The 57671-nt window shown below is 47.2% G+C and carries 40 protein-coding genes (2 of these 40 cut by a window edge); 27 read left to right on the top strand and 13 right to left on the bottom strand.

The window, feature by feature from the left end; translation table 11 throughout:
• The 8 genes in view from argC to CLV82_RS05525 are tightly spaced (at most 36 nt apart) and all read left to right on the top strand, a layout consistent with a single transcriptional unit that may run on beyond the window.
• A protein-coding gene (gene argC, locus CLV82_RS05560; protein WP_133643289.1) for an N-acetyl-gamma-glutamyl-phosphate reductase crosses the window boundary here: on the top strand, positions 1-731 show its 3' portion. The gene continues 244 nt to the left of window position 1, outside the view; only the last 731 of its 975 coding nucleotides appear in the window; its start codon lies beyond the left edge, outside the window; the stop codon is at positions 729-731.
• A gap of 36 nt (positions 732-767) precedes the next feature.
• A complete protein-coding gene (gene proC / locus CLV82_RS05555; protein WP_133643288.1) occupies positions 768-1562 on the top strand; it encodes a pyrroline-5-carboxylate reductase in 795 nt (264 codons plus the stop codon).
• A 1-nt stretch (position 1563) separates the two neighbouring features.
• A complete protein-coding gene (locus CLV82_RS05550; protein ID WP_133643287.1) occupies positions 1564-2709 on the top strand; it encodes an aspartate aminotransferase family protein in 1146 nt (381 codons plus the stop codon).
• Between the two features lie 26 nt (positions 2710-2735).
• Entirely contained in the window at positions 2736-3674 is a 939-nt protein-coding gene (locus CLV82_RS05545) for a Rossmann-fold NAD(P)-binding domain-containing protein (RefSeq protein WP_133643286.1), read from the top strand.
• Complete coding sequence (gene argB / locus CLV82_RS05540; protein ID WP_133643285.1) at positions 3671-4450, top strand: acetylglutamate kinase; 780 nt, start codon at positions 3671-3673, stop codon at positions 4448-4450. Before CLV82_RS05545 ends, argB begins: the two co-directional genes overlap by 4 nt.
• Positions 4447-5523 carry a M20 family metallo-hydrolase gene (locus tag CLV82_RS05535; protein ID WP_133643284.1) on the top strand — a complete coding sequence of 359 codons (1077 nt, stop codon included), beginning with the start codon at positions 4447-4449 and terminating at the stop codon, positions 5521-5523. The genes argB and CLV82_RS05535 overlap by 4 nt, the downstream gene beginning before the upstream one ends.
• A gap of 23 nt (positions 5524-5546) precedes the next feature.
• Entirely contained in the window at positions 5547-6839 is a 1293-nt protein-coding gene (gene argH, locus CLV82_RS05530; RefSeq protein ID WP_133643283.1) for an argininosuccinate lyase, read from the top strand.
• A gap of 31 nt (positions 6840-6870) precedes the next feature.
• Positions 6871-7302 carry a BLUF domain-containing protein gene (locus CLV82_RS05525; protein WP_133643282.1) on the top strand — a complete coding sequence of 144 codons (432 nt, stop codon included), beginning with the start codon at positions 6871-6873 and terminating at the stop codon, positions 7300-7302.
• 3 nt (positions 7303-7305) lie between these two features.
• Here the strand turns inward: CLV82_RS05525 and CLV82_RS05520 are convergent, their stop codons facing one another.
• From CLV82_RS05520 to CLV82_RS05510, 3 genes are all read right to left on the bottom strand, one after another.
• Positions 7306-8241: a pseudouridine synthase gene (locus CLV82_RS05520; protein ID WP_317128270.1), complete on the bottom strand. Its 936-nt coding sequence runs from the start codon at positions 8239-8241 to the stop codon at positions 7306-7308.
• Between the two features lie 92 nt (positions 8242-8333).
• Positions 8334-9239, bottom strand: a complete 906-nt coding sequence (locus tag CLV82_RS05515) for a geranylgeranylglycerol-phosphate geranylgeranyltransferase (protein ID WP_133643280.1) — start codon at positions 9237-9239, stop codon at positions 8334-8336.
• Between the two features lie 8 nt (positions 9240-9247).
• Positions 9248-10186 (bottom strand): mevalonate kinase family protein, encoded by a 939-nt coding sequence (locus CLV82_RS05510; protein ID WP_133643279.1) that lies wholly within the window; start codon positions 10184-10186, stop codon positions 9248-9250.
• A 230-nt stretch (positions 10187-10416) separates the two neighbouring features.
• Between CLV82_RS05510 and CLV82_RS05505 the strand changes: the two genes are divergently transcribed.
• Positions 10417-11109 (top strand): hypothetical protein, encoded by a 693-nt coding sequence (locus CLV82_RS05505; RefSeq protein WP_133643278.1) that lies wholly within the window; start codon positions 10417-10419, stop codon positions 11107-11109.
• A 13-nt stretch (positions 11110-11122) separates the two neighbouring features.
• Here CLV82_RS05505 and CLV82_RS05500 read toward each other — a convergent pair whose 3' ends face one another.
• A complete protein-coding gene (locus tag CLV82_RS05500) occupies positions 11123-12205 on the bottom strand; it encodes a diphosphomevalonate/mevalonate 3,5-bisphosphate decarboxylase family protein (RefSeq protein ID WP_133643277.1) in 1083 nt (360 codons plus the stop codon).
• Between the two features lie 88 nt (positions 12206-12293).
• On the opposite strand from CLV82_RS05500, the gene CLV82_RS05495 reads away from it, so the two are divergent.
• Positions 12294-12767 (top strand): TspO/MBR family protein, encoded by a 474-nt coding sequence (locus CLV82_RS05495; protein WP_133643276.1) that lies wholly within the window; start codon positions 12294-12296, stop codon positions 12765-12767.
• A gap of 1 nt (position 12768) precedes the next feature.
• Here CLV82_RS05495 and CLV82_RS05490 read toward each other — a convergent pair whose 3' ends face one another.
• Entirely contained in the window at positions 12769-13320 is a 552-nt protein-coding gene (locus tag CLV82_RS05490; protein ID WP_133643275.1) for a DUF1697 domain-containing protein, read from the bottom strand.
• 192 nt (positions 13321-13512) lie between these two features.
• Here CLV82_RS05490 and CLV82_RS05485 point away from each other — a divergent pair, with 192 nt between their 5' ends.
• The gene (locus tag CLV82_RS05485; protein ID WP_133643274.1) at positions 13513-14241 is read left to right on the top strand and encodes an MIP/aquaporin family protein; all 729 of its coding nucleotides are present in this window, start codon (positions 13513-13515) and stop codon (positions 14239-14241) included.
• On the opposite strand, the gene CLV82_RS05480 is transcribed toward CLV82_RS05485, so the two are convergent.
• Together CLV82_RS05480 and CLV82_RS05475 are read right to left on the bottom strand one after the other, a co-directional pair.
• Complete coding sequence (locus CLV82_RS05480; protein WP_133643273.1) at positions 14221-15504, bottom strand: BaiN/RdsA family NAD(P)/FAD-dependent oxidoreductase; 1284 nt, start codon at positions 15502-15504, stop codon at positions 14221-14223. The genes CLV82_RS05485 and CLV82_RS05480 overlap by 21 nt on opposite strands.
• Complete coding sequence (locus CLV82_RS05475) at positions 15504-16208, bottom strand: glycerophosphodiester phosphodiesterase (protein ID WP_243744148.1); 705 nt, start codon at positions 16206-16208, stop codon at positions 15504-15506. Before CLV82_RS05475 ends, CLV82_RS05480 begins: the two co-directional genes overlap by 1 nt.
• Before the next feature lie 258 nt (positions 16209-16466).
• Between CLV82_RS05475 and CLV82_RS05470 the strand changes: the two genes are divergently transcribed.
• Positions 16467-16889, top strand: coding sequence for a hypothetical protein (locus tag CLV82_RS05470; RefSeq protein ID WP_133643271.1), 423 nt, complete (start codon positions 16467-16469; stop codon positions 16887-16889).
• A gap of 43 nt (positions 16890-16932) precedes the next feature.
• Here CLV82_RS05470 and CLV82_RS05465 read toward each other — a convergent pair whose 3' ends face one another.
• The 4 genes from CLV82_RS05465 to pgmB are packed head-to-tail and all read right to left on the bottom strand — an operon-like array spanning position 16933 to position 23695.
• Positions 16933-18819 carry an alpha-amylase family protein gene (locus CLV82_RS05465; RefSeq protein ID WP_394346155.1) on the bottom strand — a complete coding sequence of 629 codons (1887 nt, stop codon included), beginning with the start codon at positions 18817-18819 and terminating at the stop codon, positions 16933-16935.
• Between the two features lie 10 nt (positions 18820-18829).
• A complete protein-coding gene (locus CLV82_RS05460; RefSeq protein ID WP_133643269.1) occupies positions 18830-20710 on the bottom strand; it encodes a glycoside hydrolase family 13 protein in 1881 nt (626 codons plus the stop codon).
• A 22-nt stretch (positions 20711-20732) separates the two neighbouring features.
• Positions 20733-23039 (bottom strand): glycoside hydrolase family 65 protein, encoded by a 2307-nt coding sequence (locus tag CLV82_RS05455; RefSeq protein ID WP_133643268.1) that lies wholly within the window; start codon positions 23037-23039, stop codon positions 20733-20735.
• Positions 23036-23695, bottom strand: coding sequence for a beta-phosphoglucomutase (gene pgmB / locus CLV82_RS05450; RefSeq protein ID WP_133643267.1), 660 nt, complete (start codon positions 23693-23695; stop codon positions 23036-23038). Before pgmB ends, CLV82_RS05455 begins: the two co-directional genes overlap by 4 nt.
• 601 nt (positions 23696-24296) lie before the next feature.
• Here pgmB and CLV82_RS05445 point away from each other — a divergent pair.
• From CLV82_RS05445 to CLV82_RS05425, 5 genes are all read left to right on the top strand, one after another.
• A complete protein-coding gene (locus CLV82_RS05445; RefSeq protein ID WP_133643266.1) occupies positions 24297-27257 on the top strand; it encodes a SusC/RagA family TonB-linked outer membrane protein in 2961 nt (986 codons plus the stop codon).
• Positions 27258-27266: 9 nt separating this feature from the next.
• Positions 27267-28877 carry a RagB/SusD family nutrient uptake outer membrane protein gene (locus CLV82_RS05440; protein ID WP_133643265.1) on the top strand — a complete coding sequence of 537 codons (1611 nt, stop codon included), beginning with the start codon at positions 27267-27269 and terminating at the stop codon, positions 28875-28877.
• 12 nt (positions 28878-28889) lie between these two features.
• Positions 28890-30284, top strand: a complete 1395-nt coding sequence (locus tag CLV82_RS05435; RefSeq protein ID WP_133643264.1) for a SusE domain-containing protein — start codon at positions 28890-28892, stop codon at positions 30282-30284.
• Between the two features lie 67 nt (positions 30285-30351).
• Positions 30352-33702, top strand: a complete 3351-nt coding sequence (locus tag CLV82_RS05430) for an alpha-amylase family glycosyl hydrolase (RefSeq protein WP_133643263.1) — start codon at positions 30352-30354, stop codon at positions 33700-33702.
• Positions 33699-34388, top strand: a complete 690-nt coding sequence (locus CLV82_RS05425; RefSeq protein ID WP_243744147.1) for a hypothetical protein — start codon at positions 33699-33701, stop codon at positions 34386-34388. The genes CLV82_RS05430 and CLV82_RS05425 overlap by 4 nt, the downstream gene beginning before the upstream one ends.
• A 15-nt stretch (positions 34389-34403) precedes the next feature.
• On the opposite strand, the gene CLV82_RS05420 is transcribed toward CLV82_RS05425, so the two are convergent.
• Positions 34404-35432 carry a LacI family DNA-binding transcriptional regulator gene (locus CLV82_RS05420; RefSeq protein WP_133643262.1) on the bottom strand — a complete coding sequence of 343 codons (1029 nt, stop codon included), beginning with the start codon at positions 35430-35432 and terminating at the stop codon, positions 34404-34406.
• A gap of 350 nt (positions 35433-35782) precedes the next feature.
• Between CLV82_RS05420 and CLV82_RS05415 the strand changes: the two genes are divergently transcribed.
• From CLV82_RS05415 to xylA, 4 genes are all read left to right on the top strand, one after another.
• Positions 35783-38878 carry a SusC/RagA family TonB-linked outer membrane protein gene (locus CLV82_RS05415; RefSeq protein WP_133643261.1) on the top strand — a complete coding sequence of 1032 codons (3096 nt, stop codon included), beginning with the start codon at positions 35783-35785 and terminating at the stop codon, positions 38876-38878.
• Positions 38879-38897: 19 nt separating this feature from the next.
• The gene (locus CLV82_RS05410; RefSeq protein WP_243744146.1) at positions 38898-40523 is read left to right on the top strand and encodes a RagB/SusD family nutrient uptake outer membrane protein; all 1626 of its coding nucleotides are present in this window, start codon (positions 38898-38900) and stop codon (positions 40521-40523) included.
• A gap of 127 nt (positions 40524-40650) precedes the next feature.
• A complete protein-coding gene (locus CLV82_RS05405) occupies positions 40651-42141 on the top strand; it encodes a xylulokinase (RefSeq protein ID WP_133643259.1) in 1491 nt (496 codons plus the stop codon).
• 3 nt (positions 42142-42144) lie between these two features.
• On the top strand, positions 42145-43470 hold the full coding sequence (xylA, locus tag CLV82_RS05400) for a xylose isomerase (RefSeq protein ID WP_133643258.1): 1326 nt from the start codon (positions 42145-42147) through the stop codon (positions 43468-43470).
• A gap of 36 nt (positions 43471-43506) precedes the next feature.
• Here the strand turns inward: xylA and CLV82_RS05395 are convergent, their stop codons facing one another.
• On the bottom strand, positions 43507-45159 hold the full coding sequence (locus CLV82_RS05395) for a solute:sodium symporter family transporter (protein WP_133643257.1): 1653 nt from the start codon (positions 45157-45159) through the stop codon (positions 43507-43509).
• A gap of 191 nt (positions 45160-45350) precedes the next feature.
• On the opposite strand from CLV82_RS05395, the gene CLV82_RS05390 reads away from it, so the two are divergent.
• The 6 genes in view from CLV82_RS05390 to CLV82_RS05365 are tightly spaced (at most 6 nt apart) and all read left to right on the top strand, a layout consistent with a single transcriptional unit that may run on beyond the window.
• The gene (locus tag CLV82_RS05390; RefSeq protein WP_133643256.1) at positions 45351-48656 is read left to right on the top strand and encodes a VCBS repeat-containing protein; all 3306 of its coding nucleotides are present in this window, start codon (positions 45351-45353) and stop codon (positions 48654-48656) included.
• 6 nt (positions 48657-48662) lie between these two features.
• On the top strand, positions 48663-52025 hold the full coding sequence (locus CLV82_RS05385) for a VCBS repeat-containing protein (RefSeq protein ID WP_133643255.1): 3363 nt from the start codon (positions 48663-48665) through the stop codon (positions 52023-52025).
• Positions 52018-55281: a VCBS repeat-containing protein gene (locus tag CLV82_RS05380; protein WP_133643254.1), complete on the top strand. Its 3264-nt coding sequence runs from the start codon at positions 52018-52020 to the stop codon at positions 55279-55281. The genes CLV82_RS05385 and CLV82_RS05380 overlap by 8 nt, the downstream gene beginning before the upstream one ends.
• Complete coding sequence (locus CLV82_RS05375; protein ID WP_133643253.1) at positions 55278-56621, top strand: vanadium-dependent haloperoxidase; 1344 nt, start codon at positions 55278-55280, stop codon at positions 56619-56621. Before CLV82_RS05380 ends, CLV82_RS05375 begins: the two co-directional genes overlap by 4 nt.
• 3 nt (positions 56622-56624) lie before the next feature.
• Positions 56625-57524 (top strand): GyrI-like domain-containing protein, encoded by a 900-nt coding sequence (locus CLV82_RS05370; RefSeq protein ID WP_133643252.1) that lies wholly within the window; start codon positions 56625-56627, stop codon positions 57522-57524.
• Positions 57517-57671 carry the start of an NHL repeat-containing protein gene (locus CLV82_RS05365; RefSeq protein ID WP_133643251.1) on the top strand. The gene runs 688 nt beyond the window's last position, so 155 of the gene's 843 nt are visible here — the first part of the coding sequence; its start codon is at positions 57517-57519; its stop codon lies beyond the right edge, outside the window. The genes CLV82_RS05370 and CLV82_RS05365 overlap by 8 nt, the downstream gene beginning before the upstream one ends.

Raw genomic sequence — 57671 nt, 5'->3', positions numbered from 1 at the left:
AGGCTAACAGCTTTTCGGAACAAACCAAGGTGATCGACCTAAGTAACGATTTCAGGTTGGCAGGCGATGCTTCACTCGACGACAGGCGGTTTGTTTACGGTCTACCTGAACTGAACAGGGAGAAGATACGGAACGCCGGTCATATTGCTAATCCCGGTTGCTTTGCCACAGCCATACAGTTAGCCTTACTCCCCCTGGCTAGTAAGCAAAAGCTGGGGAATGATGTTCATATCAATGCCATGACAGGAAGTACGGGAGCCGGAGTTGCCACTTCTGCCACAACCCATTTCAGCTGGAGAAATAATAATATCTCGTGGTATAAGCCCTTTACGCATCAGCATATGGGAGAAATAAGTGAAAGCCTGCAAAGCCTGCAGGATGAAATCCCCCCTATCCACTTCCTGCCAATGCGTGGGAATTTCACCAGGGGCATTTTTGCCACAGCCTATACCCGGTATACGGATAGCCTGGAATCAGCGGAAGCTCTCTACCGGGAATTCTATCAAGATGCCAGCTTTACCCATGTTTCAGACCAACCCCTGGATCTCAAGCAGGTCGTCAATACCAACCAATGCCACTTACACCTGCACAAACATGATGACCTGCTACTGGTTAGCTCGGCGATCGATAATTTGTTAAAAGGAGCCTCGGGCCAGGCCGTTCAGAATATGAACCTGATGTTCGGGGTGGAGGAAGGATCCGGTTTACAATTAAAATCAGGAGTATTCTAGTGTTCAGCCATCCTGACAACCACTAAATAAAGAAGTATGAAAATAGCGATTATAGGGACAGGGAACCTGGGGATATCAATAGCCAAAGGTATACTCCACAGCAACGGGGCTACCAGCATGTACCTGACGAAAAGGAACCTGGAAGAGATCCGTGTTTTTGAGAAATACGGGAATGTCACTATCACCTCTGATAACCGTGAGGCCGTAGACAATTCTGACATCCTCATATTTGCCGTTCAGCCGAGGCATTTTGCCGGTATCCTGGAGGAGATAAAGGATATTCTCACAGAGAAACATGTCCTTATCAGTACCATAACCGGGTTCAGTATAGCTTCTATGGAAGCAATCGTGGGAAAAGCTCAATACATCATCCGAAGTATGCCTAATACAGCGATATCCGTTGGTGATTCCATGACTTGCCTGTGTAGTAACGAAGCAGGTAAAAAAAGAATTGATCTCGCCAAGGCCATATTTAACCGTATGGGGCATTCTATGGAAATCCCAGAGACCCGGATGCAGGCCGCCACGGTCATCTGTGCCAGCGGGATAGCCTTCTGGATGCGGCTCATCCGGGCCACCACCCAGGGTGCCATTCAACTTGGATTTGATGCCAAAGAAGCACAGGAACTGGCGATGCATACCTGTCACGGGGCCGCAAGCCTGCTTATTAATTCCGGGAACCACCCCGAACAGGAAATAGATAAAGTTACTACTCCCATGGGATGTACCATCGAGGGACTCAACGAAATGGAACACCAGGGACTTAGCTCCTCCCTGATCCGGGGTATCATAGCTTCTCACGATAAGATCAACCAGATCAAAAAAGGATAAGATGGAATTATTTGATGTATACCCTTTATACGACGTTACCCCTGTAAAGGCCCTGGGTAGTACCGTAATCGATGCCGATGGGAAAGAATACCTCGATCTATACGGTGGTCATGCCGTAATTTCTATCGGGCATTCCCATCCTCACTATGTCAAACGGATCAGGGAACAGCTGGATAAGATCGGTTTTTACAGTAATTCGATCGTAAATCCTTTACAGCAGAAACTCGCTGAAAAACTCGGGCGCCTGTCAGGCTGTGAAGATTACCGGCTCTTTATGTGTAATTCAGGTGCCGAAGCCAACGAAAACGCCCTGAAACTGGCATCCTTCGTCACCGGCAAAGCGCGGGTGATCGCTTTTAAAAACAGTTTTCACGGCAGAACGTCGGCCGCTGTGGCGGCCACGGATAACAGTAAGATCCATGCCCCGATCAATACCCAGCAGCAGGTAAGTTTCGTACCTTTTGACGATCTGAAGGCCTTCAAAACGGCCCTGGCCGGAGATGATGTCTGTGCGGTCATCCTTGAAGCGATACAAGGGGTAGGAGGCCTTGACGAACCATCTGTTGAGTTCTATAAGCAGATTGCCGTACTATCCAAAGAAGCCGGGGTAATGCTGATTGCAGACGAGGTGCAATCCGGTTTCGGCAGAAGTGGAAAGTTCTTCAGTTTTCAACATTTCGGGATCAGGCCGGATATCATCAGTATAGCTAAAGGAATGGGAAATGGTTTCCCGGTAGGAGGTATCCTTATTGCACCGGAAATTAAAGCTGTGCACGGAATGCTGGGAACCACTTTTGGAGGCAATCACCTGGCATGCGCGGCTACCCTCGCCGTCCTTGAGGTAATAGAAGAAGAAAAACTGCTTCCCCGGACAGTGGAAATGGAGCAATACTTCCGGCAGAAGGCAGCGGGACTTCCCTACCTGAAAGCAGTAAAGGGCAAAGGCCTGATGCTGGGGCTCGAATTTGATTTTGAAGTTGGCGAACTAAGGAAAAACCTCATCCTGCGCCGGCACATCTTCACCGGGGGTGCAAGCAACAAGAAGGTACTGCGTATCCTTCCCGCCCTGAATATCGAGAAAGCTGCCTTGGATCGCTTTTTCAAAGCTTTGAAAACCGAATTGAACTATATTGAAAAGGCCAGTTAAGCGGTCATTAAACCGAAATTTACCCGATGAAACATTTTCTATCCTTACAAGAGATACAATCCCTGCCCTCCTGGGTTTCCGAAGCTGTTGAATTAAAGAAGGATCCTTACCGGGACCATGCACTTGGCAGAGGAAAAGTACTTTGCCTTCTCTTCTTCAATAACAGCTTACGTACCCGTCTCAGTACCCAGAAAGCCGCTCTTCATCTCGGCATGGAGGTCATGGTTATGAATTTTGGGAGCGAAGGCTGGTTACTGGAATACGAGGACGGAACTATTATGGACCAGGGTAAAGCAGAGCATGTACGGGAAGCTGCACAGGTTATTGCCCAGTATTGTGACATTGTAGGTATCCGTGCTTTTGCCGGACTTAAAGACAGGAAAACAGACGAGGCTGAACAGACCTTGACCGCTTTTGCCAGGTATGCAGGTATTCCGGTAGTGAACCTGGAGAGTTCGGTGGGTCACCCGCTGCAGGCACTGGCAGATGCCATTACCATAGCAGAACACAACACCAGGAAAAGGCCTAAAATAGTACTGTCATGGGCTCCTCACCCCCGGCCGCTCCCACATGCCGTGGCTAATTCGTTTGTAGAAATGATGAAGAAACAGGATGTCGAATTCGTCATTACCAATCCGGAGGGATATGATCTGAATCCCGAAATAAGGCAAGGAATTACCGTAGAACACGACCAGGCAAAAGCGATGGAAGGCGCCGATTTTGTATATACGAAGAATTGGAGCAGCTTTACAGATTATGGTCAAGTGATCAACCAGGATAAGAACTGGATGGTCACCATGGAAAAGTTGGGAAAAGCACGTTTTATGCATTGCCTCCCTGTCCGCAGGAATGTCGTGGTAGAAGATGCCGTTCTCAATAGTCCGCAGTCCCTGGTACTGGCACAGGCCAATAACCGAACCTACTCCGCCCAGCTGGTCCTGAAAAAATTATTGCAACAGTTATGAAACCTCAACTCTCCATTGTAAAAATAGGCGGCAATATCATTGAATCCCCGGAAGAGCTGTCAGAATTCCTTTCTTTGTTTGCTGCCCTGCCAAATCCTAAAGTGCTGGTTCACGGTGGAGGGAAGCGTGCCTCACAGATCGAATCAAAATTGGGACTAACACCCCGCTTGCACCAGGGACGGAGGATAACTGACAATGACAGCCTGGATGTCGTGGTAATGGTATATGCCGGTCTGCTCAACAAAAACGTAGTAGCTCACCTGCAGGCGCTGCAATGCAACGCCATAGGTATGAGCGGGGCTGATGCTAATAGTATCCTTTCCGTAAAAAGGCCTGTAAAGGATATAGATTATGGCTGGGCCGGAGATGTAGTAGAAGTTAATCACCGGGCTATTGACAAGTTATTAAAGGCCGACCTGGTCCCTGTATTCTGTGCCCTGACCCATGACGGGAAAGGACAGTTACTGAATACGAATGCCGATACCATAGCTTCAGAACTTGCAATAGGACTTAGTTCCCGCTACCAGGTAACCCTGTACTACTGCTTTGAGAAGAAGGGAGTGCTCAGGAATGTCGATGATGAGAACTCGGTCATCCGGGATATTGATGAAGCTGCTTACCTTAAGCTTAAGGCCGAAGGCGTGATTGCCGACGGCATGCTCCCGAAACTGGACAATTGTTTTCATGCTTTGTATAAAGATGTGTCCCGGGTATGTATAGGAGACAAGGAAATGCTGCAGAAGAACGCTTCAAATTATACGACCATACAACTATGAAAGAATTGCAGACTACTTTACAGGATTCCGCCCTTGAGCTATTAAAGGAATTGATCGCTATTCAATCATTTTCTTCGGAAGAAGACGGTACCGCCGACGCTATCGAACGCTGGTTCCGTCTTAGGGATATCCCTGCAAAACGGGTAAAGAACAATGTTTTTGCTTTTAACAAACACTTTGACGAATCCAAGCCTACCCTGTTGCTTAATTCCCACCATGATACGGTCCATCCCAACGAGGCGTATACGAGAGATCCCTTTAAACCTGAGATCATTGATGGAAAATTGTATGGCCTTGGCAGTAATGATGCGGGTGGGGCACTGGTCTCGTTACTGGCCACCTTTGCCTATTTCTACAGCCAAGAAGAAATGAGTCATAATATTATCGTGGTCGCTTCGGCTGAAGAAGAGAGTTCAGGCCCTGACGGACTCAACAGTATGCTGAAAATACTACCCCCCATAGATGTTGCAATCGTTGGGGAACCTACCCTGATGCAGTTGGCTATAGCGGAGAAGGGGCTTGTTGTTTTTGATGCGGAAGTAAAGGGGACTCCATCCCATGCGGCGCACCCCAATGACGACAATGCTATCTACAATTGTATTGATACCCTGAAGTGGTTCAGGGATTATGAATTTGAAAGAGTATCGCCGGTCTTAGGTCCCGTAAAGATGACGGTAACCCAAATGAATGCCGGGAGCCAGCACAATGTGGTGCCGGCCAAGGTTCACCTGGTAGTTGATGTGCGGGTAAACGATTGTTACAGCAACAAGGAGATTGCCGGCATACTTAGTGAAGAAGCACCCTGCCAGATGAAAGCCCGGTCACTCCGATTGAATTCTTCCTCCATAGCAAAAGACCACCCCCTGGTTCTCTCCGGGCTGGAACAAGGAAGAAGCACCTATGGCTCACCTACCTTGTCAGACCAGGCGGCACTATCCTGCCAGTCCTTAAAATTAGGACCTGGGGATAGCACCCGGTCGCACTCTGCGAACGAGTTTATCTATGTTTCCGAGATCGAAGAAGGAATAGATTTATATATTAAAATACTCAAGGGCTTCCTGCTCGGGGATTAATTGACCATTTAAAAAAACAGCATATGAAACTTTGGGATAAAGGCATCAGTACCGATAAGAAAATAGACCTGTTCACCGTAGGCAATGATCGCTCGCTGGACGAACAACTGGCCCACTACGATGTTGTCGCTTCAAAGGCCCACGCCAAAATGCTCGGGAAGATCGGGATGTTAAAAACAGGGGAAGTGGACGCCTTGTTAAAGGAACTGGAAGTTATTGATAAGATAATAATTTCGGGTGAATTCCATATTGAAGATGAGTTTGAAGACATGCATTCCAAAATCGAATTTATGCTGACAGAAGCTTTGGGAGATACAGGGAAGAAGATCCACACCGCTCGTTCCAGGAATGACCAGGTTCTTGTGGCCATGCAATTGTTTCTGAAGGATGAACTGGCAAAGATCATGGAAGACAGTTATAATCTCTTTGATTTATTACTGTCCCTGGCAGAACAACACAAGGATACCATGCTTCCTGGCTATACCCACCTCCAGGTAGCCATGCCCTCATCATTCGGACTATGGTTTTCTGCCTATGCAGAATGCCTGGTAGACGATATGCAATTCCTGCAGGCCGCCTACCGGGTAGCCGACCAGAACCCCCTGGGCAGTGCGGCCGGCTATGGAAGTTCTTTCCCTATAGACCGGAGTTTTACGACCCAGGAGCTTGGGTTCTCCACACTTAAATACAATGTTGTGGCTGCGCAAATGGGAAGAGGAAAGGTGGAACGGGCGAGTTCAGAAGCAATGGCGATGCTGTCTAGCACTGTTTCCAGGCTGGCCATGGATATCTGTCTGTACCTCAGTCAGAATTTTAATTTCATCTCCTTCCCTGATGAACTCACCACTGGAAGCAGTATTATGCCCCACAAGAAAAATCCCGATGTTTTTGAATTAATAAGGGCCAAGTGTAATAAGCTGCAGTCAGTACCCAACCAGATCGCATTGTTGACAACCAACCTTCCCTCGGGTTATCACCGGGATATGCAGTTGTTAAAAGAAATACTGCTCCCTGCTATTCAGGAGATGAAATCTTGCCTGGAGATGATGCACTTTAGCCTTAAATCGATCCAGGTCAATGCGAAGATTTTAGATGACTCCCGCTATGATTACCTCTTTAGCGTGGACACCCTGAATGAAAAGGTCCTGAACGGGCTGCCATTCCGGGATGCCTATAAACAAATGGGCGAAGCTATAGAAAAAGGCGAATTTATCCCGGTTAAAACAGCCCGGCATACGCATGAAGGTAGCTTGGGCAACCTGTGTCTTAACGAGATCCGGAAAAAAATGGAACAAGTTTATATTGGAAAGAGTTAAAAAATACAAGTAACAGAATGTACATTGGGATATGTATTCCCTTGTATATAAATCAGTTGCGACCTCGTTCTTCAGTTTTGAGGATATTGATCTACTCCTGGATAAGGCCAGGAGTTACAATCATCGTCATCAGATAACAGGCTGCCTGCTATACCACAATGGGAAATTCATTCAATACCTCGAGGGGCCACAGTTAGAGGTGCTGAACCTCTATGACAAAATCACACAGGACCCCAGGCATACCAAGGTCGAGTTGTTATCGTATGGATCGATTGAACACAGGGAGTTTGAAAATTGGGACATGGCCTTTGAAAATGTCTATGGCGATAATGTCCAGATGTATTATGTGCGCCTTGCCCTGCAGAATTACTTCTTAAATCCCAAGCCACATTATGATACCTCTCTCGTATCCCGTCATTTCTGGAAGAATGTAGGTGGTCTCCTCAACAACAGCCTGGTCTGAGAACTATTTGATATTCTTCAGGTTGATCAGTTCCTGCTCTGTCAGGTTCCTCCAGTGACCTCTTGGAAGGTCTTTCTTGGTCAGCCCTGCAAATACTACCCTGTCTAATTTAACCACGTCATATCCCAGGTGTTCAAAGATCCGCCTTACGATCCTGTTCTTTCCGCTGTGGATCTGTATGCCTACTTCTCTCTTGGGAGCATTCTGCACATAAGAGACATCATCAACTTCTATAGGTCCATCTTCCAGGGTTAGACCTTCCTGTATCTTTCTCAGGTCTGCTGCTGTCAGGTTCTTGTTGAGTTCCACATGGTAGATCTTACGAACTTCGTGCTTGGGATGAGTAAGTTTCTTTGTCAGGTCCCCGTCATTAGTGAACAACAGAAGACCGGTAGTATTCCTGTCTAACCTGCCTACCGGTAAAAGTCGGGCCTTGGAGGCATTGGTAACAAGTTCCATAACAGTACGCCTGCCTTTTTCGTCACTGGTGGTGGTGATAAAATTCTTGGGCTTGTTCAGTAAGACGTATTCTTTCTTCTCCCTGTTCAGGAGTCTTCCGTCAAAACGGACCTCGTCTGTGGGTTTAACCTTATATCCCATTTCGCTTATAACCGTTCCGTTAACGGTGACATTCCCGGCGGCAATATAGGTATCTGCTTCCCTCCTGGAACAAACACCTGAATTGGCGATATACCGGTTTAACCGGATAAGGCTGGGATCCTTACTCTGCTTTGGAGCGGACTTTTTAGGACCAGTTGGTCGCTGCCCGGGTTTCCGGTAAGGCCTGTCTCCTCCTTTTCCTGCAGCCGATCTTCCTCCAAAACTCTTCTTGGAACTACCCCCTGAAGGAGATTCTCTTCTCTTGGATTTGTTATCACCGAATTTCCCTTTTCCCTTAGAAGCGGGTTTTCGACCTGAATTTGATTCTGAGCTGCTCATAAACAATATTTTGGCAAAGGTAGGAAAATAGGGCTGTCTGCAATATCCGGCAGGCATAAATTAATTGCTCATTCAGAAGCCTGGAAGAAATATCAGAAGAATCTGCTCAGCACCAGGTCTACATCGATCAGGAGGATACTGAACACCCCTAGTACAATAATAAACTTCAGGATGTTATGCAGGTAGATGAAATGTTTCTTGGTCACCGATTTCCATAAGAGAACCAGGAATATCACCAGGAAAACCACGCTGGCTATAAAATAGAGGTACATATACCCTACCTCGAACCTGACTATGAGCAATAGTGCGGGTAGCAATGTTATCAATACTAAAATACTAATACATATTTTGGAGAACCGGGTCCCGTAAATAACCGGGACTGTACGATAGTTCTGGGCCATATCCCCTGTAATATTCTCCAAGTCCTTGATCATCTCGCGGGCCAGGATCAGGAGAAACAGGAAAAGGGCATGGACAAAGATGACCGTGTCAAAATTCTTGTAATAGACGAAAACAGCAAAGAAAGGAGCTATGGCCAGGGTGGCTGAAATAAAGTTCCCGACAAAAGGGAGGCGCTTCAGTTTATGGGAGTATAACCAGATTCCAAAAATATAAGCAGAAAAAAATACCACCGCGCGGAATGAGACATAACTCGCCAGGAATACAGACATAAAATTAAGGACGAAATAGGCGCTCAGTTTGGTCCGTTGAGCTACCAGTCGGTCCAACATACTCTTCCTGGGTTTGTTAATCAGGTCCTTTTCCGAGTCGTAAAAACTGTTGATGATATAACCTGCAGCGATCACGAGGGCAGAAGCCGCCACCAGGGCAAACAGCTGACCATCCAGTATGACCCTCTTTACAGGCAGATTATGAGCCAGGATATATATGGACGCCAGGTACTGGGCCAGGGCGATGATAAGGATATTGTATCCCCTTACAATAGAAAAAAGGCTTAATGCTTTAAGCAGCAGTAGTTTGTTCTTTCTGCTGAGCATGGCGTTTCCTAGAAGTTGTATACTACTTCCAGGCGATGCCCTTTCAGAGCTGCTTTAGCTTTTTCCAGGTCCTCTGTAAATCCAAGGATATACCCCCCGCCACCTGAACCACATAGTTTCAGGTAATATGTATTGGTCTCTATTCCCTCTTTCCATAGCGTATGGAACTCTTCAGGGATCATTGGGGTAAAGTGGTTGAGAACCACCCGGGAAAGTTGTTTCAAATTCCCGAACAGGCTTTTTACATTTCCGCTGATAAAATCTTCCACACAGGCATCGGTATGTTTGATGAACTGCTCTTTCAGTACAGTCCTGAAACCATCCTGTTTCATTTTCTCCATAAAGATCTGGACCATAGGGGCAGTTTCACCAGTTATCCCGCTATCCAGCAGGAATACCGCTCCTTTCCCCTCAGGATTCTGGGAAGGAATACTTGTAGATTCTATATTGTCTTGTGAATTGATCAGGATAGGCAGACTCAGGTAACTATTCAACGGATCAAGCCCGGAAGACTTTCCATGGAAGAAAGATTCCATTTTCCCGAAAATAGTCTTCAGCTGTACCAGTTTCTCTCGTGTCAGGTTCTCCAGTACGGTTATCTTGTCGAGGGCATATTTATCGTAAATGGCAGCTACCAGGGCACCACTACTTCCTATGCCATAACCCTGCGGTATAGAACTGTCAAAATACATTCCTCCCGCGATATCGTTGTTAAGTGCTTCCAGGTCAAATGAAACCAACGCAGCTTCCTCCTGCTGCAGGTTCTCCAGGTATTTTGCAAAATTCCTGAGACTCTCATTTGACTTTTTTGCGGCCTCCGACGGGTTTTCATCGGTCTTGAGTGCGCCTTTGAAGAAGTTATAAGGAATTGATAAACCTTTGGAATCCTTAATGATCCCGTACTCGCCAAAGAGCAGGATCTTAGAGTAAAACAGGGGTCCTTTCATCTTAGAAATGGTCATATTACTTTACAAAAATACGACTAAATATGCTTCCTACAACGAATTACGCCAAATACACGGGAAAGTAGTCCTAAAATTTTCAGAAATATACGCCCGGAAATTCCATTGATAATCAAGGCTTTTCACCTATTTATCGAAATCAGGTTCCCTTCATCGAATTATATATAAGATTTTCTCTGTGAAATCGTTATTTGCATTACCAATCATAACCTACTATGTCTGTAAACCTTTCCCCCTACCATATCCTGAAGTACCTGCTGGGCTTTACCCTCATACTGTCGGTCGGGAATTTATTTTCTATACTGTCAAAACTAAATTCAGAAAACAGGGTATTACTTTCTCTGGGGGAATTGTTCGATTTTAATACTGAAGCGAATATCCCCACCCTCTTTTCTACCATCCTGATCCTATTGTGTTCCGCTGCCCTTTACTACATCTATAACGGTATGGAAAAAGATAGCAGGAACAGAAGATGCTGGCTGATCCTTTCAGGAGTATTTCTATTCCTGGCCATTGATGAAACGGCTTCTATCCATGAGCGGCTGATCCCGTTGATGCGTGAAAACTTTGAGTTGTCCGGCTACTTATATTACGCCTGGATAATACCTTATAGTGTTCTTTTGTTTATCCTGGGTATAATTATGATCCCATTTATGTACCGGCTGCCACGGAAAATCCAGTTCCTGATCCTGCTTTCAGGAATTCTCTTTCTTTCGGGTTCACTGGGAATGGAAATGCTGGGTGGTAAACAAAGCGAGTTGATGGGCGATAAAAACTATACCTATGCCCTTTACTATACTATAGAAGAATTCCTTGAAATGACGGGAATGACCACATTCCTGTATGCTCTACTGACGTATATTGTACAGCATACTACCGCCAACAAGCTTAAGGTAAATTTTAAATAACGAGGCTAAATTCCTAAATGGAGGTGGCCCCGGCCCCTACCCGGTCATGGATATACTGCCCGTTCTCACAGAAGTCGGCCAGCTCAGATTTAATCCATTGCTGTACTTCTCCTGCAATATGGTCCGGGTAAAGCAAATGTACATTTGCACCTGCATCCAGGGTGAAACATACCGGACGCCTGGTTTCCTGACGATAAGCCCAGATCTTGTTAAGGATCTCCAGGGTATTCGGCTTCATGAGCATAAAATAGGGACTGCTGGTCATCATCATAGCGTGTAATGCCAGCGCCTCCGATTCTACAATTGCAATAAATCGTTCCAGATCTCCATCCGCCAGTACAGGTTGTAGCTTCTCCAGGTTTCTCTCGGCCTGCAAAAAACGATTTTCCGCGAAGGGGTGATCGTGCATTAACTGGTGTCCTACCGTACTGCTCACTTGCTTAGAACCCTTATCCACTAACAAGATAGTGTCGTGAAAATTTCTGAATATTTCGTGAATAGGAAAAGGATATTTGATGGCGTAAAGATCAGAACTTCCGGCCACCTCCTTGTGGTACCCCCATTGCATAAGAGGGCCTTCCGTACTTCGACTGGCACTCCCGGAGCCCAACCTGGAGAGGAAAGAAGCTTTTCTTAAAAAATAAGACTCATCCATTTCCGGAAACAATTCTCTTTCCAGGGAGAGAAAACAAAGAGATAATGCCGCCATTCCACTGGCTGAACTGGCTATACCACTGCTGTGAGGAAAAGAATTACTGGTTTCAATTCGGTACTTGTAATGCCGGGTAAAAGGTAGGTAAGGCGCAATTCGCTCCAGGAAGGTAGCGATCTTTGGACGGAAGCTGTCATTGGCCACCCCATCCAGGAATATTTCAAATTGACAATCCTCTGATGCCGATTCCAATGGTTCATAATGAAGCTCTGTCCTGGTAGCGCAATGATCAAGGGTTAAACTTATAGATGGATTGGCCGGTATCTGCGGGGGGCGTTTACCCCAGTACTTTACCAATGCTATATTGCTCGGAGCCTTCCACTTATAAACTCCTCCTGGCAATTTATGTGCCGGAAGTTTTCCTTTAAAATCATTTTCCTTCATACCTCGGCAAAGATAATGTATGCTTTATTTTCACCTCTAATGAATTAAATATATTTCCTAATTTAGTTCGGAAGATCCGGTAAATTCTATGAAGAAAAAATTGATATACATCCTGATATCTGTGAGCATTTGCCTTTTGATCGGATTCCTTTCAGGTTACGCCACACAATCCTCTGTAGGCGACTGGTTTACAACCCTGAATAAACCTTCTTTTAATCCGCCTAACTGGGTCTTCGGCCCTGTCTGGACTGTATTGTACATCCTTATGGGAATCGCAGCGGGGATCGTATGGTCTAAGGGTTTTCACCACCTCTGGGTTAAGACGGCCCTCTATCATTTTATTTTTCAATTGCTGTTAAACGGGCTGTGGAGTATAGTCTTTTTCGGGTTTATGAATCCCCTGGGAGGACTTATCGTAATCTTGTTGCTGCTGGTTTTTATCGCCCTGACCTACAAATGGTTTAAGGTAGTCAGTAAAACAGCAGCCCTGTTACTGGTTCCCTATTTCTTCTGGGTATGCTTTGCCACTGTATTGAATTACCAAATCTGGATGCTGAACTGACTTACCCCGGCAGCTCTTGCACCAGCTGAACCAGTTTCTTAACCGTTCTGGCGTTCCTTGTGGTAGCCTTTACCGCAAGTCGTTTTTCAAGGAAATTATTAGTGACTTCTGCCCGGCCAAAACCAGCCCTGCAGTGGATGCAGATATGCCGATCACGGACGATCAAAGATTCATTTTTGAAAGTGCATTGCTCCAGCTCATTCATGGCATGTTTTCCCGGTATTTCTTCCAGGAAGACTATGCCCACCTGTTTTTCATCTATCCCTTTACTTTCCAAAAAGGAGTTATCCTGTGCAATCTTGATAAACTCTGCTGAACTATATAAAAATACTACAGTATCCACCCCATGTTCTTCCAGGAGCATCTTTCCCAGTTCTTTTTTAATATCCTGGGTATTGGAAGGGTCATGGTTAAAGACCAGGTTCCCGCTCTGAATATAGGTACTGACATTTTTTGCTCCCAATCGTTCCATATTAAGGCGAAGATCTGCCATCTTAATCCTGTTCTTCCCGCTGACATTCACACCCCTCAAAAGAGCCACATACCCATTCATAAAACTGCTATTATGCAGAGCAATATATTAAATTATATTACCTCCCTCGAAGTACATTATGAAGTGATTAAAAATTCTGTTACATTTAAAAACATCTAGGAAAGCAGGGTATAAAAGATATTTCCCCGACCTTAAAGACCATTCTTGGAATTTTTCAGAAATTCCTGTTAACCGACTAAACCAAATACCGAAATGCAGCCATTAATAGCCGAATTTATGGGAACTTTCCTGCTTATGCTCCTCGGATGCGGAGTTGTTGCCAATGTCATCCTGGAGGGCACCAAAGGGCAGAATTCCGGCTGGATCGTTATTACCACAGCCTGGGCTTTTGCCGTATATGTAGGCGTGGTGGTGGCAGCTCCTTACAGTGGGGCACACCTGAATCCAGCCGTAAGTATTGGCCTGGCAGTTGCAGGTCTCTTTTCCTGGGCAGATGTTTTGCCCTATATTCTTGCTCAATTGCTCGGTGCAATGGCCGGCAGCAGCCTCGTCTGGCTGATGCACAGGAACCATTTTGAGATCACGGAAGATAAATCCATAAAACTTGCTGTGTTCTGCACGATTCCCGCCATCCGGAATACCAGGTATAATCTGCTAAGTGAAATCGTGGGCACCTTTGTCCTGATCTTCGCGGTACTCTTTTTTACTGACGCAACCATTACATCTACTGACACCCTGATAGGGCTTGGTTCCCTGGGTGCCATCCCGGTCGCTTTTACCGTTTGGGGTATTGGTCTCTCGCTGGGCGGTACCACCGGGTACGCGATCAACCCTGCCAGGGACCTGGGACCCCGTATCATGCATGCAGTTTTACCGATCAAGGACAAAGGAAAGAGTGACTGGAGCTATTCCTGGATACCGGTGGTCGGGCCCGTCATTGGCGGTACTATAGCCGCACTGTTAGCCTTGCTTATCAGCTGAAGCACGCAGGGATTCCGATATTGCCAATGCTGCCAGGTATGCCCCTGTCCAGGCATTCTGAAAGTTATAGCCGCCTGTTACTGCATCCACATTAATTACTTCACCGGCAAAATAAAGCCCCGGCAAAATTTTACTTTCAAAAGTCTTAAAATTAATATCCTTCAGGTCTATACCCCCTGCCGTGACGAATTCTTCCTTGAAGGTACTTTTACCTCTTACATTAAATTCGCACTGTAGTAACTGTGCTTTAAGATCCTGTAATTGCTTTTTACTGAGTTCAGCCCAATTCTGATCCGCACCGACACCGGCTCCTACCGCTAACCTTATCCATAAACGCTTCGGAATCTCAACGGGGTTCGTTTTCAGGATAGTTTTCCTGGGGGTGGCCGACTTCTGTTGAAGGAGAAGATCTTCTAAAGCCAGGTCAGTAGATCCAGGCAACCAATTGACTCGAATTTTAAAATTATACTGCAGGGAAGATAAATCCCTTGCTCCCCAGGCAGAAAGTTTCAGGATTGCAGGCCCACTAAGGCCCCAATGCGTTATCAGTAAAGGGCCTTCTGCTTCCAGTGCTACTCCTCCGAGCTGAGTGTCTTTCTTACCCGGAACCACTTTTACTATGGCGTGGGTACTGAGACCGGGAATATCCTTTATTCTCGAGTCCTCAATATTAAAGGTAAACAGTGAAGGTACAGGTGGTACAATTCGGTGCCCTAATGCCTGAAGCATATCCCACATCTTAGGGCTACTGCCCGTGGCTATAAATATTTTCTTTGCTAAAAAGGCCTGGTCGCCGGTCTTAACTTCCCAGCGGGTGGTATTCACACCCGGAGCGGTGGGAATTTGCTCGATTCCTTGTACCCCGGTACTTCTGTGAAGCTCAATTCCCAACCGGCCTACCTCGCTCATTAAGGCATCGATGATGGTTTGGGAAGAATCCGAAACCGGGAACATCCGCCCGTCCTCCTCGGTCTTTAGCGCAACTCCTAATTCTTCAAAGAATGCCTGGGTGTCGCCACAGGCATGCGTGAAAAAGGGACCCAGCATTTCTTTATTCCCCCTGGGATATTGTCTTACCAGGGCCTTTGGATCGTACTGGGCATGAGTAACATTACATCGCCCCCCACCGGATACACGCACCTTGCTGAGAACCTGTTTCCCCCGCTCAAGGATGGCTACCCGGCTGCCCGGCAACTGGCGGGCAATATGGATAGCACCATAAAACCCTGCAGCTCCTCCTCCTATCACTATTACATCATACATCAGCGTGCTCTATCCGGGTAATCAGTAAAGATACCATCCACGCCAAGTTCGCGCATCCGTTCAATATCCTCTGGCTTATTTACAGTCCAGGTATAGATCTTAAAACCTGCATCATGTATGGCCTTTATATTTTCAGTATTCAGCTTCTTGTAATTCGGGTTAATAGCCACTGCATTGAGTTCCTTTGCAACCTCTATAGCCTTCTCCGGGTCATCATCTGTCAGCACCGCGATAGCGATATCTGGATTTTTCTTCCGCATCTCCCTGAGCTCATCCCACCGGAAGCTGGAGATCAGGAAATCTTCCTGTTTCCACCCCTGCCGTTCCACGTAATGCTGGATTATAAAATTTACACGGTCTGCAGTATTTGCTCCCTTTAATTCAATATTCAACCTGGTCTTATGATCAATTGTTTTCAGAACATCCTGCAACATTGGGATCTGGTGCCCCCCCTCCAGGGAAAGGCGCTTAAGGTCAACAATGTAGTAGGATTCGATGGCCCCGGCACCATTGGTTAGACGTTCCACATTATCATCGTGAAACACTACCACTTCACCACTCTTAATTTTGAACACATCTATCTCGATCATATCCACCCCCAGTTCCAGGGCCTTCTCAATAGAGGCAATGGAATTTTCTGTTTCGTGCCCCATGGCACCTCTGTGGCCGATGATCATCATGGAATCCTGGGTATTACAGTTCATAAATAAAAGTGAAATGAATAAGATGCTAAAGGAAAATCTGCGTGTAAACATTGGCGATGGTTTTTGTAAATAGTCCGGTTTAAGCTATTTCTAAACCATCAAAAATACAACAAGCATTTCAATTTTCCGTGGGTTAAACCAAGACCTGGATCTTTGTTTAAGATTATGGAATTCTTATTAAATTAGAAATATATTGAGAATATGTTAAATATATTTTCATACATTTAATTCATTATTAACCAACTAAACCATTTTATTATGTTCTCTAAGCAGAATTTACTGGCCACTCTGGCCGGTTTCCTGGTGACCTTTTTATTGGGTTACCTCATCTGGGGATTTGCTACTGCAGATTTTTATGCAGAACACAGCCTAGCTGATGTCTCCAAGGACCCGATGAACATCGGTCTGATCGCTTTGGCTAACCTGATCGCAGCTTTCGCATTAAGCACCATCTACGGAGCTTATGCTCATGGAGCTCCCAGTGCTGGCAGTGGTTTTAAATTCGGTATGTGGATCGGGGTATTTACCGGTTTCGGCTTAGGTCTGCTGTGGTTTGCTACTACTGAGATCATGGATATGACGGGTACCATCGTGGAAGGAATCATCAATATCTTCTTCTACGGAGTGGTCGGGGCGGTGATCGGGCTGGTATACCAGAAAACGACACCTAAGGCGGCCTGAAAATTACTATCACTAAAAAACCCGGTTCTGAACCGGGTTTTTTTTATTCCATAATCCTGTATATAAAAGATTCCAGCGGTTTTAAAACAACATCAACGCTGGCAGCGCCATCCTTTACCTTGAGGGTTTTTTGGTTCTCCCCGTATAACTGGTCGACCAACAAATAGCTCCCATCCTTTAATGCCCATTCATTAATAAGCTCCGGGGGAAGCTTCAGGTTAAACCGGTGCGTGGTAGCAGTATCAAAATTCGTGGTAATGATCAATTTTTCATCTCCCTGGTACCTGGCATAGGAAAGCACCCTGTAGTTATAGTGCTCCGTATTATCACGGTTATAATAATGAATATCCCGGTATTCTCCCATAAGGGCTTTGCTCTGTATGGTGAAATTCAGCAATCGCTTGTAAAAGTCCCTCAGCTTCTTCTCTTCCGGGCTCAACTGCCCCCCGTCAAACTTTCCTTCGTTCATCCACCTCTGGTGTGCCGGCACCCCGATATAGTCAAAGATCGAAGTCCGGGTCGGACTACCGAACCCGGCGTGTTCCCGGGCAGGCTCACCTACCTCCTGGCCAAAATAGACCATAGTAGGAGAAGTGGTCATGGTCGCTGATACCACCATAGCGGGTTTCCCGATCAGCGCATTCCCGGCAAAATCCGGGCTGGCGATACGCTGTTCGTCATGATTTTCAAGAAAATGTAACATATGATGTTCAATATCTTTCAACCCATCCACCACTACCGGCATATGATCTGTCCATCCATGGCCTTGCATGATGTGTTTCAGGCTGTCATAGAACTCAACCTTGTCGTACAGATAATCCATTTTTCCTTTATGGATATAATCCCTGTAAAGACCGGGATTATAAACCTCTGCAAGTAGCAATGCTTCCGGGTTTCTATTCTTGATATGCGAATTGAGGTAGCTCCAGAATGCCACCGGCACCATTTCTGCCATATCAAAACGGAAACCATCGACCCCCATATCCAACCAGTAAAGCACAATATCCCTGAATTTCACCCAGGAAGACGGTACATCTTTACCTTCCCAGAACCGAAAGTGCTCCTGGTGATCCTTCTCCCCATATCCTTCCGGTAGAGTTTCAAAATCCAGTCCTCCATCAGGTCTCACCCCGTAATTTATCTTTACGGTCTCGTACCAGTCGTCCAAATCCGGCCGGGCTTTCCTGGCCCCGTTTCCTGTCCATTTAGCAGGTACTTCCGTGAATTTACCATCGGTCAGCGGGTGGGCCTCCCCTCCAAGGGGTTTGTACTTCCCCTTACCGTCGGGCACCTGGAATTCCTGCCCCGGCATGTAGTAAAAATTATTGTCCCGGCGATATTCTACCGAAGGATCATCAGTGGCGCCAAAAGGTTGCTTTCCTTCAGGAGTGCTTTTCCCTTCATAAAAGCGAGCGACGTGATTGGGTACTATATCGATCAGTAATTCTAAACCGGCATCATGCGTCCTGGCAATCAGGTCCTGGAACTCCTTCAGACGATTCTCCGGGTTCACGGCCAGGTCAGGGTTCACATTGTAATAATCCTTAACGGCATAAGGAGACCCTGCCCTCCCTTTAACAACATCCGGGTCATCGGGAGAAATCCCGTACTCGCTGTAATCTGTAACTAAAGCATGATGTGGCACACCGGTATACCAGATATGGGTAACCCCCAGGTCTACAATCTCCTGCAGGGCTTTTTCAGTGAAATCGTTGAATTTACCCACACCGTTCTCCTCCAAGGTTCCCCATTGTTTGTTGGTGGTGTTGGTATTCCCGAATAGCCGGGTAAAAACCTGGTAAATGACAATTTTATGATCCTTCTTCATAGTCGTGCTGATGCTTTGGGCTTCCTCTTTCCTTTTTTCCGGACGGCAGGAAGCAAACAATACCGTCAGGATTACCAATAAACTTACAAATGTCTTGTACAAAAGTGGTGTGTTATAAGGTGAGTAATAAAAAGCCTTTTTCATCGAGTTGCAACATGTCTTCCCATATCACTTCCTCTCCACTGATCACATCTCTCATCTTTTTCCCCTCTAACCCCATTTCGGAGTATCGTTGCAGCGGGATTAATACAGGTTCATCGTTCTTGTTCAGAAACAGGACTACCGTTTTCTCGTTTAAAGTTCTGAACAAGGTGTACACCCCATCCTGGGGAGCAAAATGCCTGGTTTCACCCTTGTGAAGTACCTGGTTTCCTTTTCTGAAATTCAGTAATTTTTTCATGGTCTGCTGCATGTCTTGCTGAGCAGCACTTAAACCTTTTCCGGTGAAGGCATTTATCTTATCCCCATCCCATCCGCCGGGAAAATCAGTCCTGATAAGACCATGATCACCTGGTTTACTGGAATTATCCATCAAAATTTCTGTTCCGTAATACACCTGTGGTATCCTGGGAACCGTAAGGATATAAGCCAGGGCCATCTTCGTAAGTACCCGGTCCTCATCAAGCTGGGTGAATAGACGGTCCATATCATGGTTATCCCCGAATAGCATTATGGATTGGGGATCGTGGTAATAAAAATCATTGGCAAGTGCTTCATAAAGGGTATTGAACCCGCTATCCCATCTCTCTTCCTCCTTCAAAGCATTGACCAGGGTCTGCTGCAGGGGGAAATCCATGGTTGTTTTCAGATTAGACTCGTAATCCCCGGAAGAGGGCGATCCCGATTGCCAGTACCCGACTAATAAGGGATTATAACTCCACTCTTCGCCAACTATATTGAAATCCGGGTATTCATCCATGATCCTGCCGGCCCAGGCAGACATAAATTCCTTGTCCGGGTAGGGATATGTATCCTGCCTGATCCCCCCTAACCCTAGGGTTTCTATCCACCAAAGACTGTTCTGGATAAGATAGGTAGCCATAAAAGGGTTATCCTGGTTGAGATCCGGCATGGAGGGCACAAACCAACCATTATCCATGAGCTCTGCGTCTGCCTTTGAAGCATAAGGATCCTGGTTTACGGTCCTTCTATGATTGGTCACTGGAATATCTTCCCCCTTTTCAAAGCCCTGCTGGAAATGTATCCAGTCTTTAAAAGGCAGGTCTTCCATCCACCAGTGCTTAACTCCTATATGATTAGCCACCTGGTCCATCACCAGTTTAATACCGCGTTCGGACGATTTCTCGGCCAGTTCCTTATACTCTTCAAGAGTACCGAACCTCGGATCCACACGATAGAAATCGGTTATTGCGTAACCATGGTAAGAGGCCCTGGGCATATCATTGATAAGCAGTGGACTGGACCAGATTGCCGTGAAGCCCATCTCGTCTATATAATCCAGGTGGTTGATGATTCCCCGGATATCACCCCCATGCCTGCCGTAATCATCAGTACGGTCCACTTTTAACTCCCTAAGGCCTTCGATCTTATCATTGGCAGGATTACCGTTTGCAAAACGGTCTGGTGTGATGAGGTAAATCACATCACTGCTGTCAAAACCCTTATATTCTTCAGCCGCTTTATCCCTCGCTTTAAATTCGTAAGGAACCCGGATCTCTTTCCCCTTCTTCAGAAGTACAATATCCATAACCCCGGGCCGGACTTCTGAAGACAGTTCCAGGTCAATAATAAGGTAATTAGGACTGTCTGCAGGGAGGACCTTTCGGACCACCACCCCCGGACTTTCTACTTTAGCCGTGTAACTACCCAGGTCAGGCCCATGAAGCATCAGCTGGAGACCATTATCCTTAAACCCCACCCACCAGTTTGGAGGTTCAACACGATTTACCTGGGCGCTTACCGTCATTGTGGCTAAAAGAAATAATACATAGACAAAATTGAATACAATAGACCTGTTCATGCCCTGCTTCATAGAAATTTACTTAATGATGCCACTAAACTTCAGTTGCAGTCCCCGGCTGAAGCACTACCTTCTGTCCGTTTAGACGCAAAGACATTTCCTCTTTCGCATCCAGGGTAAGAACTGTCCTTTCCTTGCTGATATGAACCTTAAGTATCCTGTCCCTGAAGTTGATCTTGAAGGAATAGGATTTCCATTGCTTCGGAATCCTGGGGTTAAATGATAATTTATCATTCCGGATCCGCATCCCTCCAAATCCTTCAACAATACTCATCCATGTTCCGGCCATAGAAGTAATATGAAGTCCTTCTTCCACTTCCTTATTATAATCATCCAGGTCCAGGCGGGATGTTCTCAGGTAGAAAGCATAAGCTTGTTCCATCCGGTCCAGCTTGGCAGCCTGTATACTGTGAACACAGGGAGATAACGAGGATTCGTGAACAGTAAAGGGCTCGTAAAAATCAAAATGTTTCTCGAGTTCTTCCTCTGTGAAATGGTCCTCGAAGAAATAGAAGCCCTGTAGCACATCTGCCTGCTTAATATAGGGCGATCTAAGTATTCGGTCCCAGCTCCATTTCTGGTTGATCGGACGTTGTTTCTTATCTAAATCTGCCACGGTGATCAGCTCCTTGTCAAGGAAGCCATCCTGCTGCAGATAGATCCCTTTCTCTTCAGAATACGGGAAATACATTTGGTCTGCCACCTTCTTCCACTTCTCTGTTTCGGTCGGACTGAGTTTGGTCTTCCCTGTTATTCTCTCGTAATCTTCGGAGTAACCATCCTTGACTTTCTGTAGCTGTTCAAGGGTATAATTTATACACCACTTGGCAATGTAATTGGTGTACCAGTTATTGTTCACATTATTCTCATATTCGTTCGGTCCTGTGACACCGAGAATAACGTACTTCTGTTTATGTTCAGAGAAACTAGCTCGCTGGTGCCAGAACCTCGCTATTCCGATAAGTACTTCCAGGCCCATTTCAGGGATATAGCTGTAGTCACCGGTATATCGGTAATAGTTGTAGATGGCATAGGCAATGGCCCCGTTCCGATGGATCTCTTCAAAGGTAATTTCCCACTCGTTATGACATTCCTCACCGTTCATGGTGACCATAGGGTAAAGGGCAGCGCCATTATTAAACCCGAGTTTTTTAGCGTTTTCTATGGCTTTTTCCAAATGGTTATAGCGGTACTTTAAAAGTTTCCTCGCCACCAGTTGGTCCTTGGTCGACATATAAAAAGGAAGTCCGTATGCCTCGGTATCCCAATAGGTGCTTCCGCCGTATTTCTCCCCGGTAAATCCTTTCGGACCTATATTCAGCCGGGAATCTTTCCCCGTGTAGGTCTGGTTCAGGTGGAATATATTGAAACGGATACCCTGCTGTGCCTTCACGTCTCCTTCTATAGTGATATCGCTCATTTCCCAGATAGAAGCCCAGGCTTCCGCCTGTTGTTTTAGCATCGCCTCAAAGCCTGCCGTGGTAGCCTGCCTGAGAACAGATTTTGCTGCGTCGACCAGTTCTCCCGGTTTATGGTTCCGGGATACCGTATATCCACCGAATTTATAAAGTACGGTTGTTTTACCTTGAGCAGTTTCCTGGGTGTATGTATGGCCAACCCATTTCTCTTCTGTACGTTCTTCTGGTTTTTGATCAACCTTGTTCCCATCGTATTCCAGGCTGCATTCCATGAAGGTACAGGTATCAAAGTGGGTCTTCATGGTATGGGCTTTGATAAAGGCCTGCGACCCTTCTGAAAGCACTTCCGTAGTATTCCAGAATTTATCATCCCAGTTAGTATCCTCGTTTGTGATACCACTATCCAGGTATGGAATAAATTTGACCTTTGCATCCCCGCTAAGAGGGGTAACTTCGTATTTGATGGCCCCTACTTCATCCAAAGCCATACTCAGAAAGCGGGTAGCCCTGACTGCCACCTTCATTTTATTCGGCATGGTGGCCTCAAAACTCCGCCTGTGCCATCCCTCTTTCATGTTCAGTTCCCGCTTGTAATTATCAACTGCCGTACAGCTGTTCAGATCTAATTCCTCATCATTGATAAATACCTGGATACCGATCCAGCTGGGAGCATTGATCACTTTGGCGAAATATTCCGGGTAACCATTCTTCCACCAGCCAACCCGGGTCTTATCCGGGTAATAGACTCCGCCTATATAACTCCCCTGGAAAGTCGGGCCACTGTAATTTTCCTCGAAATTGGCCCGTTGCCCCATGGCACCGTTCCCTATACTGAACAGACTTTCAGACGATTTTACTCTCTCTTTGTCAAAACCTTCTTCTATAATGGACCATGCATCTGCAATGATGTAATCTTGATTCATAACTTCTGTATTAATTCTTTTATAAACGCTAATTCGATCTCGGTGAAATCTTTAAAATTATAATCTGCTTCGGTCAGTATATCCGGGTGACCAATGCCTATACTTACCATCCCGGCAGTATTCGCAGCTTCTATTCCCGCCAGGGCATCTTCAAAGACCACGCAAGATTTCACATCAGCTCCCAGTTCCTCAGCAGCGATCAGGAAGACCTCCGGATCAGGTTTTGCCTTGGTTACGGCTTTCCCGTCTACCACGGTATCAAAATATTCGGTAAGCCCCACTTTTGCCAGGATAGCCCTGGCATTCTTACTGGCAGAACCTAATGCCATAGGTATATCTCGCTCTTTCAGGTAATCCAGGACCTTCATCACCCCGGGCAGGATCTCTGAAGAATCCATGCCTTCAATATACGATAAATAGTCTTCATTTTTAGAGATCAGCCAGGCGTCAAATTGTTCTTTGGAAACGGTCAGCTGACCCATCTCCAGCAACTGCTGCAGGCAGCGTTTTCTGCTCACCCCTTTAAAAGCCTCGTTGGCCTCTTCATCAAATGGTATACCCAGTTCATCGGCCAGTTTTTTCCAGGCCAGGTAGTGATATCCGGCAGTATCAACGATGACACCATCCAGGTCAAATATGAATCCTATATTTTTCATTTATTACGTTTATTCTCACCTCCACCGCGACCTGATCCAGACAAACATTACATATAAATTCATTGCCCTGGTATGAACAACAGGCAAAGCAGCGGGAGATTGTTAATCATTAACACTCTGGTCAAACACCCCTTTGGCAAGTAGGTAGCAGGGGATCGGACTGCGCCAAAAATAGAAATTAATTTTAAGTACGGGACCTTGTGAGAAAGCGAGCATATAGGCCTCCTCTTTCCGAAAACGTTTTCATGACACGGTGGATTCAATATTTCATACAAGGACTGATCAATTTCACAAATGGCACGATTATGTCCGGAATGCCCGCCGGCTCTTATTTTTAGAGTATCCATCCGTCCTTACAGCAACCCGCAGAAGAACATAATTGCTCAATTATGTTAAATTTTGCTTTTTATTGAATTTTTCATGGTTTTGCGCATTTTTTTTACCATATCCTTAAAAATGGTGCAGAATTAATCCTTTATATATTTATCAACACGAAAACGTTAGAGTTAGCCGCATTGCCCATTATTGCATGAATTTAACATTAATTTTACATACTTTACGCCGCGTTAAGCTCAATAATAAGCAAACTAAACTCACTTCTATGAAACAAGTTAAGCAGTATCTGTCACTGCTGCTGTTCCTTGTGCCTGCTCTGATGCTGGCCCAGGTGAATGTCAGTGGTACGGTTACCGATAGTGGTTCGGGGGAACCACTACCCGGGGTAAGTATCGTCATCAAGGGTACTACCACCGGTACAACAACCGATTTTGACGGTAATTATTCGATTAATGCCCAGAACGGGGACATTCTGCAGTTCTCTTACATCGCCTTTAAAACAAAAGAAATCAGGGTTACCGGTTCGGAACTCAATGTCACCCTGCAGGAAGACACAGAACAACTGGACGAAGTGGTGGTCATCGGGTATGGCTCTGTCCGGAAGGAAGATCTTACAGGAGCGGTTAATCTGGTAACGTCCAAGGACTTTAATAAGGGGCAGGTATCTTCTCCCCAACAGCTGATCCAGGGTAAGGTAGCCGGAGTCTCTATCGTTAACGGTGGAGGAGCTCCCGGGGAAGGTTCAAATTTCCTCGTCCGGGGTATTGGATCTCTGAACCTCAACTCGAATCCACTTTTCGTTGTGGACGGGGTCCCACTTAATGACGGTGGTGTTGGAGGAAGCCGTAACCCGCTAAACCTTATCAACCCTAATGATATCGAGGCCATCAGCGTACTGAAAGATGCATCGGCCACCTCCATTTATGGATCAAGGGCCGCCAACGGGGTGGTATTGATCACGACTAAAAAAGGAAAAGCCGGTGAATTCTCATTTAACCTGAGAACCAATACCTCTGTATTTGAGCCAGTGAACCAAGTAGATGTTCTTAACCCAGCGCAATTCAGGAAACTGGTAAGGGACACCGGGAACCAGGATTTCATAGACCGCCTGGGCAGTGCTTCTACAGACTGGCAAGACCTGATCTACCGTACCGCCTTTGGATCAGACCACTCGCTCAGTGCTGTAGGGGCTGCATTCGGGGTTCCGTTGAGAGCATCATTGGGTTACTCTGACCAGGATGGGATCCTGAGCGGTGATAACTTTAACCGTGTAACTGCTTCTGTAAACCTGACACCAAGGTTACTCGATGATCATCTGAAATTCGAGATAAATGCAAGGGTTGCACGTACTGAGAATACCTTTGCTGACAGGGGTGCTATCGGATCAGCAGTATCCTTTGATCCCACCAAGCCGGTATACGATCAGAATTCACCCTTTTATGCATTTACCGATGAGAACGGGACCGATTTCGGCTATTACACCTGGCTGAATGCTGCAGGGACCAACCAGCTGAACCTTGCTCCCACTAACCCGGTAGCCATCCTGGACCTCATCGATGACCAGGCAACCGTAGATCGTTTTGTCGGTAACCTGAAGGCCGATTACCAGTTGCACTGGGTTCCCGGTTTAACCGCCACGGTGAACGGGGGTTACGATCTCTCTAAAAGTGAGGGAGGGAAAATCATTCCAAATAATTTCCCCACTGCAGCCACCGGATACGATGGCCGTACAGAACAATATACCCAGGAAGCTAAGAACTACCTGTTCGATGCTTACCTGAACTACAAAAAAGAATTCGGAGACCACAACCTGGATGTAACCGGGGGGTATTCGTACCAGCGATTTGAATTCGACAACTTTTCCAATAACGTGGAGCGCATTCTCAATGCAGATGGTTCTCTTAACGACGAGGCTTCCCTTAATGAAACCTTCATCGACAAGTCCCGTAATGTATTGCTGTCCTATTTTGGGCGACTTAATTACGATTTTGACGGGAGGTACCTGCTGACAGCCACCTTAAGGGCAGATGCTTCTTCCAAACTGAACCCGGATGACCGGTGGGGCTACTTCCCGTCAGCGGCTTTGGCCTGGAACATCCACAACGAGGATTTCCTTGCAGAAGGTCCCTTTGACCAGCTGAAACTTCGTGTCGGTTATGGAGAAGTTGGAAACGTGAACGGCCTTGGAGATTACAACTTCCTGACCCGTTACGTGATCAGTACTCCGAGTGCCCAGTACCAGTTCGGTGACTCTTTCTACAGGACCTACCGCCCGGAACCGATCAATGAAGATCTTCGTTGGGAGGTCGGTAATACCCTGAATGCCGGTATCGACTTTGCTGTCCTGGAAAGCCGAATCTCTGGTTCTGTTAACGCTTATATCAAAACGACGGAAGACCTTATCGCCACTACGGTAGTTGACCCTTTTACGAATTTCGGGAATACGATCAGCGCGAACATCGGGGATATGGAGAACCGTGGGGTCGAGGTAGAACTCAACCTGGTACCCGTCCGCACCCAGGACCTGGAATGGAGCATCAATTACAATATATCTGTCAACGATAACGAGATCACTCGTCTTCCTGACACCCAGGAGGTCGGAGGCATATCGGGAGGTGTTGGTAACACTATTCAGCGTCACCAGGTAGGAGCTGCTCCTTTCTCGTACTATGTCTACAAACAGATCTACGATGCTAACGGGAAGCCTATTGAAGGTGCTTATGCAGACCTTAACGACGACGGGCAGATCAACTCGGAAGACCGTTACCTGTACAAGAATCCATATGCTGACGTCCTGATGGGTCTGAGCACTAACCTTACCTATAAGAACTGGGATTTTTCAGCAGTCTCCCGAGCCAGTATTGGTAACTACAACTACAATAACGTAGCCAGTACCACTGCACTCAACGGGGTCTTTTCTAATGACATTCTCAGGAACATCCCTGCAGACTACCTAAGGACAGAATTCCAGCAGTTTACAGAGACCAACCTCCTGAGTGACTACTTTATCGAAAATGCCTCTTTTTTCAGGCTCGATAATATAACTTTAGGATACACCCTGGCAGAAGGTTTCTTTGGCAATCCGCTGCGTTTTTATGCATCGGGGCAGAACCTGTTGGTCGTGACCAATTACAACGGACTTGACCCGGAGATCACAGGCGGAATCGACAATAATTTTTATCCAAGACCGCGGGTATTGACCATCGGTTTAGATATCAACTTTTAAAATACAGCCATGAAAAAGTACACACTATTATTGGGAGGCCTCTTGCTGCTGTTCGGCATCAATGCCTGCACCAGCGATCTGGACCAGACACCTATAGATCCGGACCTGTTTACAGAAGTAGACGTATATAAGAATGCACAGGAGGCAAAAGGTGCCCTGGCTAAACTCTATGCAGGGTTGGCATTGACAGGTCAGCAAGGTCCGGCGGGCCAGGCAGATATCAGCGGGGTTGACGAGGGATTCTCTCAATTCTCGCGGATGTTGTTTAACCTGAACGAACTTACGACAGACCACGCGGTAGTCGGCTGGGGAGACCCGGGACTGCCCAACCTGCATGCGATGAACTGGGGAGCAGGGAACGACTTTACCACAGCGATGTATTTCCGACTGTCGCAGGTAGTTTCTTTCTCCAATTCCTTCATCTCCAATGCTGCGGTATTGTCCGATGATGCCGAAGTTGCGGCCTACATCGCCGAAGCACGATTTATCAGGGCTTACGCTTATTACAACCTGATGGACCTGTTTGCGAACGTTCCCCTGGTAACCGAAATCACAACAGCTTTACCGGAGCAGAGCAACAGGGAAGAGATCTTTGCTTTTATCGAAAGTGAACTGCAAGGCATTGAAAGTGACCTTAAATCACCCGGAAGCAATGAATATGGACGCGTAGACCAGGCTGCTGCCTGGGCATTGCTTTCCAGGTTATACCTGAACGCAGAAGAATTCGTAGGTCAGAACCGCTATGCCGATGTGATCACTAACGCAGACAAGGTCATTAACAGCAGTTATAGCATTAACACTAATGATGGCAATGGTAATGGGTCTGCCTATGACGAACTGTTCCTTGCGGATAATGATACCAACGGGGCGCAGAACGAGTTCCTGTTTGTACTGACCTTTGACGGTATTAACCAGCAGACGTTCGGGGGAACTACTTTCCTTACCCATGCACCGCTTGGAGGGGATATGGATCCTGTACTCTTCGGGGTAAACGGGGGCTGGAGCGGTTATCGCACTACCAAGGGCTTTGTCGATCAGTTTGATTATGCTGTTACTGAGCGGGACGGAAACAACCACCCGGTAGCATGGAATGATGCCAGGGCACAATTCTTTACCGAAGGCCAGAACTACGAAATTGAAACCATTGCCAATACCTTTGAAGATGGTTACGCTTTGGCCAAATTCAAAAATGTAGATATTAACGGGCAGCAGGGTAGTGATACTTCCGGAGACTTCGCGGATATCGATCTTCCTTTGATCCGATTAGCCGAGGTATACCTGAACTATGCGGAAGCAGTGGCCAGGGGTGCAGGCGGAGATATGGCAAAGGCCACTTCACTGGTAAACGAACTGAGGACCAGGGCAGGTGCACCCACCATAACATCTGCAGATATAGACCCGGATTTTGTACTGGCAGAACGATCAAGGGAGCTCCATTGGGAAGGACTGAGAAGGACAGACCTGATCCGCTTCAACCTGTTCACTACAGGATCTTATCTCTGGCCTTTTAAGGGAGGTGCCCAGAACGGAAGAGCCGTAGAGAGTTTCCGTAAAATATTCCCCTTACCGGAAAACGTACTTTTAATCAACACCAATCTAACTCAAAACGAAGGTTACTAATACTGAACAATTATGAAAGCATTTACAAATTATTTAAAGATATTCATGGGGGTCCTTGTATTGACCTTCGGGATGGTTGCCTGTGACAAGGAGGATTACCTCATCTTTACTGCCCAGGAACCCAGTGAGGCGATAAGTTTTACAAATAACGCCTCAGACACCTATTTGCTGTCAGCTGACAGCCGGACAAATATTGCAGAGCGTTTTGTATGGAATAAACCCGATTTTGGTGCTCCAACCACAGTGAGCTATGTAGTAGAAGGTTCTGTCAATGAAGATTTCAGTACTGTGGATTACAGTTCCGGAACTCTGAATGAGACCAACCACGCCGTTACCATTAACAACCTGATCGCACTTGCCACAGCAATGGGGCTTGATGCCGATCCGAATACTAATGGTCCGGATGGTCAGCCGAATAACAGCGGGGTTGTGTATTTCCGCGTTAAAGCCTTCGTAGGAAGTGCTGATGCAGTCAATAATGCGTCTTCAGTTTCTGACCTGATGCCTCTTAATATCGTAATGGTAGAAGCATCTTCTGGCGGAGGTGGATCCGGCGTTGAGAAATCGAGCTGGGGAGTTGTCGGTTCCGCTGCCAATGACTGGGGCAATGCAGGACCAGACCTACCTTTCTACACTACGGATCAAGCCGATGTTTTTGTAGCCTATGTGAATCTGAAGGATGGGGCAATGAAGTTCCGCGAGAATAATGACTGGGGTAATAACCTGGGTGATGACGGGGCAGACGGAACCCTGGAACCTGGAGGTGCCGATATCATGGTTACTGCCGGTGATTATAAAATTGTTCTTGATCTTAATTCCAACACCTATACAATTGAGCCATATAGCTGGGGTGTTGTAGGATCTGCCTATAATGACTGGGGTAATAATGGTCCTGATGCGAAGTTGTTCTACGATTATACTACGGACACCTGGAAAGCCGGTGTTAAGTTGCTGGACGGCCTGATGAAAATAAGGTTGAACAATGACTGGGGAACTAACTTTGGAGATGACGGAGCTGACGGCACCCTTGAAAACGGCGGTGCTGATATCCCTGTTACTGCCGGGTTCTACACCCTGACCGTAAATTTCAACGACAACACCTATACGCTGGAAAGTTCAGATTTATGGGGGATCGTCGGTTCAGGTTATAACGATTGGGGTAATGCAGGACCGGATTTCATGTTCACCCCGCTTGGCGAGGACAAATGGATCGCGGAGAATGTTACTTTAATTGATGGTATGATCAAGTTCCGGATCAATGAGGACTGGGGTGTTAACCTGGGTGATGACGGAGCAGACGGTACACTTGAGGCTAATGGCGCAGACATTGCGGTTACAGCCGGAACCTATGATATCATGCTCGATTTTTCAGGAGCAGATCCTACTTACACCTTTATCACCAAGTAAGTTCAATTCATTCCTATAATGCTTAAGGGCCGTTTTTTACGGCCCTTTTGTTTCAATACAAAATACTATGAGATTATACGGTTTTCTCTTCCTCTGCTTAATTGGACTGTTCACTACAGCAGCTCAGACCATCACATTAGACCCTCCCGTTTTCTCTGAGAATACGGAGATCACGGTTACCGTTTCAGATTTTGATCCCATGGCAGAATGGGGCGTGAACGATCTCTATCTCTGGGCCTGGTATTTTGACTCTGCAGGTAATTTTGCCGGTAATGCCCAGGCTACCGGAATAGATTTTGGAAACAGCCCGGAATCTGCAAAATTTACCGATAATGGTGATGGGACATATTCCTATACCTTCACCCCCGCCATTTTCTATAATGACACCGGGATTTCAAGGATCGGGTTGCTGGTAAAATCGAAAGATGGCAGCCAGCAGACCACAGACTATCTCTATGATGTTGGTGGATACCAGATCGGCCTTACCTCCCCTTCCAAAGATTTAACGGTGGTCAGTGCGGGCAGCAGTTTTGACATTGAAGCTACGGCCTCCGAAATATCAGACTGGAACCTTTATGCCGATGATGTCCTTATCGATACAGCAACATCAACGGAAAGCTATTCCTATACCCTGGTGGTGAACCAGACCACTAATTTCCGGCTTACTGCCACTAATGGAGGTGATACCCTTGAAGAATCCTTCACGGCTGCCATTGCCCCTACAGTTACGGAAGAAGCCGTTCCTGCCGGCTTAAAAAACGGGATCAATCCCGATCCATCAGATCCGACAAAAGCGACCCTGGTCTTCTACGCCCCGGGAAAGGAATTTGTTCACGTGATCGGAGACTTCAACAACTGGTTGGTCAACCCCGATTACCTTATGAAGAAAGATTCGGCTACCGATCAATTCTGGCTTGAATTAACAGGACTCACACCCCAATCCAACCACCTGTACCAATACCTTGTGGAATACGATATCAACGTAGCAGACCCCTACTCCACCCTGGTCCTGGATGGGTATGGCAATGACGCTTTCATTGACGAAACCACTTTTCCGGCCCTGCCCGACTATCCTGCGGGACAATCGCATGCCATCACGGTTCTACGTACCGGTGATGCTCCCTATAACTGGCAGGTTAATGATTTTGAAAAACCAAAGAAGACAGACCTGGTGATCTATGAATTACTGGTCCGTGATTTTGATGCTTTACACAGTTTTGATGCAGTCAGATCCAGGTTAGATTACCTGCAGGAATTGGGAGTTAACGCCATAGAGCTGATGCCGGTCAATGAATTCGACGGGAACGAGAGCTGGGGCTATAACCCTGCCTTCCATATGGCACTGGATAAATACTACGGTACGGCCGATGCATTAAAACAGCTGGTCGATGAAGCGCACGCCCGCGGAATGGCAGTCATCCTGGATGTGGTGTACAACCACGCCTCCGGTCAACACCCCTATTACCGCATGTGGAATACAGATAACGGGGGGACAGGAGGACAGGCCAGCCAGGACAATCCCTTCTTTAATCCATCCGCCAAACACTCCTACAGCGTGTTTAACGACTTTAACCACCAGAGCCAGGCCACCCGGGATTATGTCAACCAGACCCTGACCTACTGGATAGAAGAATTCCGGTTAGACGGCATGCGCTGGGACCTGACCAAAGGATTTACCCAGAACTGTTCTCCTTCTGACCAGAACTGCACGAACAGCCTGCAGCAAGACCGGGTGGAAGTGTTGCAAGGATATGCTGATACCCAGTGGGCCTCAGATCCTGACTTCTACGTCATATTTGAACACCTGGGAGGGATACAGGAAGAGATCCTGTGGGCAGAGTACCGCAAGGATGAAGGCAAGGGCATCATGCTCTGGAATAAGCTGACGGAACCTTATAACGAAGCTACCCTGGGGTACCATGAAAACGGGAAATCAGATTTCTCCGGGGTATCCTACCTGCAGAAAGGATTTGTACGGCCATCGGCAGTCTCTTACATGGAGAGCCATGATGAAGAACGACTTATGTTCAAAAACCTTGAATTCGGTAATTCGGGCCCAGACAATTATTCCGTGAAAAACCTGGCCACAGCCCTGCAACGAATGGAAGCCGCAGGAGCTTTCTTCTTTACGGTCCCCGGTCCTAAAATGATCTGGCAGTTCGGGGAACTGGGTTATGACGTATCTATTGATTTCAACGGCAGGGTCGGCAACAAACCCATTCGGTGGGAATATGCAGACGAGCCTGCACGCAAAGCAGTCTATGACACCTGGGCAGACCTGGTTAGCCTCAGGATAAACGAACCTATTTTTGAAACAACTGATTTTGACCTGGACCTGGGGAACTCGAATGGGCTAAAGAAGATACATCTTGCCCTGGCATCTGCAACAGCAGATGAAATCGGGTTTGTAACCATCATAGGAAATTTCGGGGTCGATGTTCAGGAGATCAACCCTGAATTCCAGGAGACGGGAGTTTGGTTTGAATTCCTTAACGGCAACCGTAAATATATAGTCACCGACCCCAATAAATCCATCCAACTGCAACCGGGCGAATTCAGAATTTTCGGTAATAATCCAACTGCCTTATTCCCCGACGAGAATATTCCGGATGACGACCATGACGGGGTAGAGAATAGCTTTGACAACTGCCCTGCCACTCCCCTTGGCTCCATGGTAGACGTTAATGGTTGCGTGGTTTTTAACCTGCCTGCGGATAACTTTACCATAGAAACGGCAAGTGAAACCTGCAGGAGCAGTGACAACGGGAGTATAACGGTCATAGCCAATCAGTCACTCTCCTACACGGCTAATTTATCCGGACCGACATCCGCTGATCAGCAATTCACAGAGCAGTCGGTATTCGATGGTCTTACTGCCGGTCAGTACACCTTATGCATTACGGTTGATTCCGAGAGCAGCTACCAGCAGTGCTACGAGCTGGAGATCACCGAACCGGAAGACCTGTCGGTCAGTTCTAAGGTAAACAACAGCAATAAACTGCTTTCCCTGGAATTGAAAGGAGGCAGCACGTATACGATTTCTCTTGATGGCAGGCAGTATACGACCACCTCGGAATATTATGAGCTTCCATTAAAACGGGGCGCCAATAAACTGAAGGTGTCTACGGGCAAGGAGTGCCAGGGTGTATACGAGGAGACCATCTACCTCAGTAGTTCACCACTATATCCCAACCCGGTGAGTTCCCAACAGCTAAACGTTGAATTCGGGGAATCTTCCATAGGGGAAAGAGTACAGGTCGATGTTTATGACCTGGGCGGGAGAATACAACTCAGTACAGTGGAAGAATCAGTTTCCGCTTCTATGATCCTCGATATCTCCGGGCTTGCAAAAGGCACCTACCTGGTAGGTATAACAACAACAGACGGACAACAATTCCATAAACTTCTTATATTATGAAAAAGCTTCTTTTCTGGACCTGGGCAGCAATGATAGTTTCCTGCAGCAGCGGAGGGGATAGTGATCCAAAACCCGAACCGGTAGTCCCACCCAGTGCGGCCAGCCTTATATTTCCGGAAGATAATACCGAATGCCAGGAAGGTAGTATTATCTCGGATACTGAAAGCAGAGTTAATTTCCAGTGGAACGCTTCGCAAAACACGGACAGCTACCAGCTGGTGGTTACGAACCTGGAAACAGGGGTACAGCAGACGGCCAACACCTCGGAAACCGAACAGGATATCACAATACTACGCGGAACTCCTTATTCCTGGAAAGTGATCTCTAAGGCCTCCGGTTCCCCGGATACTGCAGAAAGTCCAGTCTGGAAATTTTACAATGCCGGCCAGCCTGTCGCTAACCATGCGCCATTCCCGGCCGAAGTTATCTCCCCCTCATCAGGGTCGGCCGTAGATCCGGGCAGCATTACTCTCACCTGGTCGGGAGCTGATATTGATGAAGACATAGAAGAATACGCGGTATATCTAGACCTGGTTAATCCACCGGTGACCTTATCCGGCATAACTTCAGAACAGTCAAGGACCGTTGTGGTTGAAAGCGGGCAGGTATATTACTGGAGAATTAGTACCAGGGATTCGGCAGGCAATACCACGGAGTCGCAGGTGTTCCAGTTCAGGACCAATTAATATACAGGGTAAGGGTTACGATGATCGGGTGGATTCCCGCTCGATCAGCGTGGCCTCGACCACTTCTGTACGGTATTCCTCCTCTCCCTCTTCAATGTCACTTTCCACTTTATCGATCAGCATCTTAGCGGCAATGGTTCCCATCTCTTCGCCGTGCTGGGCCACAGAACTCAGGGTGGGATTGGAAAGACGAGACAGGATCCCATCGGTAAAACCGATTACTGAGACATCCGACGGAACCCGGAGATCATTATCTTCTAAAAACCTGATGGTCCTGACAGCGAAGATCTCGTTTACACAGAGTACGGCATCAACTTCCTGGGTGGCAAAGAATACTTCGCTCAGCTTCTCATCTTCGTACTGGTACGGTAATCGCAGGATCAGTTCTTCCCTGACAGGGAGGTTATGTTCTTCGAGTGCTTTCCTGTACCCTTCTTCTCTTTTACTGCTCACATTGAGATAATCCTCTGTCGTGACCAGTGCAATTCTCTGCCTGCCATCTGCAATCATCTTACTGACCGCCATATGAGCTGCCGCCTGGTCATCTATGATCACCTTGTCACAATTGACTTCATCGGTGACCCGGTCAAAGAGTACTAAGGGAATCCCCTGGTCAGTGACCTGTTTCAGGTGGTTATAATCATTCTTCAGCTGGGTTTCTGCAGATAATGCCATAATAAAACCGTCTATACTGCCATTGGCCAGCATTTCCATATTGATCACCTCTTTATCAAAGGATTCATCGGAAACGCAGACAATAACATTATACCCCTTATCATTGGCGTATTTCTCTATACCGCGGAAGACAGTGGTAAAGAAATGGTGGACAATATCCGGGATGATCACCCCGATATTCTTGGTCCTCTTATTCTTCAGGCTGATCGCAATATTGTTGGGTTTGTAGTTATACAGTTTAGCGAATGCCTGGATCTTCTCCTTTGTTTCACGGCTTATCTCTTCGCTGTTCTTGAGCGCTTTGGATACGGTAGAAATGGAAACATCCAATTCCCTGGCGATGTGTTTGAGTGTTATTTTTCGTTTCACAGGATCGAGAAGTATTTAGAAAGTGATGCTGAAAGGTATGATAATCAACCTTAAAAGAAATACTAATTTTAACATTATCAAAGCAAATGCCTCGTGGATTTGGGAATTAAGGTTTTCTTAAGACAAGTAAAAATGTACTATATTTGTTAGCAGTTCGTAAACAATCACACATCAAAAAAACCATATACTCAATTAAATAGGAAAATTTTTGCGGGGTTGGTAACTTTTAAAAGTTATTAACACGAAACCGTTTTCGTGCTTTGCAATATTACAGAATTCATCATTTTAACAGGTTTTTTACATAAGTTTAACTCTAGGAACGAATTAACTAAACTCAAAATCAACAATTTATGAAGATTACACTACTAAAATGCTTTCTTTTGGTCGGGGCCTTGCTAAGCTTCGGATTGATGGAAGCTCAAGAGGTGTCAGGTACCGTTACGGACTCCAATGGTCCGTTACCAGGTGCCAGTGTTGTGGTTCAGGGTACCACTACGGGGACACAAACAGACTTCGATGGTAATTATACCTTGAGCAACGTAGATGCCAATGCTACCCTCGTGGTGAGCTATATTGGCTACAGTACACAGGAGGTCCCCGTCAACGGGCGATCAACCATTGACGTTATCCTACAAGAAGATGCCCAGGCATTGGATGAAGTGGTTATCATCGGGTATGGTACCACTACGGTAAAAGATGCGACCGGTGCAGTTTCTGCAGTAACCTCGGAAGACTTTAACAAAGGGGTCATCGCTTCCCCGGAAGAATTGATCCAGGGTAAGACCGCGGGGGTTCAGATCACACAAACCAGTGGAGAGCCCGGAGCCGGAGTTCAATTAAGGATCAGGGGAACCAACTCGGTTCGTTCTAACAACAACCCGTTATTCGTAGTTGACGGAGTGCCGTTGGCAGGGGATGATACCGCGCCAACAGGTGGTAACATCGGGGTAGGGACATCCACTTCGAGAAACCCGCTTAACTTCCTTAACCCGGCAGACATTGAGAGTATCAGTGTACTTAAAGATGCATCTGCTACAGCGATCTACGGATCCAGGGGTGCGAACGGTGTTGTCATCATCACCACCAAGACTGGTAAGGGAGCCCGTGGAGGACTCTTCGAGTTCAATTCCAGCCTTAGTATCTCTAAACCGGCAGAGCGTTATAACCTCTTATCTCGAAACGATTTCCTCGATGCGGTCGAGCAATTCGGTGGAGACAGGAACGCCCAGAATTTTGGAGCAAATACAGACTGGCAGGATTTCGTTACCCGTACGGTAGCATCCCAGAACCAGAACCTTTCTTACTCCAACACTCATGACAGCGGGTCTGTCCGTGCCACTTTCGGATACGGAAAACAATTTGGTGTTATAGAGAAATCTGATCTTGAACGTATCACCGCGAGGCTGAACGTGGTTCAGCGTTTCCTTGACGACAACCTGACCCTGAATTTCCAGGGAACTGCATCACGTGTAAACGACCAGGCCGCTCCTTTGAGTGGTAGTGCCGGTTTCCGGGGTGACCTCCTGGGGGCTGCTTACTCGGCTAACCCGACATGGCCAACCAATCCGGATTTTAATTCAGGTGGACAGTTAAGTCCGGCTACTATGCTGAGATATACACAGAACCTGACTACAACGGATCGTGCCCTGTTGAATTTTTCTGCAGAGTACAAGCTGACTCCGGAACTAACTGCGAAAGTAAGTACGGGTTATGACAGGTCTGAGGGTACAACAGTTGCAGTAGCCTCTGCAAAAGCACGTAACCTGGACCGTACCGTATTCGGTAATGGTCGTGGATCCTATAATGTTATAGATGTAGAGAACAAACTGTTAGAAGGTACTTTAAACTTCAAAAAAGAATTCTCTAATTCCAGTATTGATGCCCTTGTAGGTTATTCCTACCAGGAGTTTGGACGTAACGGTTTCAATTCTGAAGGATTTGGATTCGGAAGCACAGATCTGAATGTTATGGGAGACGATCTTGTAGAGACCGTAGACCTCATCAGGAATAATATAGACGGATCTTACCAGCAATTCGGTTTTGATTCCCGTAATTCACAGATTTTCGTCAACAGGTTGTTCCCAAGCCCGACATCAGACCAGATTGCTCCTCCGGGTGCTCTGGGAGTTCGTTCTTTGGCCGCGGATACTTTTGACGTGACAGACGAATTACAATCGTTCTTCGCAAGGGTTAATTATACCATTGCTGACAAATACCTTTTCACCGCTACCATAAGGGCTGACGGCTCGTCAAGGTTTGGTGGAAACAACCAGTACGGGTACTTCCCATCCGGTGCATTTGCCTGGAAGATCAGTGAGGAAGATTTTATGGGTGACACTTTCAGCACCCTTAAGCTGAGACTGGGAGCTGGTATCACCGGTAACCAGGAAGGCCTGGGATACGGTGGATTTATCCGTCGTGAGCGTTACGCCGGGTTTGGAATCCAGGACAACGGGAACGTTGATGCCCCGGGTCTCACCCCTGTAACCTTTGCTAACCCCGACCTTAAGTGGGAGGAAACACTGGATTACAACATTGGTTTAGATTACGGTTTTGTCAACGACAGGCTTAGTGGTAGTATTAACGTCTATCGTAAAGAAACCTCTGACCTGTTACTGAACATTGAAGCTGCACAGCCATCTCCCCAGCCACGATTCTTCCAGAACCTGGATGCAGTGGTGATCAACCAGGGGGTTGAATTTGATATCAGCTATGATATCATCCAGTCTGTAGACGCTACCTGGAATACTTCCTTCAATATTGCTTACAACGATAACGAGTTACAGGATTTCGGCGGACAAATTCCTGCCGGAACAATCCGGGGACAGGGTCTTTCTCTTGCATTTGCACAGATCCTTGCCGGTGGATATCCGCTCTTCTCTTATTACCTGAGGGAATTCCAAGGGTTCGATTCTAACGGTCAGCCCATTGGTGACGTACAGACTTTCGTCGGCGAAGACGCTCTTCCTGATGTAACCGCAGGTTTTTCTACCAGCGTTTCTGTAGGAAACTGGGATTTCTCCGCCTACCTCGCAGGTCAGTTCGGATTCTCTGTGTATAACAACACCGCGAACGCTTTCTTCACTGCAGGGGCTATTAATAACGCCCGTAACGTGACCTATGATGTCCTGACCAGCGGCGAAGGAGGAAATGCTGCGGCAGAAGTTTCTACACGTTTCCTGGAAAAAGGAGATTTTGTAAGGCTTCAGAACGCAACCCTTGCGTACAATGTGCCTCTATCAGGAGATGGACTGTTCCAGAGTCTAAGGCTCTCATTAACAGGACAGAACCTGTTCTTAATTACGGATTACAGCGGTTTGGATCCTGAAGTAAGTGTTAACCCCGGCTCCGGAGACCTGCTGAATGGTCTGCCTACTGCCGGCATCGATTACACTGCCTTCCCAAGGCCTAGAACGGTTACATTCGGACTAAACGCAACTTTCTAAACAAAAAAAATTGATGATCATGAAAAGAGAACAATTAAAGAAGCTTATGTTGGTGACCTTGTCCTCGGCATTTGTCCTCTCATGTACCGACCTCGAAATTTCGGAAAGTGATTCTATCTTCCCGGAAACATCGACAGGTGGATTTGATGGGGTGAATGACCCGGGTAGCGCGGTAGACCAGCTTTACAATGATATGAATGGCCAGTTCGGAGACCAGGCAAACCTGTTTGCCCTTTCTGAAGTTTCCACTGATGAGCTCCTGGTACCTACCAGGGGAACAGACTGGGGAGACAACGGGATCTGGAGAACGCTGCACACGCACACCTGGTCCCCATCCCACCAATTCATCCTGAACACCTGGAACCAGTTCAATCAGAACGTGTTCCGTGCGTCCGAGGTTATCGACTCGCGATCTAATGCTACAGCGGAGCAAGTGGCAAATGCCAAATTTGTCCGGGGTTTTAGCATGTGGGTGGTTATGGACCTCTTCGGCCAGGTTCCTTTCAGGGAGGTTGACGAAGGTCCGGATATCAGTCCCCGGGTACTGACCAGGGCTGAGGCTGCAGATTTTGTCATCAGTGACCTGACTGACGCTATCGCAGGGCTGCCCGTAGTAAATGCCAACGATCTTGAAGGCACCAAACGTGCCAGCAAGGCGGCAGCCCAATATATGCTGGCTAAGGTACTTCTTAACAAACACATATATACCGGGGGCGCTCCTGATACAGGAGACATGAACCAGGTAGTATCCCTGGTTGATGAGATCAACGGTGCCGGTTTTGACCTGCAGGAAGGATTTTTCGACATCTTTACGGAAACTGCAGATTCTGAAACCATCTGGTGGAGACCTGCTGCAGTAGGTAACCGTATCTGGAATACCCTGCATTACAACATGTCACCGGAAATAACCGGTGGAGGATGGAACGGATTTACTACTCTTGCCGAATTCTACGACATGTTCGAAGGCCCATCGGACAGTAATGTTGAAGGCGGAGCGCAGGAAGAACGTCGCGGAGGAGTACCCCTGGGCGGAACTCCCTTTGTCGACACTAATGATGATGGAGTGGATGATAACGTAGTCGGTGGAGTTGATAATAACGGTGACGGGTTTATCGACGGGTCTAACGTTGGTTACGGATTCCTGTTAGGGCAACAATACAACTATGATGGCTCTAAATTAAAGACACGCCCAGGTGGTGACCTTAACTTCACTAAATCTTTACCAGGTCTGGTTGGTAACGGTGAAGACACAGGTATCCGCGTAATCAAGTACAATCCCCGCCATGGTGGTTTTACGCCGCACCTGATCATATTCCGTTATGCCGATGCGCACCTGATGAAAGCTGAAGCTATCCTTCGTGGCGCCAGTGGTGGCGATGCTACCGCCCTTGTAAATGAGTTGAGAGTCCTCAGGGGCGCTACTCCACTGGGATCGGTAACAGAAGCTGACCTTCTCGAAGAAAGAGGTCGTGAACTTTATGATGAATTCTGGAGAAGGAATGATATGATCCGTTTCGGTCAATATACCAGGGACTGGGAATTCAAAGAGGCCACTGCTGTTGGAGATGAAACCAAGAACCTGTTTCCTATTCCTGTTAATGCCTTACTTTCTAACCCTAATCTGGTTCAGAATCCGGGCTACTAATACCTGATTTTAAGTGTTTATGAAACTCCGGGCTAAATACCCGGAGTTTTTTTATGCCTTAACCTAAGGTGATCCATTGGGATCTCCTCAGAATTTAGCTACCTTAATACTTCCTAATTAACTATTGGTGGAGCACTATTATATTGGATATGATATAGGCAGTTCAAGCATAAAGGCGGGCCTGGTCAATGCAAGAACAGGGAATAAGATCGGTCTTGTACAACACCCGGCTGAAGAACTTTCCATTCAAGCTCCCGAACCTGGCTGGGCAGAACAGGATCCCGATTTGTGGTACCGCCATGCCTGTGCTGCCACAAAGCAATTACTTAAAGATCATAAAATCCGGCCCGAAACGATCATCGGCATTGGAATATCCTACCAGATGCACGGGCTGGTTATGGTAGATGACCATGGAAAAGTTCTGAGACCGGCGATCATCTGGTGTGACAGCAGGGCGGTAAATATTGGCAACCAGGCCCTGCAAGGCCTTGGGGAATCCTATTGTTCGGAACACCTGCTGAACAGCCCGGGAAACTTTACCCTGTCCAAACTCCGCTGGGTCAAAGAGAACCAAGCTGAACTTTATAAACAAATGTACAAGTGGATGTTGCCCGGTGACTATCTTGCTTTCAGGTTGAGCGGGGTACTATGTACGACTATCCCTGGTCTCTCAGAAGCCATATCCTGGGACTTCCGGGATAACACTCCCGCCCATACCCTGTTAGATCATTATGGCCTTGACCCCTCTCATATCCCCGAAATAGTTCCGACATTTTCTGTACAGGGTAAGATCACGAATCAGGCGGCAAAAGAAACCGGGCTTACGACGGGAACACCGGTTCTCTACCGGGCCGGTGATCAGCCAAACAATGCGCTGAGCCTGAATGTCTTTGAACCCGGGGAGGTCGCCTGTACCGGCGGTACTTCAGGAGTCCTTTATGGTGTCAGTGAAAAGTCGGTAGCTATACTCAACTCCGGCATCAACAGTTTTGCCCATGTGAACCACCAACATGAATATCCGAGAATTGGCAAATTGCTTTGTATTAATGGAACGGGCATACAGTATCGCTGGTTACGGAAACTCCTGAAGGCAGAGTCCTACGACCAGATGAACGGGTGGGCAGCTGAAGTGCCACCCGGTTCGGATGGCCTGGTCACCCTACCCTTCGGCAACGGTGCGGAACGAATGCTCCACAACCGTACTCCCGGCACTTCTTTCTCCGATATAAACCTTAACGTGCACGACCATCGCCATCTCTGCAGGGCTTCCCTGGAAGGTATTGCTTTTGCTTTTGCATATGGGATGAAATTACTGAAATCAGAAGCCGTGGATACCAGGGTTTTGAAAACGGGCAACGATAACCTTTTCCGTTCCCCCGTTTTCTCGACCGCTCTGTCCACCCTGCTCGATAAAGAGATAGAACTTTATGATACCACAGGAGCAATAGGGGCAGCCAGGGCCTGTAAAGTAGAACAAGAAGGCTTGGAAACTTTAGGAAAAGAGGGGTTTAAAGCGCGGAAGATGAAAACCTACGTCCCTGATCATTCACAGGAGGAAATGTTACAGAAAGCTTATGCCCGTTGGTCTCAAATACTTGCATTTAATTTAAATGACTAAACGATGAAAAAATACATCAACGGGGAATACTTCCCTGGGATACAGACGATCAAATACGAGGGGCCGGATTCCGACAGTCCTTTTGCTTACCGCTACTACGAGGCGGATAAGGTGGTTGGTGGTAAAACGATGAGAGAACACCTCAGGTTCGCAGTGGCCTACTGGCACAGCTTCTGCGGTACCGGAGCCGATCCTTTTGGTCCGGGCACGATCACGCATCCCTGGGATGCCCCGGCAGACCCCATAGACGCCGCTAAAGCCAAAGCCGATGCCGCATTCGAATTTATTACAAAAATGGGCCTGGATTATTTCTGCTTCCATGATTTTGATCTTGTCCGGGAAGCCGACACCCTTGCAGGATCTGAAAAACTACTGCAGCAGGTCACTGAATACATTCAACAGAAGCAAAAAGACACAGGGATCAAAGTATTGTGGGGGACAGCCAACCTGTTTTCTCATCCTCGTTATATGAATGGTGCAGCTACCAACCCGGATTTCAGGATAGTTGCGAGGGCGGGAGCCCAGGTAAAACTGGCACTGGACACTACCATGGCGCTCGGCGGAGAAAATTATGTCTTCTGGGGCGGGCGTGAAGGCTATATGTCCCTTTTAAATACCGACATGAAAAGAGAACTGGATCATCTCGGCCGCTTCCTGGGAATGGCCAGGAATTATGCACGGGGACAGGGTTTCAAGGGCAATTTCTTTATCGAACCAAAACCCATGGAACCCATGAAGCACCAGTACGACTTTGATGCGGCAACCGTGGTCGGTTTCCTGGAACACTATGACCTCCTGGACGACTTTAAATTGAACCTGGAGGTTAACCATGCAACCCTGGCAAACCACAGCATGCAACACGAAATGGAGGTGGCAGCCATGCACGGCCTGTTGGGCAGCATCGATGCCAACCGCGGCGATTACCAGAATGGTTGGGACACCGATCAGTTCCCGAATAATATTTACGAGCTCACCCAGCTGATGTTGGTTTTCCTGCAGGCAGGGGGCTTAAAGGGAGGGGGAATAAACTTTGATGCCAAACTCCGTCGGAATTCTACCGACCCTGAAGATCTTTTCCATGCCCACATCGGCGGAGTTGATATTTTTGCAAGGGCACTGATTACTGCTGCCAGGATCCTGGAGTCTTCAGAATATATCAGTCTCAGGCAAGAGCGTTATCGTTCTTTTGACTCAGGGGATGGCAAACATTTTGAAACCGGCAAATTGAACCTGGGTTCCCTCTACGAGATTGCAGCAGGAAACGGCGAGATTCCAATGACCAGCGGACGGCAGGAACTGTTTGAGAACCTGATCAACCGGTATATCTGATAAAAAAACCCGCCGGGAGGCGGGTTTAAAAAGCTGTTAGTTGGCGAAATAAATATAAATACCTACAACCAATATAACGATACCCAATCCTACGGCTTTTACATGCCGGTAGGGCTGAATATCCACCTGCTTGGTATACTCCTGGGTGTAATCATCTTTCCTCGGCCATATCTTACCTATAATCAACATCAGTGCTACGTTCAGTACAAACAGGATAGCCATCACGTGGAGAAAATGTGGATAGGCTGCTGCTTCTACCTGAGCGAGTTCCGCAGCATCAGTAATTCCTGCCGCCTTGGCTTCGGCCATGGCGTTATCTATAAAGTAAGGCTTTAAGAAGAACTGGCTGAGAATATACAACAGGGAACCTGAAAGGATACCAATTTTAGCCGCAATAGCGGGCACTCTTTTAGTAAGATACCCGACCACGATAATGGTGAGGATCGGGATACTGTAGATCCCGTTAACTTCCTGCAGGTATTCAAAAAGACTTTCCGCATTGGCTATTAAGGGCGCGATGAACATGGCTGCAAAGGCAAGGATGATCCCGAAGATCTTCCCGTATTTCACCACCGTGCTCTCCGTGGCATCCTGGTTGATATGTTGTTTGTAAATATCAATTCCAAACAGGGTGACAGAACTGTTAAGCACACTGTTAAATGAACTGAGAATAGCACCAAACAAAACCGCCGCGAAGAAACCGACCAGGTAGGTTGGCAGCACCGCGTTTACCAGGGCCGGGTAGGCCTGGTCTGCCTTGGGCAATTGTCCTTCGAACATGTGCCAGGCAATGATCCCGGGCAGAACAACAATGATCGGTCCTAAAACCTTGATAAATGCTGCCAGCAGTAATCCCTTCTGTCCCTCTTTCAGGTTCTTTGCGCCCAGCGCCCGTTGAATGATCTGCTGGTTGGTTCCCCAGTAGAAAAGTTGCACCAGCATCATCCCGGTAAAGATTGTGGCAAAAGGAACTGATGCAGTAGGACCCCCAATTGAATCGAATTTTTCCGGGTTACTGTCATACAAGACATCCAGACCCTGGAATAAATTACCATCACCGATAGCAACCAGCCCGAAGATCGGTATCAGTAATCCACCGATCAGTAAGCCGATCGCATTGATACTATCAGAGACCGCAACGGCCTTGAGTCCGCCGAATACAGCGTAGATCATACCTATAATTCCGATTCCCCATACACAGATGACCAGTGCAGTTTTACTGGAAACCCCGAGAAGGGTCGGCACATCAAACATGGTACTGATCGCCAGGGAACCTGAATACAGGATTATGGGGAGTAATACCACTACGTACCCGGTCAGGAAAAGTGCTGAGGTCAAAGTCTTGGTACTGACATCATACCTGTCCCTGAGAAACTGGGGAACGGTGGTTAACCCGCTTTTAAGATACCTTGGTAAGAGAAATACTGCGGTAATTACGATCGCAATGGCCGCCAGGGTTTCCCATGCCATTACCAGTATCCCTTCAGAATAAGCATTCCCGTTAAGACCCACGATCTGCTCCGTAGATAGGTTGGTCAGCAGCAGGGACCCCGCGATAACACCGGCAGTAAGGCTTCTTCCCCCAAGAAAATACCCATCGGAGGAACTTTCATCGGTTTTTCTTGTGGCATAATAAGCAATGATGGCCACCAGCAAGGTGAAGCCTATAAACGATATAATCCCGATCATAACGCTGAGTTTGGTTTGTTTGAAGGCTAAATATATTAGTTTCTTTGCAAACTATACCTTGTAACCGCCTATATATTCGCAGAGTATCCCCAATATGGGCAGGATTGAGTTTTTTATCCGCCCGAACATTAACCATATTCTTTTTACTCTTACTGGAGGATTATATATATTGCCATTTCACTTTTACAGGCATGATAAAGTATATCCGGCTGATTATCTTGATGGGCCTGCTCCTGGGTAGTTGCGAGGAAAAAAAGCAGAAATTATTTACCCGGGTTGAGCCATCCATATCCGGTATAGATTTCCAGAACCGGTTAGAGGACACCCCTGAACTCAACATCCTGACTTACCTCTACTATTACAATGGCGGAGGAGTTGCCATTAGCGATTTCAATAATGACGGTTTAAAGGATATTTACTTTACGGCTAACCAGGGGAGTGATGCACTTTATATTAACAAGGGAAATTTCAAATTCCGGGAAGTAAGTGCAGCGGCAGGTTTAGAAAATTCTACCGGGTGGACTACCGGCGTAACCCATGTTGATATTAACGACGATGGTCTGCAGGACCTGTATATTTCCAAAGTTGCCAATTACCTGAACCTGGAAGGTCATAACCTTCTCTACGTGAACCAGGGCATGGATGAGAAGGGCATCCCTGTTTTCAGGGAAGAAGCAGCCCTTTATGGCCTGGACTTCTCCGGGTTCTCCACGCAGGCGGCCTTCTTTGATTATGACCTGGATAACGACCTTGACCTGTTCCTGATGAACCATTCTGTCTATCCGAACAGGAACTATGGTAAAGGCAGCATGCGCGAGGTGCCGGATCCAGGTTCGGGAGACCGGCTGTACCGCAATGATAATGGCACATACACAGATGTTTCAGAGGCGGCCGGTATTTTTTCCGGAAAGATCGGCTACGGCCTGGGACTGGCGATCAGTGACACCAACAACGATGGCTACCCTGATATCTATATAGGAAACGATTTCTTTGAGAATGACTATTTCTATATTAACCAGGGCGATGGCACATTTAAGGAGATCATATCCCTAGATGACACCCACCTTGGCCATACCAGCCATTTCTCTATGGGCAATGATATCGCTGACCTGGACAACGATGGCCTCCCCGAGATAATCTCGCTTGATATGCTCCCGGAAGATTTAGAGACCTTTAAAACATCAGGAGCAGAATATGCATATCCCACTTATGAACTCTACCTGAAGAATGGTTACCGGCCCCAATACATGCAGAATACCGTCCACCAAAACCTCGGCAATGATCGTTATAGCGAAGTTGGACAGATTTCGGGTCTTGCGGCTACCGATTGGTCTTGGGCACCGCTTGCCGCAGACTATGACAATGATGGTGATAAAGACGTCTTTATCTCCAACGGCATTAAAGGCGCCACCAATGACATGGATTTTATAAACTTCATTGCCAATGATAATATACAGAAGCGTTTATCAAAAGGGATGAGCGCTGAGGAGATGGAGTTTATCAAAGAAATACCACAAAAAAAAGTGCCTAACTATTTCTTTGCGAATAACGGGGATCTGCAATTTGAGGATGTTACCGAAAAATGGGTGAATATTGCTGCTTCTTTCAGTAACGGAAGTAGTTATGCAGACCTGGACAACGATGGTGACCTGGACCTTGTTATCAACAATGTCGACGCTCCTGCAACATTATTGAGAAACAGCAGCGAACAATTCCCCGGGCATTCTTTTTCTAAAATACACTTATCCGGGCCTGCAGGAAATGGAAGAGGCATCGGGGCTAAAGTATATGCTTATGCTGCAGGAAAACTCCAGGTGGCCGAAAATTACAATAGCCGGGGTTACTTGTCGGCAGTTCCTAACGAGCTCCATTTTGGGTTAGGTAAGGCAAACGCGCCGGACTCCCTGCTTATCGTATGGCCGGGTGGTAAGTTTGAAACCCTCCGAACAATTCCCGAAAATCATACTGTAAAAGTGAAGTATGAGAATGCAGGGGGAAATTATTATTCAGACCGGGGTAGGACTTCGCACCGCCTGCTCTCTCCTATTCCATCACCCCTTGATTTCACGCATAGGGAGAGTACAACCCTGGATTTTAACCGGGAACCCCTTGCACCTGTTGCCGGTAGCCATGAAGGACCCGCACTCGCAGCGGCAGACATTAACCAGGATGGTATGGAGGATCTGTTCATTTGCGGTGCAAAGAACCAGGCGTCAGTGCTCTACCTGCAGGATACTGACGGTAGTTTTAGACAAATTCAGCAAGACCTTTTTGAAGCCCATTATTTAAGTGAAGATACTGCAGCCCTTTTCTTTGATGCGGATGCTGATGGTTTCCCGGACCTGCTGGTTGCCTCGGGGGGCAACGAATTCAGGAATGGCACTGCTTTGAAACCCAGGTTGTACAGAAATAAGAACGGGACACTTGAGTACGACGATACAGAATTCCAGGGTATAGAGATCAATGCTTCTTCTGTATCTGTCACCGACCTTGAAGGGGATGGTGACCTGGATGTACTGATCACTTCGGACCAGGTGCCTGGAAATTATGGGAAAACCCCCGAGCAACTTTTATTTCGCAATGATGGCACCGGTCATTTTGAGAAAGTAAACGATAAAGCGTTTGCACCGCTACAGCAGCTAGGTAATGTAAAAGATGTCCATTGGTCAGACCTCGATGGAAACGGGTACGAAGACCTTATTGCCGTGGGCCACTGGATGCCTGTCAGCATCCTGATGAACGATGGGAAGTCGCTCCAGCTACAGCAAAACAACGGTCTGTCTCATACTGCCGGACTGTGGAATACGATCCATGTAGCAGACCTTGACCGGGATGGAGACCTGGACTTGGTTGCCGGGAATTGGGGAGAGAACAGCAGGCTTTCTGCTTCCCCAGACCAACCGATGCGACTCTACCGGGCCGATTTTGATAATAATGGATCGGTTGAATCGATCCTGACCTATTATTACCGCGGTAAGGAAACTACCCTGGCCTCCAAGGATGAGCTGGTAAAACAGTTACCGCACCTCAACAAGGAATTCCTTTCTTATGCTGATTTTGCAAAGGCTTCTATGGAGGACATCTTTACTCGGGAAAAGCTTTCCAGGGCGGACAAAAAAAATGTGCACCTGTTATCGAGTTCCGTATTCCTTAACAATGGGGATAATTCTTTCAGCCGGCAGAAGTTACCCCGGCAGGCACAGGTTTCTTCCGTACATGACATGATCCTGGAAGATTTTGACAAGGATGGGGCAATTGACATTTTCATAGGAGGTAATACCTTGGAAATTAGCACCCAATTAGGTAGGATGGATGCTTTGCATGGCTTAATTTTGTTCAATGATAAATCGGGGCGATTCCTTATATCAGAAAGATCCGGAACAGGGCTATCAGGGCCGGTCCGGGACCTGCTGAGAATTGACATAGGAAAGAGACCTCATTATATTGCGGGGATGAACAACCAAAAACCCGTATTCTTGACCACCGACCAGAAATAACACAGTATGAGAATAAAACGAGCAACCCTGTACCAGGGCGTTATTTTTTTGGCCATCCTGGCATTTACCGCATGCCAGAAGGAATCAAAGGAAGCAGGGGAATCCGAACAGAAGGCCCCTACCCTTTTCAGCTTACTACCCCCTGAAAGAACGGGTATAGACTTTATCAATAAAGTTGAGAACCAGAAGAATTTCAATATTTTCAAATACCGCAATTTTTACAATGGCGGGGGTGTGGCTATAGGTGATATCAATAATGATGGCCTGGCTGATATCTACCTGACGGGGAATATGGAACCGAACCGTTTGTACCTCAATAAAGGGAATATGCAGTTCGAGGACATTTCTGCGACAGCAGGGGTAGAAGGGAATAAACCCTGGTCTACCGGGGTCGTGATGGTAGACATCAATGCCGATGGCTTGCTGGATATCTATGTCAGCAACGCCGGGAATATGGAGGGGAACAACCACGACAATGATCTCTACATCAATAACGGTGATCTCACCTTTACGGAGAGAGCTGCTGAATACAACCTTGCCAAAACTGGTTTCTCCACGCATGCGACTTTCTTTGATTATGATAAGGACGGCGACCTTGATGCATATATCCTAAACAACAGCAATATACCGGTGAGCAGCCTTGGGTACGCCGAACAAAGGGAAGTTAGGGCCCAGGACTGGGAAGGGGTTCCTGACATCTTTAAAGGGGTAGGTGATATGCTGCTCAGGAATGATAACGGAAAATTTGTAGATGTCAGCGAATCAGCCGGTATCTATGGCAGCCTGATCGGTTTTGGCCTGGGGGTCATGGTAACCGATATCAATAAGGACCTCTACCCTGACATCTATGTCTCCAACGACTTCTACGAGCGCGATTACCTTTATATCAATAACCAGGACGGAACATTTACAGAAGACATTAAGAACTGGACCTCTCACCTCTCCCTGTCCGCTATGGGAATAGACATGGCTGATATTAACAACGACGGACACGCCGAGATCTTTATAACCGACATGTTGCCCGAGCCGGATGAGAGGGTAAAATCGGTTATGGAATTTGAAGGCTACAATGTCTTTAAACTGAAACAAAGTAAAGATTTTTACCAGCAGTATATACAGAACACACTACAACTGAACAATGGAAACGGATCCTTCTCCGAAGTGGCCTATTTCAGTGGTGTAGATGCCACGGACTGGAGCTGGGCCGGGCTGTTGTTTGATATGGACAACGATGGCCTCCGTGATATATATGTGACCAACGGGGTGAACCACGACCTGACCGACCTGGATTTTGTCGATTTCTTCGCTAACGAAATTATCCAGAAAATGGCACTCACCGGGCGGAAGGAATCCATAGATTCCATTATCAACAAGATGCCGGTAAAACCACAGGCTAATTATGCCTTCAGAAACAACGGCGACATTACCTTTTCTAATGCAAACAAGGACTGGGGTTTTGAGATCCCCAGCCTTTCGAACGGGGCCGCCTATGGAGACCTTGACAATGATGGGGACCTTGACCTGGTGGTGAATAATGTCAACATGACTGCCTTTGTATACGAGAACCACAGCAATTCCTTTACTAACCACCATTACCTGCAACTGCAGTTTAAGGGTCCTGAAAAGAATCCTTTCGGGGTAGGAACAACCGTGATGCTTTATATGGATGATAAGACGTACCTGCAGGAGCTTATCCCATCCAGGGGGTTCCAGTCGTCCATGGACTATAAAATGACCATAGGACTCGGGAAGACTGATACCATCGATTCGCTGCGAGTTATCTGGCCGGATGATCGAACAGTTCTTATGACCGATGTTAAACCGGACCAGTTGCTGAGCTTTAATTATGCAGATGCCCGTGAAACGTACATCCCGCAAAAAAATAAAAAACAAAAACCTTTCTTAAGGGAACTCGATAACAGCAGCCTCCTTGCCCATAAGGAAAACAATTACAACGACTTTGACTACGAAGGGCTCATCTACAAATTACTGTCACAGGAAGGACCGGCACTGGCTGTGGGCGACGTAGACGGAGATGGGAACGAAGATATTTACCTCGGCGGTGCAAAAGGTCAGCCCGGCGTACTATACCTGCACAAAGGGAATGGGAAATTGGTTAAAAGCCGCCAGCGAGCTTTGGAAGATGATGAACGCATGGAAGATACCGCGGCAGCATTTTTTGATGCCGACGGGGACGGCGACCTGGACCTGATGGTAGGAACCGGCGGCAACCAGGTTGGTGAATCACAAAGCTACAGGCCCCGCCTTTACCTTAATGACGGGAAAGGCAGGCTTACATCCTCCGGTCAGCAATTGCCTTCGTCTTTTAAGAATGTCTCTACCCTGGAACCTTATGATTTTGACCAGGACGGGGATATCGATGTATTCCTGGGATCCCGATCAGTCGTAGGCACCTATGGGGTCAACCCCGATCATCTTTTCCTTGAGAACGACGGAAAAGGCAACTTTTCAGATGCGACAGAACGACTTGCATATGACCTGAAGGACGCAGGGATGATCACCTCGTCTACCTGGGCCGATATGGACGGGGACGGCAAAAAGGATCTTATCACGGTTTCTGACTGGGGAAGTCCGCTGATATTCAGGAACAACGGCAGAAGGTTATCCAGGACAAAGACCACACTAGACAGTCTAAGCGGCTGGTGGAATGTCGTAGAAGCAGAAGATCTGGATAAGGACGGGGACATGGACCTTATCCTGGGGAACCAGGGCGGTAATCTCCACTATAAACCCATGCCGGGACAGCCCATGAAAATATGGGTCAATGATTTTGATAACAATGGTACCATCGAACAGATCGTCACCCAGAGATCTGGCGGAGCCGATTATCCCCTGCACCAGAAGAAAGAACTTACCAACCAGATGGTGGCCCTGAAAAAACAGAACCTGAAAGCTTCTGACTATGCCAAAAGAACTATCCGGGAACTGTTCCCGGAAGACGTTATCACGAATTCGATTGTAAAAGAAGCTGTGATCTCGGAATCGGTGATCGCCGTAAATGAAGGCAATGGAAAGTATACCATTAAGAAATTGCCGCCCCAGGTACAGTTATCCTGTGTCTGCGGGATAAGCTGTACAGACCTGAATAATGACGGGTATACCGATCTCTTACTGGGAGGCAATAATTTTGAATTTAAACCTCAATACTCCAGGCTGGATGCCAATTATGGTTCTGTTCTGCTTGGGGGTAAGGATCTCGATTTCAAATGGCAGGATTATGAAAAAAGCGGTCTTTTTATACGCGATGAGATCAAGCACCTGCAAATCTTTAGGGATGCCAGGGGAAAGAGCTACCTGATCGCTGCCATCAACGATAAGGAACCTAAAATCTACGCCCTGGATGAATAAAGTTTTGTCATTGATACTGCTGGCTGCTGTTATGTTTGGGTGCAAAGATACCGGGGGCTCTCTGTTCACAAATCCGGAAAAGGAGGATACAGGCCTGGATTTCACCAACCAGCTGACCGAGACCGATGACCTGAACATCCTGGATTACCTTTATTTCTATAATGGAGGCGGTGTCGCCGTGGGAGATATAAATAACGATGGCCTTCCAGACATTTACATATCCGGGAACCAGGTAAAGAACAAGCTTTTTCTTAACCAGGGAGGCTTAAAGTTCAAAGACATTACTGCCAGTGCAGGGGTGAGCGGCAACAGCAGCTGGAACACCGGGGTTGTCATGGGTGATGTCAACGGGGACGGACTGCTGGATATTTACGTATGCGCCGTGGTAGGCATCAATGGATTTGACGGGTACAACGAACTATATATAAATAATGGAGACCTGACCTTTACAGAAAGTGCAGGCAAGTACGGGCTCGATTTTGACACCTACAGTTCAGGGGCTGCCTTCCTGGATTATGACCTGGATGGGGATCTGGACATCTACCTGCTCAACCATGCGGTGCATACCCAGGAATCTTTTGGGAATGCAGCCCTGAGGCTCAGCAGGAACTACCAGACCGGCGATAAACTGCTCCGGAATGATGGAGGTTCCTTTACGGATGTCAGTGAGGAAGCAGGCATCTACGGAGGGATCAATGGTTATGGCCTTGGAGTTGCCGTGGCCGATTTTAACGTGGATGGGTACCCCGACATTTATGTAGGGAACGATTTCCACGAAGATGATTATTACTACCTGAACAACGGCGACGGCACTTTTACCGAGAGTCTTAAAGATCATTTCGGGTACACTACCCGATTCTCCATGGGCAACGATGTGGCAGACATTAACCACGACGGCTGGCCAGACCTGCTCTCGCTGGATATGCTTCCCGAAGATGAAAAGGTCCTGAAATCATCAGAAGGGGATGATAATATGCAGACCCAGAAACTCCGGACAGAACGATATGGGTACCATTACCAGTTTACAAGGAACATGCTTCACCTGAACAATCCTCATGGTAAGTTCCGGGAAACTGCCCTGTTGAGCGGGATTGCGGCCACCGATTGGAGCTGGAGCAGCCTCTTTGGTGATTTTGACCAGGATGGAGAGCAGGATATCTTTATTTCTAACGGGATACCCAAGCGTCCGAACGACCTGGATTTCATCAACTTTGTTTCCAGTGACCAGATGAGGAACAAAATCAATAACACCAAACTGGTAGACCAGGAGGCATTGGATATGATGCCTTCGGGGAAAGTCCACAACTACATTTTCCAGGGCAGCGGGGGAATCCGGTTCCGGGATATGTCCTCGGATTGGATCGCCAATGACACCTTGATCTCCGGGGCTACCGCTGCAGGTGACCTGGATAATGACGGCGACCTGGACCTTGTTGTGAATAATATCGACAGCCCGGTCAGCCTCTACATCAACCAAACCAACGACCAGGCCAATTACCTGAAACTAAAATTCCGCTATCCCGCTCCCAACCGCTTCGGGATTGGCACCAAGGTATATGTCTATACCGGTGACAAACTGCAATACAAAGAACTCTATACCGCGCGGGGATTCCAGTCCTCCAGTGAACCAATTCTGCATTTCGGATTTGGTAAAACCGGAACAATAGACTCTTTGCGGATCGTCTGGCCGGATAAGACCACCCAACTGATGACTCAGGTGGGGGTAAATCAAATCCTGGAGGTCAGTCCTTCAGAAACTGAACCTTTCGATTACCAAAGTCTTAAGCCAAAAACAAAAGCATTTTTCGAGAAAACTGATGATAACCTGGGTATTGACTTTACCCATGTGGAAGACAAATACCTGGATTTTAACCGGCAAAAACTTATCCCTTATATGATCTCGGACCGGGGGCCCGCTACAGCGGTTGGTGACCTTGATGGAGATGGAAAGGAAGATATCTTCTTCGGGGGATCTAAGTACATAAAGTCTGCGTTCTATATGAACAGGGACAGCATCTTTCAGGCTCTCCACTACCCTACCATAGCATCAGATTCTATTGCAGAAGACGTATCGGCACTTGTTGAAGATTTTAACTCTGATGGTCAGAGCGACCTGCTGATAGGAACCGGGGGAGGCGATTTTTACAACCGCATGGAGCCTTTGCTCGATCATTATTATAGTCTCCGGGACAGCACGTTCTCAGCTGCCGAATTCCCCGAAATTTACGGCAACACCTCAGTCCTGGCGGCTAACGATTTGGACAATGACGGTGACCTGGACGTTTTCCGGGGCAGTAATGCCATAACTGCAGATTTTGGACGCATCCCTAATTCGCACCTCCTCAGGAACGAGAACGGAAACTTCAGTATCGTAAAGAACGATCAATTGCGGTTGGCCGGAATGGTCACTGACGCCGTATGGGATGATTTTGACCGGGATGGAACAGCGGATCTTATCCTTGTAGGCGAATGGATGCCGCCCAGGTTTTTCAGGAACAAAAAAGGCAACCTGGTTGAAGAATTCCCGCTTAAAAATGCCCCTACAGGCCTGTGGCAGAGTATACAACCTTTTGATATAGACGGGGACGGCGATACTGATTACCTCCTGGGTAACTGGGGTCTGAACAGCAAATTTAAAGCAGAAGAGGAAACACCGATGCGCATGTATTACGGCGACCTGGATGCCAATGGCAGCACTGAAACCATTATCGCTACCGCCAAGGACGGGAAATACTATCCCCTTGACGGGCTACCGGAACTCTCCGGGCAATTAGTAAGCCTCAGGAAGAAGTTCAACTCTTACCGATCTTTCGCCGGAAAGACCGTTGAGGAGGTTTTGGATGGTCCTATGCTAAAGCGTGCTACCATCCTCGAGGTGCAGGAACTGAGGACAGGTTACCTGGAGAACGTGAACGGCCGGTTCCGTTTTGTTCCTTTATCTGAAGAACTGCAATTGGCACCGGTATTGGCCATGCTGAAGGCAGATTTTGACGGCGATGGGAAAGAGGAAGTACTGGCCGGGGGGAACTACTTCGGGCTCAAACCTTTCCACGGAAGGCTTGGGGCTTTCCCGGGGGCTATGATAAAAAATAAAAATGATGTAATTTTGGGAAGCAACCTGGGACTTGACCTTGAGCAGAGATCGGTCAGGCACCTTAACCTCATTACATTAAAAGGAAAGACTTACCTGCTGGTAACCCTGAATAACGAAAGGGCCCAGGTCTATAAATTACCAAACACGAGCGACGGAAAATGAAAAAGATTATTTACCTCCTGGCATTAAGCCTCTGCTTTGCCTGCACAGAGAAAAAACCTATCGAGATCAGCCCGGACGACCTCCATGGGGCAATCGACCATGTTACAGAAATTATGATCCATGATATCTTCTCCCCTCCCGTGGCGAGCAGGATCTTTGCGTATCCCAATATCGCGGCATACGAGATCATTGCCCTGGGCAACCCGGAATATAAATCTCTTTCAGGGCAGCTGGATGGTTTATCACCTATCCCGGAACCTGTGAATCCCGGTGGTGTGAACCCTGAACTCGCTGCTCTGATCGCACATATGGAGCTCAGTAAAAAACTTATCTTTTCCGAGGACAGGATGGAAAAATACCAGGATAGTCTTTACAACCGTTGGAGTGACCTTAATGAAGAAGAATTTGAAGCCAGCAGATCTTATGGTTTGGCTGTGGTTGATCATATCGCTGCCTGGATGGATAAGGATAATTACAAACAGACCCGCACCATGCCTAAGTTCACTGTAGACACAGAAGAGCCGGGCCGTTGGCAGCCTACCCCACCTTCTTACATGGATGGTATAGAACCCCATTGGAACAAGATCAGGCCTTTTGTGATCGATTCCGCACAGCAGTTCACTCCCCCTCCGCCCCCGGATTATTCCATGGAGGAAGACAGCCAGTTCTACAAGGAATTAAAGGAGGTATACGACATCAGCCAGGAAATCACTGAGAACGGGGATGAAACAGAAGAAGTACAGATCGCCAAATTCTGGGACTGTAATCCTTATGTATCCGTGACTCGGGGCCACCTGATGTTTGCAACAAAAAAGATCACCCCCGGGGCACACTGGATAGGGATCACAAAAATAGCCAGCAGGAAGGCAGGGATGGATTTTGAGGATACCCTTTACGCCTACACCAAAACTTCAATGGCAATAGCCGATGCCTTTATTAGTTGTTGGGACGAGAAATACAGGAGTAACCTCATCCGCCCCGAGACCCTGATCAACCAGCATATCGATGATGCCTGGAAACCTATATTACAGACTCCGCCATTTCCTGAATATCCCAGTGGTCACAGCGTAGTGTCAGGCGCTGCAGCAACGGTGCTCACTGAAATCTTCGGTGATAATTTCGCATTCGAGGACGACACGGAACTGGCTTATGGATTGCCGGTGCGAAAATTCAATTCCTTTAACGAAGCTGCCGATGAAGCAGCGATCAGCCGTATGTACGGAGGTATCCACTACAGGGCTGCCGTAGAGGTAGGTGTGGAACAAGGAAGAGACCTCGGGCGTTTCGTAATTGACAAATTGAACATGAAGGCCGGTGAAGCACAAATAGCTGGACAATAATTAATGAAAAGACTGGGGCTTCTTTTTCTGTTGGTTGTGATCCTTGCCCTGTGCTGGTACCTTTTCATGAAACCTTTTGATTACCTGGTCCGATTTGAGACCAGGGGGAACGCGGGGACCATCAACCAGACCCTGAAGACCTGGAATACCACCCAGGAGAATGCGGCGATAACAGCTCAGCAGGATCTTTACGAGATCGTTCAGCAGCTGCCGGCAGGAGATACCCAACATGAGTATCATTGGAAGATCACCCCAGAATCGGACACTACATCCCTGGTGCAGGTCTATGTCACCGGGGCGGACAGCAGTTTTAAAGACCGGGCAGCTATTCTTTTTTCCGATACCCAGTTTGAAAAGGAAACCCGGAAGCGGGTCACTGATTTTGCACGATATCTCAATGACCACCTGGATAAATTCAGGGTGCGGATTACCGGGATCACCGAACTCCCGGCAACTTTCAGCGCCTGTACCCAGTTAGAGACAAGCCAGATAGGGAAAGCGTTCGGGATGATGAAAAACTATCCTTTGTTGAGCGAGGTGATGGCAGCGGATTCAGTTCCCCTGAATGGCAGGCCATACGTGGAATTACAGCAGTGGAACAGGAAGAAAGACAGTATCAGTTTTAAATTCTGCTACCCTATAATGCAGACCGATTCCCTGCCGCTTCACCAGGAAATTCATTATACTGAACGTCCTGGGATAAGGGCCATCAAAGCTGTCTATAATGGCAATTACCTGACATCAGACAGGGCGTGGTATGCCCTGCTGAATTATGCAAAGAAAAATGGACTGGAAACAACCGGCCTGCCCATAGAAGTATTTTTTAACAATCCGAACATGGGAGGGAATGAACTGGAATGGACGGCGGAGATCTACCTTCCACTAAAGAGTGAAAATGATTAAAATAGGATATTATATCATCTTCAGCTTACTGATAAGCTGCTCCAATTACGGGCAACTTAAGTTTGTGACGGCACTCCCGGGTAAATTGGACGAATGTTCAGGTATTGTTCCCGCAGGAAAGGATGGGATATGGGTAGTGGAAGACCA

The sequence above is a fragment of the Zeaxanthinibacter enoshimensis genome (assembly GCF_004362865.1).
In the GTDB taxonomy this organism is placed as follows: Bacteria; Bacteroidota; Bacteroidia; order Flavobacteriales; family Flavobacteriaceae; genus Zeaxanthinibacter; species Zeaxanthinibacter enoshimensis.
This window is presented reverse-complemented; position numbering and strand designations above follow the sequence as displayed.

Coding starts and splice junctions, on each gene's coding strand:
- CLV82_RS05545 (WP_133643286.1), top strand. CDS start 2,736: ATGAAACATTTTCTATCCTTACAAGAGATACAATCCCTGCCCTCCTGG.
- CLV82_RS05475 (WP_243744148.1), bottom strand. CDS start 16,208: ATGAACTGTAATACCCAGGATTCCATGATGATCATCGGCCACAGAGGT.
- CLV82_RS05470 (WP_133643271.1), top strand. CDS start 16,467: ATGTTCTCTAAGCAGAATTTACTGGCCACTCTGGCCGGTTTCCTGGTG.
- CLV82_RS05535 (WP_133643284.1), top strand. CDS start 4,447: ATGAAAGAATTGCAGACTACTTTACAGGATTCCGCCCTTGAGCTATTA.
- CLV82_RS05500 (WP_133643277.1), bottom strand. CDS start 12,205: ATGAAGGAAAATGATTTTAAAGGAAAACTTCCGGCACATAAATTGCCA.
- CLV82_RS05435 (WP_133643264.1), top strand. CDS start 28,890: ATGAAAGCATTTACAAATTATTTAAAGATATTCATGGGGGTCCTTGTA.
- CLV82_RS05425 (WP_243744147.1), top strand. CDS start 33,699: ATGAAAAAGCTTCTTTTCTGGACCTGGGCAGCAATGATAGTTTCCTGC.
- CLV82_RS05430 (WP_133643263.1), top strand. CDS start 30,352: ATGAGATTATACGGTTTTCTCTTCCTCTGCTTAATTGGACTGTTCACT.
- CLV82_RS05395 (WP_133643257.1), bottom strand. CDS start 45,159: ATGATCGGGATTATATCGTTTATAGGCTTCACCTTGCTGGTGGCCATC.
- argH (WP_133643283.1), top strand. CDS start 5,547: ATGAAACTTTGGGATAAAGGCATCAGTACCGATAAGAAAATAGACCTG.
- CLV82_RS05520 (WP_317128270.1), bottom strand. CDS start 8,241: ATGAGCAGCTCAGAATCAAATTCAGGTCGAAAACCCGCTTCTAAGGGA.
- CLV82_RS05480 (WP_133643273.1), bottom strand. CDS start 15,504: ATGTATGATGTAATAGTGATAGGAGGAGGAGCTGCAGGGTTTTATGGT.
- CLV82_RS05385 (WP_133643255.1), top strand. CDS start 48,663: ATGAGAATAAAACGAGCAACCCTGTACCAGGGCGTTATTTTTTTGGCC.
- CLV82_RS05490 (WP_133643275.1), bottom strand. CDS start 13,320: ATGAATGGGTATGTGGCTCTTTTGAGGGGTGTGAATGTCAGCGGGAAG.
- CLV82_RS05455 (WP_133643268.1), bottom strand. CDS start 23,039: ATGAATCAAGATTACATCATTGCAGATGCATGGTCCATTATAGAAGAA.
- CLV82_RS05370 (WP_133643252.1), top strand. CDS start 56,625: ATGAAAAGACTGGGGCTTCTTTTTCTGTTGGTTGTGATCCTTGCCCTG.
- CLV82_RS05525 (WP_133643282.1), top strand. CDS start 6,871: ATGTATTCCCTTGTATATAAATCAGTTGCGACCTCGTTCTTCAGTTTT.
- CLV82_RS05410 (WP_243744146.1), top strand. CDS start 38,898: ATGAAAAGAGAACAATTAAAGAAGCTTATGTTGGTGACCTTGTCCTCG.
- CLV82_RS05460 (WP_133643269.1), bottom strand. CDS start 20,710: ATGAAGCAGGGCATGAACAGGTCTATTGTATTCAATTTTGTCTATGTA.
- CLV82_RS05485 (WP_133643274.1), top strand. CDS start 13,513: ATGCAGCCATTAATAGCCGAATTTATGGGAACTTTCCTGCTTATGCTC.
- CLV82_RS05495 (WP_133643276.1), top strand. CDS start 12,294: ATGAAGAAAAAATTGATATACATCCTGATATCTGTGAGCATTTGCCTT.
- CLV82_RS05440 (WP_133643265.1), top strand. CDS start 27,267: ATGAAAAAGTACACACTATTATTGGGAGGCCTCTTGCTGCTGTTCGGC.
- CLV82_RS05550 (WP_133643287.1), top strand. CDS start 1,564: ATGGAATTATTTGATGTATACCCTTTATACGACGTTACCCCTGTAAAG.
- CLV82_RS05445 (WP_133643266.1), top strand. CDS start 24,297: ATGAAACAAGTTAAGCAGTATCTGTCACTGCTGCTGTTCCTTGTGCCT.
- pgmB (WP_133643267.1), bottom strand. CDS start 23,695: ATGAAAAATATAGGATTCATATTTGACCTGGATGGTGTCATCGTTGAT.
- CLV82_RS05515 (WP_133643280.1), bottom strand. CDS start 9,239: ATGCTCAGCAGAAAGAACAAACTACTGCTGCTTAAAGCATTAAGCCTT.
- CLV82_RS05390 (WP_133643256.1), top strand. CDS start 45,351: ATGATAAAGTATATCCGGCTGATTATCTTGATGGGCCTGCTCCTGGGT.
- CLV82_RS05505 (WP_133643278.1), top strand. CDS start 10,417: ATGTCTGTAAACCTTTCCCCCTACCATATCCTGAAGTACCTGCTGGGC.
- proC (WP_133643288.1), top strand. CDS start 768: ATGAAAATAGCGATTATAGGGACAGGGAACCTGGGGATATCAATAGCC.
- CLV82_RS05415 (WP_133643261.1), top strand. CDS start 35,783: ATGAAGATTACACTACTAAAATGCTTTCTTTTGGTCGGGGCCTTGCTA.
- CLV82_RS05510 (WP_133643279.1), bottom strand. CDS start 10,186: ATGAAAGGACCCCTGTTTTACTCTAAGATCCTGCTCTTTGGCGAGTAC.
- argB (WP_133643285.1), top strand. CDS start 3,671: ATGAAACCTCAACTCTCCATTGTAAAAATAGGCGGCAATATCATTGAA.
- xylA (WP_133643258.1), top strand. CDS start 42,145: ATGAAAAAATACATCAACGGGGAATACTTCCCTGGGATACAGACGATC.
- CLV82_RS05375 (WP_133643253.1), top strand. CDS start 55,278: ATGAAAAAGATTATTTACCTCCTGGCATTAAGCCTCTGCTTTGCCTGC.
- CLV82_RS05380 (WP_133643254.1), top strand. CDS start 52,018: ATGAATAAAGTTTTGTCATTGATACTGCTGGCTGCTGTTATGTTTGGG.